This window comes from Streptomyces sp. G7(2002) (genome assembly GCF_028870195.1).
Lineage (GTDB): Bacteria > Actinomycetota > Actinomycetes > Streptomycetales > Streptomycetaceae > Streptomyces > Streptomyces nigrescens.
Genome location: NZ_CP102609.1, coordinates 6,984,349 through 7,041,013, shown reverse-complemented (window position 1 = coordinate 7,041,013; position 56,665 = coordinate 6,984,349). Strand labels below are relative to the sequence as shown.

At 72.0% G+C, this 56,665-nt stretch carries 50 protein-coding genes (2 of these 50 running past the window's edge); 17 read left to right on the top strand and 33 right to left on the bottom strand.

All coding sequences use genetic code 11. The annotated features are described in order from the left end of the window. A protein-coding gene (locus NUT86_RS30040; RefSeq protein ID WP_018092898.1) for a vitamin B12-dependent ribonucleotide reductase crosses the window boundary here: on the bottom strand, nt 1–398 show its beginning. Its footprint begins 2,479 nt before the window's first position; only the first 398 of its 2,877 coding nucleotides appear in the window; its start codon is at nt 396–398; its stop codon lies off the left edge, out of view. Nucleotides 399–522: 124 nt separating this feature from the next. Next, a complete protein-coding gene (gene nrdR / locus NUT86_RS30035; RefSeq protein ID WP_018092899.1) occupies nt 523–1,053 on the bottom strand; it encodes a transcriptional regulator NrdR in 531 nt (176 codons plus the stop codon). Nucleotides 1,054–1,601: 548 nt separating this feature from the next. Between nrdR and lexA the strand changes: the two genes are divergently transcribed. Continuing rightward, complete coding sequence (gene lexA, locus NUT86_RS30030; protein WP_018092900.1) at nt 1,602–2,399, top strand: transcriptional repressor LexA; 798 nt, start codon at nt 1,602–1,604, stop codon at nt 2,397–2,399. Nucleotides 2,400–2,513: 114 nt separating this feature from the next. Here lexA and NUT86_RS30025 read toward each other — a convergent pair whose 3' ends face one another. The 5 genes from NUT86_RS30025 to NUT86_RS30005 all read right to left on the bottom strand — a co-directional run bounded on the left by NUT86_RS30025 (nt 2,514) and on the right by NUT86_RS30005 (nt 10,611). Continuing rightward, a complete protein-coding gene (locus NUT86_RS30025; RefSeq protein ID WP_274738447.1) occupies nt 2,514–4,484 on the bottom strand; it encodes an ATP-dependent DNA helicase in 1,971 nt (656 codons plus the stop codon). Between the two features lie 41 nt (nt 4,485–4,525). After that, on the bottom strand, nt 4,526–6,292 hold the full coding sequence (locus tag NUT86_RS30020) for an IucA/IucC family protein (RefSeq protein ID WP_274738446.1): 1,767 nt from the start codon (nt 6,290–6,292) through the stop codon (nt 4,526–4,528). 105 nt (nt 6,293–6,397) lie between these two features. Next, entirely contained in the window at nt 6,398–7,087 is a 690-nt protein-coding gene (locus NUT86_RS30015; protein ID WP_274738445.1) for a GNAT family N-acetyltransferase, read from the bottom strand. A 108-nt stretch (nt 7,088–7,195) separates the two neighbouring features. After that, nucleotides 7,196–9,226: an IucA/IucC family protein gene (locus tag NUT86_RS30010; RefSeq protein ID WP_274738444.1), complete on the bottom strand. Its 2,031-nt coding sequence runs from the start codon at nt 9,224–9,226 to the stop codon at nt 7,196–7,198. After that, complete coding sequence (locus tag NUT86_RS30005) at nt 9,223–10,611, bottom strand: diaminobutyrate--2-oxoglutarate transaminase family protein (protein ID WP_266446049.1); 1,389 nt, start codon at nt 10,609–10,611, stop codon at nt 9,223–9,225. Before NUT86_RS30005 ends, NUT86_RS30010 begins: the two co-directional genes overlap by 4 nt. A gap of 281 nt (nt 10,612–10,892) precedes the next feature. Here NUT86_RS30005 and NUT86_RS30000 point away from each other — a divergent pair, with 281 nt between their 5' ends. Next, on the top strand, nt 10,893–12,083 hold the full coding sequence (locus tag NUT86_RS30000) for a trypsin-like serine peptidase (RefSeq protein WP_093641383.1): 1,191 nt from the start codon (nt 10,893–10,895) through the stop codon (nt 12,081–12,083). 112 nt (nt 12,084–12,195) lie between these two features. Here the strand turns inward: NUT86_RS30000 and hflX are convergent, their stop codons facing one another. The 6 genes from hflX to miaA all read right to left on the bottom strand — a co-directional run bounded on the left by hflX (nt 12,196) and on the right by miaA (nt 20,918). Next, nucleotides 12,196–13,683 carry a GTPase HflX gene (gene hflX, locus NUT86_RS29995; RefSeq protein WP_018092907.1) on the bottom strand — a complete coding sequence of 496 codons (1,488 nt, stop codon included), beginning with the start codon at nt 13,681–13,683 and terminating at the stop codon, nt 12,196–12,198. Nucleotides 13,684–13,864: 181 nt separating this feature from the next. Then, nucleotides 13,865–15,493 (bottom strand): M1 family metallopeptidase, encoded by a 1,629-nt coding sequence (locus tag NUT86_RS29990; protein ID WP_266446055.1) that lies wholly within the window; start codon nt 15,491–15,493, stop codon nt 13,865–13,867. 143 nt (nt 15,494–15,636) lie between these two features. After that, nucleotides 15,637–17,832: a RelA/SpoT family protein gene (locus tag NUT86_RS29985; protein WP_274738443.1), complete on the bottom strand. Its 2,196-nt coding sequence runs from the start codon at nt 17,830–17,832 to the stop codon at nt 15,637–15,639. Nucleotides 17,833–18,029: 197 nt separating this feature from the next. Beyond that, nucleotides 18,030–18,905, bottom strand: a complete 876-nt coding sequence (dapF, locus tag NUT86_RS29980; protein ID WP_018092911.1) for a diaminopimelate epimerase — start codon at nt 18,903–18,905, stop codon at nt 18,030–18,032. Nucleotides 18,906–19,322: 417 nt separating this feature from the next. Further along, on the bottom strand, nt 19,323–19,871 hold the full coding sequence (locus NUT86_RS29975; RefSeq protein ID WP_274738442.1) for a hypothetical protein: 549 nt from the start codon (nt 19,869–19,871) through the stop codon (nt 19,323–19,325). A gap of 108 nt (nt 19,872–19,979) precedes the next feature. Next, nucleotides 19,980–20,918 (bottom strand): tRNA (adenosine(37)-N6)-dimethylallyltransferase MiaA, encoded by a 939-nt coding sequence (miaA, locus tag NUT86_RS29970; protein WP_266446066.1) that lies wholly within the window; start codon nt 20,916–20,918, stop codon nt 19,980–19,982. A gap of 187 nt (nt 20,919–21,105) precedes the next feature. Between miaA and NUT86_RS29965 the strand changes: the two genes are divergently transcribed. Continuing rightward, on the top strand, nt 21,106–21,465 hold the full coding sequence (locus tag NUT86_RS29965; RefSeq protein ID WP_446750789.1) for a hypothetical protein: 360 nt from the start codon (nt 21,106–21,108) through the stop codon (nt 21,463–21,465). A 71-nt stretch (nt 21,466–21,536) separates the two neighbouring features. Here the strand turns inward: NUT86_RS29965 and NUT86_RS29960 are convergent, their stop codons facing one another. The 3 genes from NUT86_RS29960 to NUT86_RS29950 all read right to left on the bottom strand — a co-directional run bounded on the left by NUT86_RS29960 (nt 21,537) and on the right by NUT86_RS29950 (nt 24,507). Then, complete coding sequence (locus NUT86_RS29960) at nt 21,537–22,247, bottom strand: class III extradiol dioxygenase subunit B-like domain-containing protein (protein WP_109892905.1); 711 nt, start codon at nt 22,245–22,247, stop codon at nt 21,537–21,539. A 70-nt stretch (nt 22,248–22,317) separates the two neighbouring features. Further along, the gene (miaB, locus tag NUT86_RS29955) at nt 22,318–23,832 is read right to left on the bottom strand and encodes a tRNA (N6-isopentenyl adenosine(37)-C2)-methylthiotransferase MiaB (RefSeq protein ID WP_037743273.1); all 1,515 of its coding nucleotides are present in this window, start codon (nt 23,830–23,832) and stop codon (nt 22,318–22,320) included. Between the two features lie 132 nt (nt 23,833–23,964). Then, the gene (locus NUT86_RS29950) at nt 23,965–24,507 is read right to left on the bottom strand and encodes a DoxX family protein (protein WP_274738440.1); all 543 of its coding nucleotides are present in this window, start codon (nt 24,505–24,507) and stop codon (nt 23,965–23,967) included. Between the two features lie 384 nt (nt 24,508–24,891). Here NUT86_RS29950 and NUT86_RS29945 point away from each other — a divergent pair, with 384 nt between their 5' ends. Then, entirely contained in the window at nt 24,892–25,887 is a 996-nt protein-coding gene (locus tag NUT86_RS29945; protein ID WP_274738439.1) for a TAXI family TRAP transporter solute-binding subunit, read from the top strand. 95 nt (nt 25,888–25,982) lie between these two features. Here NUT86_RS29945 and NUT86_RS29940 read toward each other — a convergent pair whose 3' ends face one another. The 3 genes from NUT86_RS29940 to NUT86_RS29930 form a co-directional block, all read right to left on the bottom strand. After that, a complete protein-coding gene (locus tag NUT86_RS29940) occupies nt 25,983–26,186 on the bottom strand; it encodes a cold-shock protein (protein WP_006602702.1) in 204 nt (67 codons plus the stop codon). 211 nt (nt 26,187–26,397) lie between these two features. Continuing rightward, the gene (locus tag NUT86_RS29935) at nt 26,398–27,813 is read right to left on the bottom strand and encodes a sensor histidine kinase (protein ID WP_148590066.1); all 1,416 of its coding nucleotides are present in this window, start codon (nt 27,811–27,813) and stop codon (nt 26,398–26,400) included. Nucleotides 27,814–27,829: 16 nt separating this feature from the next. Further along, nucleotides 27,830–28,570, bottom strand: a complete 741-nt coding sequence (locus tag NUT86_RS29930; RefSeq protein ID WP_018092920.1) for a response regulator transcription factor — start codon at nt 28,568–28,570, stop codon at nt 27,830–27,832. Between the two features lie 280 nt (nt 28,571–28,850). On the opposite strand from NUT86_RS29930, the gene NUT86_RS29925 reads away from it, so the two are divergent. The 8 genes from NUT86_RS29925 (at nt 28,851) to NUT86_RS29895 (ending at nt 35,465) form a co-directional block, all read left to right on the top strand. Continuing rightward, the gene (locus tag NUT86_RS29925; protein ID WP_018092921.1) at nt 28,851–29,636 is read left to right on the top strand and encodes an amino acid ABC transporter ATP-binding protein; all 786 of its coding nucleotides are present in this window, start codon (nt 28,851–28,853) and stop codon (nt 29,634–29,636) included. A gap of 56 nt (nt 29,637–29,692) precedes the next feature. Continuing rightward, the gene (locus tag NUT86_RS29920) at nt 29,693–30,601 is read left to right on the top strand and encodes a glutamate ABC transporter substrate-binding protein (protein WP_026170224.1); all 909 of its coding nucleotides are present in this window, start codon (nt 29,693–29,695) and stop codon (nt 30,599–30,601) included. Nucleotides 30,602–30,731: 130 nt separating this feature from the next. Continuing rightward, on the top strand, nt 30,732–31,379 hold the full coding sequence (locus tag NUT86_RS29915; RefSeq protein ID WP_018092923.1) for an amino acid ABC transporter permease: 648 nt from the start codon (nt 30,732–30,734) through the stop codon (nt 31,377–31,379). Between the two features lie 73 nt (nt 31,380–31,452). Next, the gene (locus NUT86_RS29910; RefSeq protein ID WP_018092924.1) at nt 31,453–32,388 is read left to right on the top strand and encodes an amino acid ABC transporter permease; all 936 of its coding nucleotides are present in this window, start codon (nt 31,453–31,455) and stop codon (nt 32,386–32,388) included. A gap of 185 nt (nt 32,389–32,573) precedes the next feature. Next, nucleotides 32,574–34,382, top strand: a complete 1,809-nt coding sequence (locus NUT86_RS29905; RefSeq protein WP_274738438.1) for an FAD-dependent monooxygenase — start codon at nt 32,574–32,576, stop codon at nt 34,380–34,382. Then, nucleotides 34,375–34,461 carry a putative leader peptide gene (locus NUT86_RS40500; RefSeq protein ID WP_311044721.1) on the top strand — a complete coding sequence of 29 codons (87 nt, stop codon included), beginning with the start codon at nt 34,375–34,377 and terminating at the stop codon, nt 34,459–34,461. Before NUT86_RS29905 ends, NUT86_RS40500 begins: the two co-directional genes overlap by 8 nt. 78 nt (nt 34,462–34,539) lie before the next feature. Next, a complete protein-coding gene (locus NUT86_RS29900; protein WP_018092926.1) occupies nt 34,540–35,082 on the top strand; it encodes a cysteine dioxygenase in 543 nt (180 codons plus the stop codon). Next, nucleotides 35,079–35,465: a rhodanese-like domain-containing protein gene (locus NUT86_RS29895; RefSeq protein ID WP_274738437.1), complete on the top strand. Its 387-nt coding sequence runs from the start codon at nt 35,079–35,081 to the stop codon at nt 35,463–35,465. Before NUT86_RS29900 ends, NUT86_RS29895 begins: the two co-directional genes overlap by 4 nt. 128 nt (nt 35,466–35,593) lie before the next feature. Here the strand turns inward: NUT86_RS29895 and recX are convergent, their stop codons facing one another. Both recX and recA read right to left on the bottom strand, forming a co-directional pair. Next, the gene (gene recX / locus NUT86_RS29890; protein WP_018092928.1) at nt 35,594–36,250 is read right to left on the bottom strand and encodes a recombination regulator RecX; all 657 of its coding nucleotides are present in this window, start codon (nt 36,248–36,250) and stop codon (nt 35,594–35,596) included. 6 nt (nt 36,251–36,256) lie between these two features. After that, complete coding sequence (gene recA / locus NUT86_RS29885; protein ID WP_159485858.1) at nt 36,257–37,378, bottom strand: recombinase RecA; 1,122 nt, start codon at nt 37,376–37,378, stop codon at nt 36,257–36,259. Nucleotides 37,379–37,752: 374 nt separating this feature from the next. On the opposite strand from recA, the gene NUT86_RS29880 reads away from it, so the two are divergent. Further along, nucleotides 37,753–38,226 carry a carboxymuconolactone decarboxylase family protein gene (locus tag NUT86_RS29880; protein ID WP_159485860.1) on the top strand — a complete coding sequence of 158 codons (474 nt, stop codon included), beginning with the start codon at nt 37,753–37,755 and terminating at the stop codon, nt 38,224–38,226. A gap of 145 nt (nt 38,227–38,371) precedes the next feature. Here NUT86_RS29880 and NUT86_RS29875 read toward each other — a convergent pair whose 3' ends face one another. Both NUT86_RS29875 and NUT86_RS29870 read right to left on the bottom strand, forming a co-directional pair. Further along, the gene (locus tag NUT86_RS29875) at nt 38,372–39,610 is read right to left on the bottom strand and encodes an AI-2E family transporter (protein WP_018092931.1); all 1,239 of its coding nucleotides are present in this window, start codon (nt 39,608–39,610) and stop codon (nt 38,372–38,374) included. Between the two features lie 115 nt (nt 39,611–39,725). Further along, nucleotides 39,726–39,920, bottom strand: a complete 195-nt coding sequence (locus NUT86_RS29870; protein ID WP_018092932.1) for a DUF3046 domain-containing protein — start codon at nt 39,918–39,920, stop codon at nt 39,726–39,728. 77 nt (nt 39,921–39,997) lie between these two features. On the opposite strand from NUT86_RS29870, the gene NUT86_RS29865 reads away from it, so the two are divergent. Further along, nucleotides 39,998–40,918 (top strand): hypothetical protein, encoded by a 921-nt coding sequence (locus tag NUT86_RS29865; RefSeq protein ID WP_159485862.1) that lies wholly within the window; start codon nt 39,998–40,000, stop codon nt 40,916–40,918. Nucleotides 40,919–40,921: 3 nt separating this feature from the next. Here NUT86_RS29865 and NUT86_RS29860 read toward each other — a convergent pair whose 3' ends face one another. The 3 genes from NUT86_RS29860 to NUT86_RS29850 form a co-directional block, all read right to left on the bottom strand. After that, nucleotides 40,922–41,230 carry an AzlD domain-containing protein gene (locus tag NUT86_RS29860; protein ID WP_274738436.1) on the bottom strand — a complete coding sequence of 103 codons (309 nt, stop codon included), beginning with the start codon at nt 41,228–41,230 and terminating at the stop codon, nt 40,922–40,924. Then, nucleotides 41,227–42,075: an AzlC family ABC transporter permease gene (locus NUT86_RS29855; protein WP_159485864.1), complete on the bottom strand. Its 849-nt coding sequence runs from the start codon at nt 42,073–42,075 to the stop codon at nt 41,227–41,229. Before NUT86_RS29855 ends, NUT86_RS29860 begins: the two co-directional genes overlap by 4 nt. A gap of 112 nt (nt 42,076–42,187) precedes the next feature. Then, nucleotides 42,188–43,069, bottom strand: a complete 882-nt coding sequence (locus NUT86_RS29850) for an AraC family transcriptional regulator (RefSeq protein ID WP_274738435.1) — start codon at nt 43,067–43,069, stop codon at nt 42,188–42,190. A 125-nt stretch (nt 43,070–43,194) separates the two neighbouring features. Between NUT86_RS29850 and NUT86_RS29845 the strand changes: the two genes are divergently transcribed. From NUT86_RS29845 to NUT86_RS29835, 3 genes are all read left to right on the top strand, one after another. Then, nucleotides 43,195–47,970, top strand: coding sequence for an Lhr family helicase (locus NUT86_RS29845; protein ID WP_274738434.1), 4,776 nt, complete (start codon nt 43,195–43,197; stop codon nt 47,968–47,970). Between the two features lie 133 nt (nt 47,971–48,103). Then, complete coding sequence (locus NUT86_RS29840; RefSeq protein WP_274738433.1) at nt 48,104–48,913, top strand: Fpg/Nei family DNA glycosylase; 810 nt, start codon at nt 48,104–48,106, stop codon at nt 48,911–48,913. Between the two features lie 60 nt (nt 48,914–48,973). After that, a complete protein-coding gene (locus NUT86_RS29835; protein ID WP_274738432.1) occupies nt 48,974–49,750 on the top strand; it encodes an SDR family NAD(P)-dependent oxidoreductase in 777 nt (258 codons plus the stop codon). A gap of 458 nt (nt 49,751–50,208) precedes the next feature. On the opposite strand, the gene NUT86_RS29825 is transcribed toward NUT86_RS29835, so the two are convergent. From NUT86_RS29825 to NUT86_RS29795, 7 genes are all read right to left on the bottom strand, one after another. Continuing rightward, nucleotides 50,209–50,679 (bottom strand): Dps family protein, encoded by a 471-nt coding sequence (locus NUT86_RS29825; protein WP_159485874.1) that lies wholly within the window; start codon nt 50,677–50,679, stop codon nt 50,209–50,211. A 195-nt stretch (nt 50,680–50,874) separates the two neighbouring features. Then, entirely contained in the window at nt 50,875–51,258 is a 384-nt protein-coding gene (locus tag NUT86_RS29820; RefSeq protein WP_018092941.1) for a helix-turn-helix domain-containing protein, read from the bottom strand. A gap of 94 nt (nt 51,259–51,352) precedes the next feature. Continuing rightward, nucleotides 51,353–51,889, bottom strand: coding sequence for a CinA family protein (locus NUT86_RS29815; RefSeq protein ID WP_109892877.1), 537 nt, complete (start codon nt 51,887–51,889; stop codon nt 51,353–51,355). Next, the gene (gene pgsA, locus NUT86_RS29810) at nt 51,886–52,536 is read right to left on the bottom strand and encodes a CDP-diacylglycerol--glycerol-3-phosphate 3-phosphatidyltransferase (protein ID WP_018092943.1); all 651 of its coding nucleotides are present in this window, start codon (nt 52,534–52,536) and stop codon (nt 51,886–51,888) included. Before pgsA ends, NUT86_RS29815 begins: the two co-directional genes overlap by 4 nt. Next, nucleotides 52,533–54,041 (bottom strand): 30S ribosomal protein S12 methylthiotransferase RimO, encoded by a 1,509-nt coding sequence (rimO, locus tag NUT86_RS29805; RefSeq protein WP_018092944.1) that lies wholly within the window; start codon nt 54,039–54,041, stop codon nt 52,533–52,535. Before rimO ends, pgsA begins: the two co-directional genes overlap by 4 nt. A 103-nt stretch (nt 54,042–54,144) precedes the next feature. Beyond that, a complete protein-coding gene (locus NUT86_RS29800) occupies nt 54,145–54,957 on the bottom strand; it encodes a helix-turn-helix domain-containing protein (RefSeq protein WP_018092945.1) in 813 nt (270 codons plus the stop codon). A 224-nt stretch (nt 54,958–55,181) separates the two neighbouring features. Then, nucleotides 55,182–56,665, bottom strand: partial view of a DNA translocase FtsK gene (locus NUT86_RS29795; protein ID WP_174876323.1) — the 3' portion only. It continues 1,291 nt past the right edge of the window; 1,484 of the gene's 2,775 nt are visible here — the last part of the coding sequence; its start codon lies beyond the right edge, outside the window; the stop codon is at nt 55,182–55,184.

Genomic DNA, 56,665 nt, shown 5'->3' with positions numbered 1-56,665 from the left:
GCGTACGCCAGCTCGTGCTCGAAGATCTCGGCGTCCGCCGGGGAGGCGAAGTAACCGTTCTCCTCGCCGCTCTTCCGGTAGGTCTTGACCACACGGTCGATGAGCTGCTTGAGGCTCGCCTCGCGGGTCGGGGAACCCACCGCGCCACGGAAGTACTTGCTCGTGACGATGTTGACCGCGTTCACCGACCAGAAGTCGGGGAACTCGACGCCACGCTGCTCGAAGTTGACCGAGCCGTCGCGCCAGTTGGTCATGACGACGTCACGAGACGCCCACTCCACCTCGTCGTACGGATGCACGCCGGGTGTGGTGTGAATGCGCTCGATACGCAGACCCTTGCTCGCCTTGCTGCCCTTGGCGCGGGAGCCTCGTGCCGGGCCGCTCGTCGTCTCTGTCATGCCGCCTCCCTGTATACGGGCAAACGCCCATATGTGCGCACGCATTCCGTGGCACGGTGTATGTCTTTCTGATACCGGGGCGCCCTGCTCTCGCCCCGACACAGGTCCTGGATGCGCGCCGAGCTCAGTCGGCGGCGGTGGCGGGGACGGGGACGGCCGGTCCGCCGGCCTCCCCGTCGGTCCCGCATTCCTGCCCGGGCGGCCCCTGCTCGCGCTGCTCGCGCAGCTCGGCGATGGCCGCCTCGAAGTCCTCAAGTGAATCGAAGGCCCTGTAAACGGACGCGAAGCGCAGGTACGCGACCAGGTCGAGTTCCTGCAGCGGCCCCAGTATGGCGAGCCCCACGTCGTGGGTGGACAGCTCGGCGCTGCCGGTGGCGCGCACCGCCTCCTCGACCCGCTGGCCGAGCTTGGCGAGGGCGTCCTCGGTGACCGGGCGCCCCTGGCACGCCTTGCGCACTCCCGCGATGACCTTGTTGCGGCTGAAGGGCTCGGTGACCCCGCTCCGCTTGATCACCATCAGTGACGCCGTCTCGATGGTGGTGAAACGGCGGGAGCAGTCGGGGCACTGGCGTCGCCGGCGGATCGCCGTCCCGTCATCGGTGGTGCGGCTGTCGACGACCCGGCTGTCCGGGTGCCTGCAGAAGGGGCAGTGCATGGCTCTCCACCCTCCTCACCCTTTGATATACGGACGTACGTACGCCAACGAGCCCGGCGTACGGCGACAGGCCTGCAGCCGGTCCGTACGGGCCCTTCGGAGCAGCCACCAGCATAGGCGATTCCCGGCCCCCGAGGGACCAGGCACCACAACTTCTGGGTGACCGAACGCATCTAACCACTAGATGTGGTGTCGGCCCGCTTACATCTGCCTACCGCGTGTCGCGGCGGAGACGGGCCGGGCGGTCGCCCATGAGAGTACGGGAAGCCACCCGGCCGGCGGCGCGGTGGGGCCGGGATGACAGAATCACCCGGGTCGGAACGGCCGGCCGCCGAGGCCTCCGTACGACGACGGCCCGGCCCCCGTCCACCCGCAAATCCCGGGCGGACACGTGCGGTCCAGGGCCCGAAATGCCGCTCGGCCATACACCCAGCCACTTGATCCGGGTAGGCAATCAGCGAATATTTCACTCGAACGTGTGTTTGGCGCAACCTTTCGAAAGCAACTACCGTTGGCTAACTAGGGAGAACATTTCGAGAGGGGCCGACGTGACCACCACCGCAGACAGCGCGACCATCACTGCACAAAGCCACTCCCAGAGCCGGTTCGAGCACCCGCAGAAGGCACAGCGGCCGATGGACGACGCCACGTTGGACTCCGAAGAGCAGAAGCCCGCCCGCGCACTGCCCGGCCGGCCCCCAGGGATCCGGGCCGACAGCTCCGGGCTCACCGACCGCCAGCGCCGGGTGATCGAAGTGATCCGGGATTCCGTGCAGCGGCGCGGCTACCCGCCGTCCATGCGCGAGATCGGCCAGGCCGTCGGCCTGTCCAGCACCTCCTCCGTCGCCCACCAGCTCATGGCGCTCGAGCGCAAGGGCTTCCTGCGGCGCGACCCGCACCGCCCCCGGGCGTACGAGGTCCGCGGTTCGGACCAGGCCAGCAGCGCCGCGACGGAGACCGCGGGCAAGCCCGCCGCGTCCTACGTCCCGCTCGTCGGCCGCATCGCCGCCGGCGGTCCGATCCTCGCGGAGGAGTCGGTCGAGGACGTCTTCCCGCTCCCCCGCCAGCTCGTCGGCGACGGCGAACTGTTCGTGCTGAAGGTCGTCGGCGACTCCATGATCGAAGCCGCCATCTGCGACGGCGACTGGGTCACGGTCCGCCGCCAGCCGGTCGCCGAGAACGGTGACATCGTCGCCGCCATGCTGGACGGCGAGGCCACCGTCAAGCGCTTCAAGCGCGAGGACGGCCATGTGTGGCTGCTGCCGCACAACTCCGCGTACCAGCCGATCCCCGGTGACGAGGCGACCATCCTCGGCAAGGTGGTGGCGGTACTGCGCCGCGTCTGACCCACCCCTCACGGCCGAGCCCCGGAACCACTGCGCCGGTTCCGGGGCTCTGTGTTGTGCTCCGCGGCCAGGGCCTGACCGGCCGCGGCCCGGACGTGATGCGCCGGACGGGCCTCAGGCCTCCGCCGTTTTCGCCGCTGCGTCGATCGCCGCCAACGACCGGCGGACCTGGTTGCGGTCCGTCGTGTACCAGAACTCCGGCATCGACTTGCGGAGGAAGGAGCCGTAGCGGGCCCGCTCCACCCGGGGGTCGAGGACGGCGACCACACCGCGGTCACCGGTGGCGCGGACCAGACGGCCGGCGCCCTGGGCCATCAGCAGAGCCGCATGGGTCGCCGCCACCGCCATGAAGCCATTGCCGCCGCCTTCCTCCACGGCCTTTTGCCGGGCGCTCATGAGCGGGTCGTCCGGACGCGGGAACGGCACCCGGTCCATCACCACCAGCTGGCAGTTCGCCCCCGGCACATCGACGCCCTGCCAGAGCGAAAGGGTGCCGAACAGACAGGTACGCGCATCCTCGGCGAAGGCGCGGATCAGCTCGCCGAGGGTCTCCTCACCCTGGAGCAGGATCGGCAGGTCCAGACGGCCGCGCAGCTCCTCCGCGGCGGCCTGGGCGGCGCGCATCGAGGAGAAGAGGCCGAGAGTGCGGCCGCCCGCCGCCTCGATCAGCTCGGTGAGCTCATCGAGCATGTCCGTACGGCTGCCCTCCCGGCCGGGCTGGGCCAGATGCTTGGCGACGTACAGGATGCCCTGCTTCGAGTAGTCGAAGGGGGAGCCGACATCCAGGCCCTTCCAGGGCGGGACGTCCTCGCCCTCCGTGCCCTCGGGGGCCAGGCCCAGGGACGCGGCGACCCCGTTGAAGTCGCCGCCCAGCTTGAGGGTGGCGGAGGTGAGGGTCACCGAGCGGTCGTCGAAGAGCTTCTCGCGCAGCAGGCCCGAGACGGACAGCGGAGCCACCCGGAGGGACGCGCCGAAGCGGTCATGGCGCTCGTACCAGACGACGTCGTACTCGGAGCCGTTCGCGATGCGCTCGGCGACGGCATGGACGTTCTCCACCGCGGCGAGGGCCTGCTTGCGGACGGCGTCCTCGTCCTGGACCGACTTGTCGCGGGTCGAGCCGAGCGCCGAGATGACCGTAAGGGCCGCGTCCCGCAGCGCCATCAGGCAGTAGCCGAGATCTTCGGGGATCTCCTCCAGGCGGCCGGGCAGGGCCAGCTCCATGAGGCGCTCGAAGGTCTCCGACGCCGTCTGGAGCTGGTCGGCGGCCTTTTCGTTGACGAGCTTGGCGGCCCGGCGGACGGCGCGGTTGACCTGGCCGGGCGTGAGCTCACCGGTGGCGACGCCGGTGACCCGGGAGACCAGCTCATGGGCCTCGTCGATGATCAGGACCTCGTGCTGCGGGAGGACCGGAGCGCCCTCGATCGCATCGATGGCGAGCAGCGCATGGTTGGTGACGACCACATCGGCGAGCTTGGCGCGCTCCCTGGCGGCCTCGGCGAAGCACTCCGCCCCGTACGCGCACTTCGAGGCGCCCAGGCACTCCCGGGAGGAGACCGAGACCTGGCCCCAGGCGCGGTCGGAGACCCCGGGGGTCAGCGCGTCGCGGTCGCCGGTCTCGGTCTCGTCCGCCCAGTCGCGCAGCCGCAGCAGGTCCTTGCCGAGCTTGCTGGTCGGCGTCGCCTGCTCGAAGACGTCGAAGAGGCCGTCCTCCTCTTCCTGCGGGACGCCCTCATGGAGGCGGTGCAGGCACAGGTAGTTCGAGCGGCCCTTGAGCATGGCGAACTCCGGGCGGCGGCGCAGCAGCGGATGCAGGGCCTCGACCGTCCGCGGCAGATCGCGCTCCACGAGCTGGCGCTGCAGCGCCAGGGTGGCCGTGGCGACCACCACTCTTTCGCCGTGAGCGAGCGCCGGGACCAGATAGCCGAGGGACTTGCCGGTGCCGGTGCCGGCCTGCACCAGCAGATGGGCCTGTTCGTCCACGGCCTCGGCGACGGCTTCGGCCATCGCCACCTGGCCGGGGCGCTCGGTGCCGCCGACGGCGGTGACGGCGGCGTGGAGCAGATCGGGGAGGGAGGGCTTTGTCATAGCGCTGCAAGCCTACGCGGGACCACTGACAGCCGGGTCCGTCACGGCATGTGGAGCGGATTGGGGACGGTGCCGTGCACGGCCGCGTGCGGGCGGTGGGTGCGGTCCCGGTAACCGTCCACATGCAGACGGTTGCGGTTCAGACACAGCCGCTCGATCCGCGGGGTGAGCAGGTCGAAGGTCTCGTGCCGCTCCTTGAGGGAGGGGAAACGTTCGTGGTGGCGCAGGACCTCCGCCCGTACGAGTGACCAGAACTCGGCCTCGGGAACGCCCAGTTGGTCCGCGCACAGCGGCGCGAGGTAGCGGAAGACGCCGACGAAGAGGCCGGAGTGGATGAACTGGGTGAGGAAGGCGGGCGGTTCGGTCAGCAGCACCGCCCGTACGTCGTCCGGCATGGAGTCGTGCTCCGGGAGCGGCCGGGAGCTGGTGTTGACGTCGTCGACGAAGTCCTTGACCGCGAGGCGGGTGGGGACGTCCTGCTCGTCGAAGACGACGATGGCGTTCTCGCCGTGCGGGGAGAAGACCGTGCCGTACCGGTAGAGGAAGTGCAGCAGCGGCGGCAGCAGCGCGGCGAACAGCCGGGCCAGCCAGGCGCGCGGAGCCAGACCCGAGCGGCGCACCAGCTCCGCGGTCAGGGCGCGGCCCCGGGGATCGGTCTGCAGCAGCGCGGCCAGGGTGCGGGCGCGTTCGCCGGGGTCCAGATGGCCGGTGACCGGCTCGCGCCAGATACAGCCGAGCAGCTCCTTGAACTGGTACGGGACGCCGGGCAGCCGGTCGTAGAGGGGGTGCTCGACGGTGACGGACGCGGTCTCGCCGAGCAGGATCACCCGGGTCTCGTCGCGCAGATAGGGGTCGGCGTCGCGCAGGCCGTGGACCCAGCGGGTGACGGCGGGCGCGGCGAGGGTGCGTTCGGTGGGAAGACCGCGCCAGACGAGGGTGTTGAGGATGGACAGCGGCAGCTTGACCGTCCGGGCCTCGGGCCGGCTGAGGTTGAGGAAGGTGCGGATCGACTGCTGCGGCAGGCGGAGGTCGTTGTCAGTGGGCAGCGCGATGATGGATCTGTCCGCGAGCTGTGGGGCGAAGAGGGGGGCGATGGTCTCGTCCCATTGCCAGGGGTGCACGGGGAGATAGAGGTAGTCGGCGGGGTCGAGGCCCTGGTCGCTGATGGCGCGGGCGAAGGAGTGCCGGGTGGCGGGGGCGAGTTCCTCGCCGTAGAGACGATCGGGGGTGGCGAGGGTGGGGATACCTCGGTAGTGGGCGATGCTGTGGTGCGCGGCGAGCCAGGGCAGGCGCCTGGCGGTGCGGGCCTCGGGGGCCCAGGTCGCCGCGTCGGTGGCGGAGAAGCCGAGCCGGCCCTTGTTGGCGACGAGCCAGGGATGGCCGGTCTGGTGGCCTTCGAGGGAGGCGTAGTCCAGGTCGGCGAGTTCGGCGGCGCTGAGCGCGCCGGCGTCGAGGCGGGTGTCGGCGGCGAGGGTGGCGGTCAGCTCGCGGATGAGGTGGCCGGTGGTGTCGCCGGACAGGCCCAGCACGGTGTCGTGGGCATGCGTGAGGAAGTGGAAGGGGTCCGTGTCCGGGGTGATCGAGTCGGGGTCGACGCGCCAGTGGCCGTAGGCGCCGCGTCGGGCGCGGAAGCGGTAGACCAGTGTGTCCGTGACCGGCAGGCGGTATTGCGGGGTGCCGTCGGGGGCGGTGCCGTCGGGCTCGGGGGTGAGGACTTCCTCGTAGGCGAACTCCGCCAGGGTCTTGGCGAACAGTCGGCGCGCGGCGTGCTGCCAGGCGCGGTGCGAAGGCTGGGGCTCAGGAGACAAGGCGGGACTCCTCGAAGCGGGACCGCCCCGGCTCGTACGGGGGACAACCGGGGCAGCGCGGTGGACGGCGGACCGGAGCGGGGCCGTCGGGGGACGGCCCCGGGGTCAGAGCAGGTGGCGTCGGGCCCGGTCGCGGACCATCAACGCCGCGCGTTTCCCGGGCAGTTCGATCTCGTCGGCGTAGCGGAACCCCGCACTCAGGAAGGCCGCGACGGAGGCGGTGTTGCGCAGATCGGGCTCGGCGATGACCCGCGTGCACCGCGGGCGGTGGTCGAGGACGAGATCGGCGGTGGCGCGCAGCAGTGCGCTGCCCAGCCCGCGTCCCCGGTCGCCGGCCCCGCCGATGAGCAGATGGAGACCGGTGTCCTGGGGCCGGGCGGCGTAGTGGCGGGCGAGGGGGTCGAGGTCGGCGCGATAGATCTCCCAGTAGCTCATCGGGACCCCGGCCAGCACCCCCAGGCAGGGCACGCTGCGGCCGTCGCCGTCGAGCTGGCCACGCAGATGGGCGGCGGTGGTCTCCGGCGGGCCCGCCAGCTCCCAGAAGGCCGCGACGGCCGGATCGTTCATCCAGCCCGTGATCCGGTCGAGATCGCGGTCCGGCCGGACGGGCACGAGCGCGAACGGCCCGGCGGGGGTGTCGGCCGCTCCCCAGCCCGCCAGATTGTCGAGCAACGGGCCGGAGGCCGGGGCGGGCGGGCGCCGGCCGTCGTCGGACAGCGCGCGGCATTCCGGCGGCAGCTGCCGGCCGAGGGGGTCGGCGGAGCTCAAGCTGAGGCCGGGGTCGGTGGGTGGCACGGCGACGCTCTCCTCTCGTGGCCGCGTGCCGCGTGGCCGTATGGGTCGCGGGGCGCCGGCGCCGGGGGCTGGATGCGGGGGTCTGCTGTCGTGGGTCGTGAGGGGCGGCTACGGGGCGAGGGGGCTGGGGAGGGTGACGTAGACGGACTGGGTCTCGACCGGGCCGACGAGTTCGTCCAGGCCGTGCAGCCGGGTCGCCAGATTGGCCTTGCAGCGCAGGGTGCGGGCGGCCAGCAGCTGCTCCGGGAGCGGCGAGCGGTGCGCCGGCGGGGCCGCGGCGGCATCAGCGAGGAACCGGCGGAAGGCGGCGAGCAGGATCTCCTCGCGGACCAGGCGCTGGGAGCCGAAGGCCCCGATGAGGCCGAGGACGTTGTTGATGCCGAGGTAGTAGGCGAAGCGTTCGTCGGTGACGTCGTCGGCGACGAAGGTGTCGCTGGCCGCGCCGATGCCGGGCAGCCGTCGTTCCAGTTCGGCGCGGCGCGAGGTGCGGAAGTAGTAGCCCTGGTTGTCGCGGTAGCGGCCGCCGACCGGCCAGCCGTCGGGGTCCAGCAGGACCACGGTGTTCTGCTGGTGGGCCTCCAGCACGATGCCGGCCGTGCCGTCGAGCCACAGCACGGGCCGTACGACCGCTTCGAGGTAGCGCAGGAACCACTCGGTGGCCACCGCGCCCAGGGGGCGGCCGGTGCGGGCGCTGAGCGTGCAGACGAGATCTTCGAGCCGGGAGCGCACGCCGGAGCGGCCCGGCCAGGGCCGGGGGGAGGTGAGGCCGGCGATGCAGACGGCGTCGTCGGTGGTGCTGAAGGGGTTGTGGCGGATGACGACATCGAGGCCCCGGACGGGTGCGCCGTCGAAGCCGTCGACGGCGAGATAGGCCGGGTCACGGACGATGTCGAAGCCGGGGTGCACGGTCTGCCACTGCTTGGCGAGGCCGGTGCGCAGCAGCCGGTGCACCTCGACGCCGCGGGCCAGTTCCTTACGGAGGTTCTCCCGCCGGGAGTTGGTGATGCGCAGCCCGAGGGAGAGCTTGAGCATGGCGTCCGCGTCAGGGCGATAGACGGTGCGGACGGAGGAAGTGGGGTGCCAGAGCGGGCCGTGGACGCCGAGGTCGTGCAGCAGACCGGCCTCGCGGAGGGCGGCGATGTCGGGGCGGTCGGCGAGTTCCCTGGCCTGCCAGGGGTGCAGCGGCAACGGCACGGTGTCGTCGGGGAGCCGGCAGCCGCCCCCGGCGAGGCCCCTGGTGAGCTGCTCGGCCGGTACGGGCTTGCCGCGCTCCGTCCAGGCGGAGTCGGCGGCCAGGACGGAGCGGTGCACGGCCATCCAGTGCAGCGGGAAGGCGCCGCGCAGTTCGGGCGAATAGGCGCGGGTCTCGGCCTCGGAGAGACCTTCGCGGCTCTTGGGTGTGGGGTGCAGCGGGTGGCCTAGTAGCAGGGACTGCTCGGCTTCGAGGAAGAGGGCGCCGTGGTCGTCGGCGGGCCGGGCGCGCCGGTCGGTGAGGAAGACGGCGACATTGCGGACGGAGTTGGCGACCCGGCCGACGAGTTCGGCCCCGTCGCCGTCCGGTGCCTGCTGCGGCACTCCGGCCGGCTCCGGCCGCTGCTCGCCGTCCGCCACGCGGTGCTCGCCACCGTCGGAGACCCGCCGGTCGCCGTGCGCGGCCTCCCTGCGCAGCAGCGCGGCGAGGGTGACGGCGTCCAGCGGGGCGGCGCCGGCCGGGGCGCCTTCGAGGGTGGGGGCGCCCAGGCGGTGCCAGCCCGTGGGGGACCAGTAGCGGACGGGGATGATCAGGGCGCTCGCGGCGGCCTGCAGCGGGAGGCGCAGCCGGCCTTCGGCCGGGTGGTGGGGGCCGCTCTCCCGGAGCCAGCAGCGCAGTAGGTGCTCGATGCCCGCGGCGTCGGCGGCGACCGCCGGATCCGGGTGGTCGAGCGGGTCGTGGTCACCGCCGCGGGCGCGGTCGGCGGGGCCGGGGGCGGGGGCGCCATGAGGAACGGCCCGGTCCGGGGCCTCGTGGGGCTGCTGGTGGCAGGTCTCGTCCGGGGCGCGCCGCTGCTGGCGCGGTACCGATTCGATGGTGCCCGCGCCCTGGTGGGCGGGGACGCGCTCGGCGGGCTGGCCGCCGTCGGGGCCGGGGCGTTCGTTCATGGGGTGGTGCCTCGCATTGTCGTGGGGGACGAGCCCGTCGGCCCGGGGGTGGTGCGGACCGCCGCCGTGAGGGCGTCGGCGAGGCGGTCGAGGATCGCGTCCGCCTGTTCGTCGGTGATGGTCAGGGGTGGCAGCAGCCGGACGACGGCGGAGTGGCGGCCGCCCAGTTCGACGATCAGGCCGCGGTCCAGGCAGGCGTCCCGGACGGCGGCGGCGAGCCCGGGGTCGGCGGGGCGGGCGCCCGTGGCGTCGGCGTCGGCGTCGCGGTCGACGAGTTCGACGCCGAGCATCAGGCCGCGGCCGCGGACCTCGCCGATGCAGTCATGGGCGGCGGCGAGGGAGTCGAGCCGGGTGAGCATCCGGGCTCCGAGCTCCCCGGCACGCCGGTCGAGGCCGTTCGCCCGGACGTAGGCGAGGGTGGCGGCCCCGGCGGCCATGGCGAGCTGGTTGCCGCGGAAGGTGCCGGCGTGGGCGCCGGGCTGCCAGGAGTCCAGTTCCTCGCGGTAGACGATCACGGCGAGTGGCAGACTGCCGCCGATCGCCTTCGACAGCACGATCACGTCGGGCACGATGCCGCTGTGGTCCACCGCCCAGAAGGCGCCGGTGCGGCCGACACCGGTCTGCACCTCGTCCACGATCAACGGGATCTGCCGGGCGGCGGTGATCTCCCGCATCCGCCGCAGCCAGCTGTCCGGCGCGGGGATCACCCCGCCCTCCCCCTGGACGGGTTCCAGGATCATCCCGGCCGGGTGGGGCACTCCGCTCTTGTGGTCGTCGAGCAGGCTCTGGGTCCAGCGCGCGGCGAGTTCGGCGCCGCGCTCGCCGCCGGTCCCGAAGGGGCAGCGGTAGTCGTACGGATAGGGCAGCCGGACCACGCTGGAGTGCTGTGCTCCCCCGGAGGCGGCGAGCGCCTCAGCGGTCATGCCGTGGTAGGCGCCGGAGAAGGCCATCAGACCGTCCCGCCCGGTCGCGGTGCGGACGAGTTTGAAGGCGGCCTCGACGGCGTCCGTGCCGGCCGGGCCGCAGAACTGGATACGGGCCTTTTCGGCCAACTCTCGGGGCAGCGTGGCGAAGAGCTCGGTGGTGAAGGCGTCCTTGACGGGCGTCGCCAGGTCGAGGACGTGCAGCGGCGCGCCGGAGTCGAGGACCGTGCGGATCGCTTCGAGCACCACCGGGTGGTTGTGGCCGAGCGCCAGGGTGCCGGCGCCGGAGAGACAGTCGAGATAGCGCCTGCCGTCGGCGCCCTCGATGGTGAGCCCGCGGGCGCGCACCGGGACGATGGGCAGCGAGCGCGCATAGGTGCGGGCAGCGGACTCACGCAGGGACTGCCGGCGCAGGATCCCTTCGTGGGCCGGTGCCGCCGGCACGGTTTCGGTCAACGCCACGGCAGTTGTGTCCTCCTGCTGGTGAGCTGCTGAAGGTCGCGGGCCCTGCGGGCGGCCCGGCCGTCCCCCGTCCGTACCAACGACGGCGGCGACGCGGGATCACGGTTGTCGCCAAGATCCTTGGCGGCCTGGAACCGGGGACCCGAGTACCGCCGTCCCCATCGTCACCGGCATAGTGGGGTGTTGCGCCGGGATCTTGAGGTTCATGACAAAGAACGGGACCGGCGCAGCATCAGCTCACGTCACACGGCTCAGTCCGATTCACCAGGGGGAACTCACCCATGCGATCCATACGTCGGCCAGTCCTGGCCGCCGCCGCTCTCACCGCCGTCATGGCGCTGACTGCCACCGGCTGCGGGCCGGAGGGCGACAACGCGGGCGCCAATCCCAGCCAGTCCGCGGCCCAGGACACCACGGGCGGGGGTGACTTCAAGATCCCTCAGGAGATCCAGGACAAGCTCAAGGAACACGGCGTCGACCTGGACAAGTGGAAGAACGGCGAGTGGAAGAACTGGGACCGGGACAAGTGGCTCCGCGAGGCCGGTGAGTTCATCAACCCGATCATCAAGGACTTCTGGGACAAGGACAAGATCGACAAGGTCAAGCCGCCCCAGGACCCCAGCAAGCCCGAGGACATCTCCGAGGACCAGGGCAAGACCGACCCGGAGCCCGCCGCCGTCCCGGCCCAGGCCGTCAAGACCCCGTACACCTCCACCGCCCCCGGCGTGGGCCTGCTGCTGTTCAGCACCCCGAAGGGCGAGTCGCGTTGCTCCGCCACCGTCGTCAAGGACCCGGCGCACCCCGGTAAGTCCAACCTCGTGTGGACCGCGGCGCACTGTGTGCACGCCGGCAAGAACGGCGGCTGGTACCGCAACATGATGTTCGTGCCGAACTTCAACAAGACCGGCGGTTCCGCGGGCCAGTTGAAGAACAAGCCCTTCGAGGACCGGGTCCCGTCGGGCAAGTGGTGGGCGGACGACATGGCGACGTCCCAGCAGTGGATCAAGGACGGCGGCGCCGTTCCGGGTGTCCCGATGGCTCCGTACGACTACGCGCTGATGCATGTGAAGCCGGAGCAGAGCACCGGCGGCAAGTCGCTGGAGGAAATGGCCGGCGGCGCCTACAAGGTCGACTTCAACGCCCCGGCGATGGCCAAGATCCCGAGCCTGACCGCGCAGGGCTACCCGGCCGAGCCGCCGTTCGACGGTGCGGCGCAGCAGCAGTGCACCGACAAGCCGACCCGGCTGTCGATGGACGCCAAGAAGCCGACCATGTACCGGATCGGCTGCACCATGACCGGTGGATCCTCCGGTGGCCCCTGGTTCGTCAAGGGCGCGGACGGCAAGCCGGTGCTGGTCTCCAACATGTCGATGGGGCCGCGTCCGGCCCGCTGGTCGGCCGGCCCGCACCTGGGCCCCGAGGCCAAGAGCCTCTTCGACAACATGAGCAAGAAGTGGGCGAGCAAGCAGTAGCCGCATGAGGTGGGTGGTGCCGGGACGGCGCCACCCACCGCGCCCATGGGCAGGACGAAGGCCCGCCCCCGGTCTCCCGGGGGCGGGCCTTGTGTCTGCTGCGGCGGGGCCGTCAGGCAGCCGGCACGAACGGCTGGAACTCGGCGGCCAGCTCCTCGTGCACCCGTGCCTTGAGGACCGTGCCGTCCGCGGTGTGCTCCTCGGAGATGACCTCGCCCTCGGCGTGGGCCCGCGAGACCAGGGCGCCCTGGGTGTAGGGCACCAGCACCTCGATCTCGACCTGCGGGCGGGGAAGTTCCTCGTCGAGCAGGGTCAGCAGCTCTTCCATGCCCTGGCCCGTACGGGCCGAGACGGCGAGGGCGTGCTTCTCCTGGCGCAGCAGTCGCTGCAGCACCAGCGGATCGGCCGCGTCGGCCTTGTTGACCACCACGATCTCGGGCACGTCCGTCGCGCCCACCTCGCGGATCACCTCACGGACCGCGGCCAGCTGCTCCTCCGGCACCGGGTGCGAGCCGTCGACCACATGCAGGATGAGATCGGACTCGCCGACCTCCTCCATCGTGGAGCGGAACGCCTCGACGAGGTGATGCGGGAGATGCCGGACGAAGCCGACGGTGTCGGCGAGGGTGTAGAGCCGTCCGCTGGGCGTCTCGGCCCGCCGGACGGTCGGGTCCAGGGTGGCGAACAGGGCGTTCTCCACCAGGACACCGGCGCCGGTGAGGCGGTTGAGCAGGGAGGACTTTCCGGCGTTGGTGTAGCCGGCGATGGCGACCGAGGGGACCTTGTTGCGCCGGCGTTCCTGGCGCTTGATGTCCCGGCCGGTCTTCATCTCCGCGATCTCCCGGCGCATCTTCGCCATCTTCTCGCGGATCCGCCGCCGGTCCGTCTCGATCTTGGTCTCACCGGGACCACGGGTGGCCATACCGCCGCCCGCCGAACCGGAGCCACCGCCACCCATCTGCCGGGAGAGCGACTGACCCCAGCCACGGAGCCGGGGGAGCATGTACTGCATCTGCGCCAGCGAGACCTGCGCCTTGCCCTCCCGGGACTTGGCGTGCTGGGCGAAGATGTCGAGGATCAGGGCGGTCCGGTCGACCACCTTGACCTTGACCACATCCTCCAGGTGGATCAGCTGGCCCGGGGAGAGCTCACCGTCACACACCACGGTGTCCGCCCCGGATTCGAGCACGATGTCCCGCAGCTCCAGGGCCTTGCCCGAGCCGATGTACGTGGCCGGGTCGGGCTTGTCACGGCGCTGGATGACACCGTCGAGCACCATGGCGCCGGCGGTCTCGGCGAGGGCGGCGAGCTCGGCGAGCGAGTTCTCCGCCTCCTGGACCGTGCCCGTGGTCCAGACGCCGACGAGCACCACCCGCTCCAGGCGGAGCTGCCGGTACTCGACCTCGGTGACGTCCTCGAGCTCGGTGGAAAGGCCCGCTACACGGCGTAGTGCGGCACGTGCCGAGCGGTCGTACTGGTCGCCGTCACGCTCCCCGTCGATCTCGTGGCTCCAGGCGACGTCCTCTTCCATCAGGGCGTTGGCCCGAAGGCTCTCGGGGAGGCGCTGCCGGTCCTGCGGAAGGGAAGAAGAGGAGGTCATTTGATCCTTCGCGTCGTTGGGAAGCCCTCACGGGGACCTCGCGGTCCCGCCGGGACTGTCGTCATGGCGGCCGTCGCGGTGGTCCCGCGGCCGTCGCTGGTGTCAACGTCCGAGCCGTCCGGGAGATTCCCGGGCCGGGCCGGTGCCGACCTGACGATGGTCCCACGGCCGGAAGGGGCCGTCACGCGGGTTTTCCGGGGTTTCCGGCGGCTCCCTTGGGTCCACCGGGGGTCGGGGCGACTTTCTTGGCCCCGTGGCCGGGGGCGGCACCCTTGGCCCCGGGCTTGTCCGCGCCCTTCCTGGGCGCCCATTGCGGATGCCCCGGCATCGGCGGCGTCCGGTCGCCGTAGAGCCATCCCTGGAAGAAGGCCGTGAGGTCCTCTCCGGAGATCTGGGAGGCCAGCTGGACGAAGTCGGCGGTGTCGGCCACACCGTCGCGGTGCCGGGTCACCCACTCGCGTTCGATCCGGTCGAAGGCGGCGGGGCCGATCTTCTGGCGGAGCGCGTAGAGGACCAGCGCGCTGCCGTCGTAGACGATCGGGCGGAAGATGCTGATCTTCTGTCCCGGGCTGGGAGTCTTGGGCGCGGCGGGCGGCCCGCCCTCGGCGCGCCAGCCGTCGGACTGCTCGTAGGCGTGGCGCATCCGGGCCTCCAGAGAAGCCCGGTGGTCGCCCTTCTCCTGGGCGTAGAGGGCCTCGTACCAGGTGGCGTGGGCCTCGTTGAGCCAGACGTCGGACCAGCGGCGCGGGCTGACGCTGTCGCCGAACCACTGGTGGGCCAGCTCGTGCACCATCACGGACTCGACGTACCAGGCGGGCAGATGGTCGGAGGTGAACAGGGCCTTCTCGAAGAGCGACAGGGTCTGGGTCTCCAGCTCGAAGCCGGTCCTGGCGTTGGCGATCAGCACCCCGTACGCCTCGAAGGGGAAGGGGCCGATCTTGCGCTCCATCCAGGACACATGGCCCGGGGTCTTGGCCAGCCAGTGCGCCAGCGCGGTGCGGTGCGCGGTCGGTACGACATCGCGGAGCGGCAGGCCGTGCGGCCCGTGGCGCAGCAGCACGCTGGACTTCCCGATGGAGACCTGCGCCAGCTCGGTGGCCATGGGGTGGGTGGTGCGGTAGGTCCAGGTGCGGCGCCCCGCGCGGGTGCCGGGGCGTAGGGGCAGCCCGTTGGCGACGGCGGTCAGCTGCTGGGGCGCGGTGATGTGGAAGGTGAAGAGCGCCTTGTCGGAGGGGTGGTCGTTGCAGGGGAAGACGCGGTGTGCGGCGTCGGCCTGGTTGGCCATCGCCAGCCCGTCGGAGGTGCGGATCCAGCCGCCGTCGTTCTTGATGCGGGGATCGCTGGTGTGCTCGACGGAGATCTTCAGCTCCTGGCCCTGGGAGATGTGGGAGGGCGGGGTGAGCACCAGGTCCTCGCCGTGCTGCTCGTGCCGGGCGGCCAGGCCGCCGATCTTCACGGAGCGTACGGCGCCGCGGGCGAAGTCGAGGTTGAGGTGGTCGAGCTCGCTGGTGGCGCGGGCGGTGATCTCGGTGGTGGCGTTCATCGGCCGGTCGTTGTGGCCGGAGTAGTCGAGGGTGACGTCATAGGACGTGACGTCGTAGCCGGTGTTGCCGAGGGTGGGGAAGAGACGGTCGCCGAGGCCCTGCGGCCCCACGGCCGGCGGCTCGGCCACGCCGAGGGTGACCAGGCCGGCCAGCCCGAGAGCGGCGGCCCGCAGGCCGGTCCGCCGGCCCCGCCTGCTCGGGCCACGGGGCAGGGCGGGAACGGGGCGGTCGGGATCGCGGGACGGACGGCGCAAGGGAAGGGACATGAACTACGGCTACCAACGCGGCCCCCTCCCCCGCGGGTGACGGGGCAAACGGCACCCGAACGGGCGGCGGATCGGGCACCCGTCTTACGCCGCCGGGCGGAGCAGCTTCCGACGGGCCGTCAGTTCCCGGTCCCCTGGGCCCTTCAGGGGCGCAGGGCCGCGGGCTGCCGGGCCCGCCCGGCACGCAACACATCGAAGACTCCGGGCACTTGACGCATGGCCCGCATCAGGGACGGCAGTCCGGCGGCGTTCGGCAGATGCAGCGTGTAGGTGTGGCGGACCCGCTGCTGCTGCGGGGGTTCGACGGCGGCCGACACCACGGCGGCGCCCTGGGAGGCGATGGCCTCGGTGAGGTCGGCGAGGAGATGCGGCCGGCTGAAGGCCTCGGCCAGGAGGGTGACCCGGAAGCCGTGGCCCCCCTGGTCCGCGCCGCGCCAGCGCACCCCGACCGGCGGCCGGCCGGTGGCCGCCATCCGCGCCACGACGGGGCACAGGGCGCGGTGCACGGTGACCGTTCCGCCGCGTACGGCGAAGCCGGTGACGGCGTCCGGCGGCACCGGGGTGCAACAGCCGGCCAGCCGGACCGCGGCACCGGGCAGATCCGCCACCGCGAGGACCGAGGCGGGGGCGGCCGGTCCCGCTCCGGGGCGGTCCGGTCCCGCGGCGCCGCGGTCGGCGGGAGGCGCAGCGCCGAACCCCTCGCCGGGGCCTGCCGGGCGGGCGCAGGACTCCCGCGGCCCGGCCAGCCACCGGGCGATGGCGAGCCGGGCGGCGGGGGTACGGACGTGCTCCAGCCATTCGGGCGAGGGGCCGGTGGCTGAGTCCGGAGCCATCAGCAGCTGCAGGCTGTCGCCGTCGTGCAGGACGGTGGAGAGGGTGGCGAGCCGGCCGTTGACCCGGGCGCCGATGCAGCAGTGCGCCGCCTCGCCGTGCCGTTCGTACGCGGCGTCCACACAACTCGCGCCGGCGGGCAGACCGATGACACCGCCCGTACCGCCGGACGGTCCGTCCGGCGGGGCGTCGGTGCAGAAGACGGTGATCTCCCGGTCCTGGGCGAGATCGTCGCGCAGCGAGGTCCAGAACGTGTCCGGGTCGGGGGTGGTGCGCTGCCACTCCAGCAGCCGGGAGAGCCATCCGGGGCGGGTCGGGTCGGCCCGCTCGCCCTCGGGGGCGTCCACGCCGTCCGTGGGGGCGTAGGGGTTGCCGAGCGCGATCACCCCGGCCTCGGCGACCCGGTGCATCTGGTGCGTACGGATCAGGGTCTCGGCGACCTCCCCGGACGGGCCGGTGACCGCGGTGTGCAGCGACTGGTAGAGGTTGAACTTGGGGGCCGCGATGAAGTCCTTGAACTCGGAGATCACCGGGGTGAAGCAGGTGTGCAGCTCACCGAGGACGGCGTAGCAGTCGGCGTCCTCGGCCACCAGCACCAGCAGCCGTCCCAGGTCCGCCCCGGTCAGCTCACGGCGCGCGAGGCGCACCCGGTGGACGGAGACGAAGTGCCGGGGCCGGACGAGGACTTCGGCGTCGATACCGGCCTCGTCGAGGACCGAGCGCACCCGCCGCGCGAGGGCGGCGAGCGGATCGGGCCGGGCGGTGTACTCCATGACCAGGGCCCGGGTGGTGGCGTACTCCTCCGGATGCAGGATCGCGAAGACCAGGTCCTCCAGCTCGGCCTTCAGCGCCTGGACGCCGAGGCGTTCGGCGAGCGGGATCAGGACGTCGCGGGTCACCTTGGCGATCCGGGCCTGCTTCTCGGGGCGCATCACGCCGAGGGTGCGCATGTTGTGCAGCCGGTCGGCGAGCTTGATGGACATCACCCGGACGTCGTTGCCGGTCGCCACCAGCATCTTGCGGAAGGTCTCCGGCTCGGCGGCCGCACCGTAGTCGACCTTCTCCAGCTTGGTGACCCCGTCGACGAGATAGCAGACCTCGTCGCCGAACAGGTCCCGCACCTGATCCAGTGTCACTTCCGTGTCCTCGACGGTGTCGTGGAGCAGGGAGGCGGTCAAGGTCGTGGTCTCCGCGCCGAGTTCGGCAAGGATGAGGGTCACCGCGAGCGGGTGGGTGATGTACGGCTCGCCGCTCTTGCGCAGCTGGCCGCGGTGCGAGGACTCGGCCAGCAGATAGGCCTTGGTGAGGGTGTCCAGGTCGGCGTCGGGATGGTGGCCGCGGTGCACCTTGGCGACGTGTTCGAGGGCGTGCGGGAGGCCGTCGCGCGGGGCCGGGCCGAGCAGCGCGGCGCGGCCGATGCGGCGCAGCCCTCTGAGTTCCAGTCGGCGGCGGCCGCGCTTGCGGCCCGCTGCTCCAGGATTACCAGGGTTAGTGGCCTCTGCGCTCATGGGCACCTCCGGCAGCGTCGACCGGCGGTGGAGCGCGTCAGTTCGGGCGTCCGGGCCGGTGCTTGATGCTACCGAGCCCATCACGCACCGCTGTCCACCTCTCGCTCAGCGTGATACGGATCACCCGTTCGAGCGAATCTTTTGGCCGGAACCGTTTCTCGAACAAGGCCCGGGAACAGGGAACGCCGCAGGTCGCGTCAGGCGAGGGCGGCGGCCAGCCAGGCGGCGTCGAAGGTGCCCTCGGCGACGATCTCGGCCGGGCCGGTCATCTCGACCGTGCCGTCGGGCTGCTCGGTGATCGAGAGGCTGCCGCCGAGCACATCGACCGTGTATGTGACGGGCACAGCGGTCTCGGCGGGGTCCAGACCGTCCCGGCGGGCGGTGGCGACGGCGACCGCGCAGGCGCCGGTGCCGCAGGAGCGGGTCTCGCCCGAACCGCGCTCGTGGACCCGCATCGCCACATGGCGCGGACCGCGGTCGACGACGAACTCGATGTTCACGCCCTCGGGATAAACCGACGCTGGGCTGAACGGAGGTACGGCCCGCAGGTCGCCGGCGTGGGCCAGATCCTCGACGAAGGCGACCGCGTGCGGATTGCCCATGTTCACGTTGCGGGCCGGCCAGCTGCGGCCGTCCAGGGTGACGACGACGCTCTCCTCGGGGAGTTCGGCGCGGCCCATGGAGACCGTGACATCGCCGGTCTTGGCGACGTGGACGCGGCGTACGCCGGCGCGGGTGGCGACGGCGAGGTCGCCGGCCTCGACCAGGCCGGCGTGCAGCAGATAGCGCGCGAAGACGCGGACGCCGTTGCCGCACATCTCGGCGACCGAACCGTCGCCGTTGCGGTAGTCCATGAACCACTCGGCCTCGTCGGCCTGGTCCTGGGCCTCGGGGTGCGCGGCGGAGCGTACGACGTGCAGCAGGCCGTCGCCGCCGAGGCCGGCCCGGCGGTCGCAGATCCTTGCGACGGCGGTGGCGGGCAGATCGAGCCGGCCGTCCGGGTCGGGGACGATCACAAAGTCGTTCTCGGTGCCGTGGCCCTTGAGGAAGGCGATGCGCTGCGTGCTGGTCACCCTTGCATCGTACGGGGAGGGCGGGCGGGGCGGCTGTAGGGGGCGTGGGGATGATCTTTATCCGCTCGGCGAGGTGCCGGGTCCTTGTGCATCCGCCGGGGGCTCGCCCTCATCTGCGCGTCCGGGGAGGTGCCCGGCCTCGTCCGCACCCGCACGGGGAGGTGCCCGGCCTCGTCCGCACCCGCACGGGGAGGTGCTCCGGTTCATCTGCGCCCGCCCAGGAGACGCACACCTATACCCGCCCACCCCCCGAAGGGGGGTGGGCGGCGGGGAACAAACGGGCCGTATGAAGCCGTATGAAAGAAGCCGTATGAAGGGGCGCTGCCTGAAACAGGAAAAGGGCCGCCCGAAAGCACGCGGCCCCTCGTGAAACCGAACGACCTCACGGCCGTCCGCCCGGCCCAGCCGGGCCACGCCTCAGCGCAGCCGGGCCACGCGCCAGATGGCCAGCGATGCCGGAATGGCCACCAGGACGGCGTAGATGAGCACCACGCGCCAGCCGACGCGACAGCCGGAACCCTGCGCGGGGAGACCGGGCCAGGTGTAGCCGACGCGGCGGGCGGCCATCATGCCCCAGCCCGCGGCGCAGCAGCACAGCAGCAGGCCGAGCATCGCGATCATCGCGCCGCCGTCGCCGCCGAGCTCGAAGGCAAGGGGGAAGGCGAACATCAGCGAGCCGAGGGCGGACAGTGCGACGATCGGCGCCAGCTGCCACAGCCGAAGGCGGCGCGGCGGGCGCAGCTCCCGGAAGGACTCGCCGCCCTCGCCGGGGCCGTCGGCTCCGGAGTCCGGGGCGTCGGAGTCGTCCAGGGCGTCGGGGTCGTCCAAGGCGTCGGTGAGCGGTCCGCTGCCGGCACCTTCGGCGCCGGACAGGCCGTCGTCGGTGTCCGGACCGTCATCGGTCAGGGGTGCCGTGTCGGCGCCGCTGTCCGGTTGCTGCGCTCCGTTGCGAGGGCCGGCCTCCATTGCCACGCGCCCTCCCCACTGCAGACTGCACGCCTCGATCGAAGGTCGATGATGACACGCCCTCAGGGGCCCGGATGACGGCCGGAGCGTCCCGATGCCATGACGTGATCAGGCTGTGACCGGTCGTTCGAGCAACGCCAGCGCCTGCCCCGGAAGTTCCCCCCGGTGCTCGGCGGCGCCGCTGAGCCAGTGGACCCGCGGGTCCCGGCGGAACCAGGAGTCCTGGCGGCGTGCGAAGCGCTTGGTGGCGCGAACCGTCTCGTCACGCGCCTCCTGCTCGGTGCACTCCCCCGCGAGCTGGGCGAGCACCTGCTGGTAGCCGAGCGCCCGGGACGCCGTACGGCCCTCGCGCAGCCCCTCGCCCTCCAGCCGGCGCACCTCGTCGACCAGGCCTGCCTCCCACATGCGGTCGACCCGCTGCGCGATCCGCTCGTCGAGCTCGGGGCGGGCGACGTCGACGCCGATCTGCAGGGTGTCGTAGACCGCTTCGTGGCCGGGGAGGTTGGCGGTGAAGGGGCGGCCGGTGATCTCGATGACCTCCAGGGCGCGCACGATACGGCGGCCGTTGCTCGCCAGGATCGCGCGGCCGGCCTCGGGGTCGGCGGCGGCCAGCCGGGCGTGCAGGGCGCCGCTGCCCGATTCGGCCAGTTCGGCCTCCAGGCGGGCGCGTACCTCGGGGTCGGTGCCGGGGAAGTCGAGCGCGTCGATGGCGCCGCGTACGTAGAGGCCGGAGCCGCCGACCAGGACCGGGGTGCGGCCCTCGGCGAGCAGCCGGTCGATCTCGGCGCGGGCCAGCCGCTGGTACTCGGCGACGCTGGCGGCGCGGGTCACGTCCCAGATGTCCAGGAGGCGGTGCGGAACGCCCTGCTGCTCCTCGGGCGTGAGTTTGGCGGTGCCGATGTCCATGCCGCGGTAGAGCTGCATGGAGTCGGCATTGATGACCTCGCCCCCCATGTGCTGTGCGAGCGCGACGCCCAGATCGGACTTTCCGGCCGCGGTGGGACCGACGACGGCGATGACCCGCGGAGCGGGAACGGCGGTGTTCACCCCGTCAGTCTCGCAAACATCACGCCCCCATCTCGAACGAGCGACGTGACGGGCCACCGACGACCTCGTTGCCTGTTGCGAGGTCCCGAGAGCCGGAGCAGCACCCGGCGCCCGCGGGCGGCGCAACGGTCCGCTCCCGGGCGGCCGGGGATTTCGCCATATGAAGAGCGTAGGAGCAGTTATGGGCGTGTTTTCGCGGTTTCGCCGCCGTAAGTCCGAAGCGATGACGGAGGAGAGCGCCGCTACGGCGGTGACGGCCGAGGCGGAGGAGCCGACGGCGACGGCCGTTTCGGCGGACGCCGTGGGCGCCGGGGAAAACGGGGACAACGGGGACGCCAACGACGCGGACGACGCCGAGCGCCCGGCAGCGGCCGAGGCCGAAGCGGAGGAGGCTGCGGCTCCGGAGGCGTCCGGTGACACGGCGGCGGGGGCGGCGGACGCCGGGGCGGCGCGCGCGGAGCAGGCCGGCGAGAGCGCCGGGATTCCCCGGCAGCAGTCGGCGGAGGCCGCCGCGGACAGCGAGAGCACCCGGCACCAGGCGCGCTGAGCGGAGCACCGCCACAACGGCCGCGGGGCACAGCTCCTCGCGGCCGTTGTCGTACCCGTCGTGCGGCCGCGCTACGACCAGGCCGCCACGAAGTAGCCCACGCCGTAGGGGGCTTCCTCGCGGAGCAGCCGGCCGCTCAGGCCCGCACCCTGCGCCGCACCCGCCAGGACCTGCCAGCAGGCCCGTCCGGAGGCCTGGAGGCCGGCGGCCGGCTCCTCGCCGAGCGCGGCCAGGGCGTCGGTGTCGGCGTCGCCCAGGGCGCGGGCCACCTCGGCGTCGAAGGCCTCGGCCCGCTCGTCGAAGTAGCCCGGCGCCTTGACCGTCCGGCAGGCGCTGCCGTCCCCCAGCACCAGCAGGGCGACCCGTGGAGCGGCCGCGGCGATCTCCTGGCCCATCGCGAGACAGCGGTCGCGGGGCAGCGACCGTGCCACCCCCAGCGCCTCCACGGGGGCGTCGTCCCAGTCCGTACGGGACAGCAGCCAGGCGCCGACGGACAGCGACGGCGGGAGTTCCCGGTCCGGTGCGGTCTCCGCGGCGCCCAGCGGCACTTCGAGGTCCACCCCGAAGCCGCGGAAGGAGCCGATGGCGCCCTGGGGATACGGGCCGCCGCCGGCCTCGTCGACGGGACCGAGGACGACCAGCCGGTCGGGACGGGCCGCCGCGAGCACGCCGATCGCGTCCAGACAGGCGGCGCGCAGCGCATCGAGTTCGGGCGCCGCCCCGGCGGCCACCTCCGGGACGAGCAGCGGCGGGCAGGGGCAGAGGGCGGCGGCTACGAGCATGACACGCAGCGTAACGCCCCTGGTGCGGGGCCGTTCGCCATGCCCTGCCGGCCGCCCGGTGCGGGCCGGGTCAGTCGCAGCCGCAGCCCGCGGCGGGCGCCGGGCTCGGCGCCGGGGCCCCGATGGTGGGCAGGCCCAGCAGCACGCCCTGGGGCTTCTCCGCAGGGGCGGCGTTGCGCTTCTCCCAGGCGTCGCCGGCCCGGGTGCGGCGGACCGCCTGGGCCGGGCCCTCCGCCAGGAGGTGGTGCGGAGCGGCGTAGGTGATCTCGACGGTGACCACGTCGCCGGGGCGGACCGGCTCGTCGGGGCGGGTGAAGTGGACCAGACGGTTGTCGGGGGCGCGGCCGGACAGGCGGTGGGTGGCCTCGTCCTTACGGCCTTCGCCCTCGGCGACCAGGACCTCCAGGGTGCGGCCGACCTGCTTCTTGTTCTCCGCCCAGGAGATCTCCTCCTGGAGGGCGACCAGGCGCTCGTAGCGTTCCTGGACGACGGCCTTGGGGATCTGGCCGTCCATGTCGGCGGCCGGGGTCCCGGGGCGCTTGGAGTACTGGAAGGTGAAGGCCTGGGCGAAGCGGGACTCGCGGACCGTGTGCAGGGTCTGCTCGAAGTCCTCCTCGGTCTCGCCGGGGAAGCCGACGATGATGTCGGTCGAGATCGCGGCGTCCGGCATGGCGGCGCGCACCTTCTCGATGATGCCGAGGAAGCGCTCCTGGCGGTACGAGCGGCGCATCGCCTTCAGGACGGTGTCCGAGCCGGACTGCAGCGGCATGTGGAGCTGCGGCATCACGTTCGGCGTCTCGGCCATGGCGGCGATCACGTCGTCGGTGAAGTCGCGGGGGTGCGGGGAGGTGAAGCGGACCCGCTCCAGGCCCTCGATCTTCCCGCAGGCGCGCAGCAGCTTGCTGAAGGCCTCGCGGTCGCCGATGTCGGAGCCGTAGGCGTTGACGTTCTGGCCGAGCAGGGTGATCTCGCTGACGCCCTCGGAGACCAGCGCCTCGATCTCGGCGAGGATGTCGCCGGGCCGGCGGTCCTTCTCCTTGCCGCGCAGCGCGGGCACGATGCAGAAGGTGCAGGTGTTGTTGCAGCCCACGGAGATGGAGACCCAGGCCGCGTAGGCGCTCTCCCGCCGGGTGGGCAGGGTCGAGGGGAACGCCTCCAGCGACTCGGCGATCTCGACCTGCGCCTCTTCCTGGACGCGGGCACGCTCCAGCAGCACCGGCAGCTTGCCGATGTTGTGCGTCCCGAAGACCACATCGACCCAGGGGGCCTTCTTGACGATGGTGTCGCGGTCCTTCTGGGCGAGGCAGCCGCCCACGGCGATCTGCATACCGGGCCGCGCGGCCTTCTTCGGAGCGAGCTGACCGAGGTTGCCGTAGAGCCGGTTGTCGGCGTTCTCCCGCACCGCGCAGGTGTTGAAGACCACGACGTCGGCGCCCTCGCCGTCCTTGGGAGCGGGGACGTATCCGGCCTCTTCCAGCAGGCCGGACAGCCGCTCGGAGTCGTGGACGTTCATCTGGCACCCGTAGGTGCGGATCTCGTAACTCTTGTTCACGCCCACTGCCTGACTCCGGTCGCTGCTGCTCATGCCACAAGGGTAGGCGGTGCCGGAAGTACCTCCCGACGCCGGAGGCCCGGGAGGGATCATCCGGCTCCGGGCACAGGAGAGCGGGGCGGGGGCCAGCTCACAGGGCCGGCACGAGGGCGAGCGGGGGTCCGCTCACAGGGCCAGCACGAGGGCGGCGCCGAGACCGCCGGCCACCAGGGCGAAGGCCGCGCTGCGCCAGCCGCCGTGCCCCCAGCGGAAGGGCCGGTCGAGCGCGAAGCGGCCGGGTCCGGTGGCCGCGACGGTCAGTGCGACGACGGCGATGGTCAGCGGATATTCGAGGCCGCCGGTCTCCGCCCAGAGCCCCTTGGGCGCGGCGAGAGCCATGGCGTTGATCATCACGCCGATCAGTGCGGCGGCTGCCAGGGGGGTGAGCAGCCCGGCGGCGAGGCCGAGGCCGCCGAGGACCTCCGAGGCTCCGGCGAGGCCGGCGAAGAAGGTGCCGGGGCGGTAGCCGAGGGCTTCGAAGCCCTTGCCGGTGGCTTCGAGCCCGTGGCCGCCGAAGAGCCCGAAGAGCTTCTGGGCGCCGTGGCCGGCCAGGATCAGTCCGACGGTCAGCCGCAGGAGGAGCAGCCCGGCATCGGCGGCGACCGGGGGCGGGTGAACGGCTTCGGACCGGGCACGGGTGTCGGGCCGCAGTTCGGTGGGCGGTTTCATGAGGTGTCGCTTCCCGCACCGGCGCGTCAGGGGGCCGCGGTGTGGGGCACCTGGCGCCGGTGCGCTCAGGGTGGGGGGATTCTGCGGGCGTGCGCGCCGCCGGGCGCGCGGTGGGGACGTGCCGGGTCCCCGCTGTGTGAGAGGTGAGGAGGGGCCGCCGCTGCCGCCGGAGCGGACCGGGCGCCACTTCGCCACCGTAACCCCTGCTGTTCTGCGTGCAAGCCACGGTCCGTGCCGCGGCGCCCGGCCTCTCCCCGAGCGAGAGCAGCAGGCGTCCGGCCGTGCCGCACACCGGCAGTCGGGAGAGCCGGCCGGGCCACGTGTGACATCACCGGACCGGCCCACCCCTCCCCTTCCCGGCGTGGTCCTGGCAGGATCCCGCCCATGGTCACAGCACTCCCCCGCACCGGCCGCCGGGCCGTCCAGTCGGCGATCGCGGCCCTGGTCGTCCTCGGGCTGGGACTGTGGTGGCTGATGTCGATGGGCACTACGCCCGCTCCCCGGGGACAGGTGACGCTGACGACGGGCGTGCCGACCGGCGTCTACGCGCGCTACGGGGAGCTGCTGAAGCAGGATCTGGCCCATGACCTGCCGGAGGTGGATCTGCGGCTGGCCCGCAGCGAGGGCTCGATCGACAATCTGCGGCAGCTGGTCGCCGGGCGCGCGGATTTCGCCATCGCGACGGCGGACGCGGTCGCCGAGTACAAGGTGCGGGGCGAGCCGGGCGCGGACCGGCTGCGGGCCTGCGCGCGGCTGTACGACGACTACATGCAGCTGGTGGTGCCGAAGGGCTCCGCGGTGCGCTCGACGAAGGATCTGCGCCGGCTGCGGGTGGGGGTCGGGGCCGACGGCTCCGGTGTCCAGCTGATCACCCGGCGGCTGCTGGAGGCTGCCGGCCTGGACTTCAACAAGGACATCGAGCCGGTGCGGGTCGGCATCGACCGGATGCCGAAGCTGCTGGAGCAGGACAAGCTGGACGCGTTCTTCTGGTCCGGCGGACTGCCGACGACGGCGGTGCAGCGGCTGGCGCGGCGCTTCCCGGTGCGGCTGGTCCAGCTCGGCGATCTGAGCGAGGCACTGCACCGCCAGGGGGAGCGCACCCGCTACTACCGTGCCGCGGTGATGCCTGCTGATGCCTATCCGATGGCCCAGGGCGGGCAGGCGGTGAAGACGATCGCGGTGGCGAATCTGCTGGTGACCACGGACCGCGAGGACGCGGCACTGACCGAGGGCATCACCCGGACCGTCATCGACAGCCGGGACTGGATCGGCCGCCAGGTGCATGCCGCGCAGAAGGTGGATCTGCGGACGGCGGTGTTCACCGACCCGCTGGAGCTGCACACCGGTGCCCGGCGCTATTACGTGTCCCAGAAGCCCTGAGACGTCCGGCCCCGGGCCGGAGGGGTGCCCGCGAACGGACCGGGGCCCGCACCGGACGTGCCGGTGCGGGCCCCGATCGCGGGACGCGAGGTGCGTCAGGCGGCGACGATGTTCTCCGCCTGCGGGCCCTTGGGGCCCTGGGTCACGTCGAAGGTGACCTTCTGGCCCTCGAGGAGCTCACGGAAGCCCTGCGCGGCGATGTTCGAGTAGTGGGCGAAGACATCGGGGCCGCCGCCGTCCTGCTCGATGAAGCCGAAGCCCTTTTCCGAGTTGAACCACTTGACGGTGCCGGAAGCCATGTTTTTCTCCTTCATGGGGCAAGCCGGAGACCACACTGCGCGGCCTCCTCGTCGCCGAGATGATTGCCCCACACCGGAACAGGTCCGGATAACAAGGAACGCCCGGGGCTTCCAGCCACCGGGCGCGCACAAAGTTCATGGGTACCACAACTGCAACGCCGTTCACGTTAGCACAGTCGGCCGGGCTGTCCAGCGCCCCGCACGGCTCCCCTCACGGCTCGGTGCGCGGCACGGTGACGGTGACCTTCAGGCCGTGCGGCGGGTGCGGGGCATAGGCGATGGTGGCGCCGCCCGCGGTGAGCAGGGCACGGGTGATCGACAGGCCGAGTCCCGAGCCGGAGACGTTCTGGTGCCGGCCGCTGCGCCAGAAACGGTCACCGACCCGGGAGAGCTCGTCGTCGGTGAGGCCGGGGCCGCGGTCGGCGACGGTGACGTGAACGAGCTCGCCGTCCGGTGCGACGCCGACGGTGACCGGACGGCCCTCCGGCGTGAACTTCAGGGCGTTGTCGATCACGGCGTCCAGGGCGCTGGAGAGGGCCACCGGGTCGGCCCAGCCGGTGACGGCGCTCTGCCCCTCGTAGGTGAGGCCGACGCCCTTGTCGTCGGCCAGCGGGCGCCAGGAGTCGACGCGTTCGGCGGCCAGCGCAGCGACATCGGTGAGCTGGAGGTCGGCGGCGGTGTGTTCGGCGAGGGCCAGATCGAGCAGATCGTCCAGGACCCGGGCCAGCCGTTTGCCCTCGGTGCGGACCGAGGCGATCTCCGCGTTGCCGTCGGGGAGTTCGAGGGCCAGCAGCTCGATCCGCAGCAGCAGTGCGGACAGCGGGTTGCGCAGCTGGTGGGACGCGTCGGCGACGAAGGCGCGCTGCTGCTCCAGGACGTCCTCGACGTTGTCGGCCATCTCGTTGAAGGAGCGGGCCAGCCGGCGCAGTTCGGGCGGGCCCGCGGTGGCGGCGACGCGGGCGTTCATCCGGCCGGTGGCGATGTCGTGGCTGGCCGCGTCCAGGACCCGTACGGGCCGCAGCACCCAGCCCGTGAGGCGGAAGGCGGCGGCGACGGCGACGAGCATGGCCGCGCACTCGCCGGCCGCGATCAGCAGCCAGCCGCGCAGGACATGCGCACGCATCTGGTCCGTGGGCGAGTCGGTCATGACGACGGCGACCACATCGCCGTCGCGGATCACCGGTGAGGCGACCGGGATGCGGCCGGTGTCGTCCCAGGGCCAGACCTGGTGCGGGTCATGGCTGCGGCGGCCGGCCAGCGCCTCGCTGAAGGCCCGTGCGGCCTCACCGTCCTGGGGTACCGGCAGACCGGCAGGTGCGGCGGCCATGGGGGTGCGATCGCGGTAGAAGACACCGGCACGTATGCCGTAGAGGCCGTAGTAGCGCGCGAGCTCGGTACGGAGGGTGGCGCGCCGCTCGTCCTCCTCCGGGGTTTTGTTCCGGGCGTCCGCGTCGGGACGGGCGGTGACGAACTGGGCGAGGGAGGCGAAGCGGGCGGCGTCGTCGATCCGGTCGACGACCACTCGCTGCTGCTCCACCCCGGCGGTGATGACGCCGAGCGGGATGCCGAGCGCGAGCAGGACACCGGCCATGAGGACGATGAGAAGCGGGAGGAGTCGGGTGCGCACCTGGTCGCGGCGGCCTTCAGGAGGCCGGGGCGGCGGACGTCCGCACCCCCGGGCCGGCGGCCGGGACGACCAGGCGGTAGCCGACGCCGCGCACCGTCTCGATCAGTGCGGGCATGCGCAGTTTGGCGCGGAGTGAGGCGATATGCACCTCCAGCGTCCGGCCGGTGCCCTCCCAGCTCGTGCGCCACACCTCGCTGATGATCTGCTCCCGGCGGAAGACCACACCGGGGCGCTGGGCGAGCAGGGCGAGCAGGTCGAACTCCTTGCGGGTGAGCGGGACCGCGGCACCGTCCACCGACACCTGGCGGGTGGAGAGTTCGACGGTGACCGCGCCCAGACACAGCGCCTCCTCGGCGGTGCCCTCCTCGGCGGGCTGCTCACCGCCCCCGGGCGCCGTGCGCCGGCTCACCGCGTGGATACGGGCCAGCAGCTCACCGGTGTCGTACGGCTTGACGACATAGTCGTCCGCGCCGAGGTTGAGCCCGTGGATGCGGGAGCGCACATCGGACCGCGCGGTGACCATGATGACGGGGGTGGCGCAGAGCTTGCGGATCCGGCCGCACACCTCGAAGCCGTCCTGGTCGGGCAGCCCGAGGTCGAGCAGCACCACCGCGAACGGCTCCGCGTCGTCGGGCAGCAGGGCCTTGAGCGCGTCCTCGCCGTTGCGCGCGTGCACGACGGCCAGGCCGTGCTTGGCGAGCACCGCGGACAGGGCCGCGGCCACATGATCGTCATCCTCGACGAGCAGCAGTCTCATCAGGCCTCCTCCCGGGTGCGTGCGTACAGGCCACAGGGCATCTACGGCGATAGGAGGCCTACGCGTCAAGAGGCGGCCACCTCCGCGCCGCCATCCGTTACCCAGCCGGTACGCCCAGGACACCACCATGGCGGTGTGTCCACCGCGGGAGCCGCGCCGCGCACACGGCCGTCCCGCCGCAGCCGGATCGTTATGCTCAAGTTCCCCTCAGATGTAATGACGCTGGTCGAAGGGCGTTACTAGGGTCCTCCCCAACCGAGGAGGACGGAGCTACACGCCGATGAGCGAAGTATCGGTGACCAAGAACGCCGAGGGTCCCGCGCCGGCAGGGGACCAGCTGGTCGTGCTGGACAACGTGAACAAGCACTTCGGCGCGCTGCACGTGCTCCAGGACATCGACCTGACGATCAACCGCGGCGAGGTCGTCGTCGTGATCGGGCCTTCGGGCTCCGGCAAGTCGACGCTCTGCCGCACGATCAACCGCCTGGAGACCGTCGACAGCGGCAGCATCGCGATCGACGGCAAGCCGCTGCCGCAGGAGGGCCGCGAACTGGCCCGGCTGCGCGCCGATGTGGGCATGGTCTTCCAGTCCTTCAACCTTTTCGCGCACAAGACAGTGCTCGAAAACGTGATGCTGGGCCAGATAAAGGTCCGCAAAACAGACAAGGCGGAAGCCGCGAAGAAGGCCCGCGCCCTGCTCGACCGGGTCGGTGTCGGCACCCAGGCGGACAAGTACCCCGCACAGCTTTCCGGCGGTCAGCAGCAGCGTGTGGCGATCGCCCGCGCGCTGGCGATGGACCCGAAGGTGATGCTGTTCGACGAGCCGACCTCCGCGCTCGACCCGGAAATGATCAACGAGGTGCTGGACGTCATGCAGCAGCTCGCCCGGGACGGCATGACGATGGTCGTGGTCACCCATGAGATGGGGTTCGCGCGCTCCGCAGCGAACCGGGTCGTCTTCATGGCGGACGGCCGCATCATCGAAGAGGCCGAGCCGAACCAGTTCTTCAACAACCCGCGCAGTGACCGCGCGAAGGACTTCCTGTCGAAGATCCTCCATCACTGAGGCCGCAGTTGGGCCACCATCATTGCCAACACCTGTTGAACCAAAGGATGTTCACCATGAGGATTCGTAAGACGGCTGCGGCCGGTGCGGTGGTGCTCGCGCTGGCGGCGACGGCGACCGCCTGTGGCGGCGAAAAGGGTGCGGCGGGCGACAAGCCGGCCGGCGGCGATGTCTTCAGCGGCAACTACAAGGTCGCCTCGGCGCCGAAGATCGACTCGGCGGTCCTGAAGAAGGCGCAGAAGGCCAAGAAGATCGTCATCGGCGTCAAGGCCGACCAGCCGTTCCTGGGGTTCAAGGACACCACCGGCAAGTACTCCGGCTTCGACATCGAGATCGCCAAGATGGTCGCCGCCGACCTCGGCTTCTCCGAGAAGCAGATCGAGTTCAAGACGATCGACTCCAACGTCCGTGAGACCACCATCTCCAACGGCCAGGTCGACTACTACGTCGGTACCTACACGATCAACGACGAGCGCAAGAAGCAGGTCGGCTTCGCGGGCCCGTACTACACGGCCGGCGCGGACCTCCTGGTGCGCAAGGACGAGAAGGAGATCACCGGACCCGACACCCTCAAGGGCAAGGAGGTCTGCTCGATCGTCGGCTCCACTCCGCTCCAGGAGATCAAGAAGAAGAAGTACGGCGCCAAGACCAGCGAGCAGTCCAAGTACTCGGACTGTGTGAAGTCCCTGCTGGACGGCCAGGTCGACGCGGTCACCACCGACGACGCGATCCTCAAGGGCTACGCCGCACAGCGCCCCGAGAAGCTCCGGGTCGTCGGCAAGTCCTTCACCAAGGAGCCTTACGGCGTCGGCATGAAGAAGGACGACAAGGCCCTGCGCAACGCGATCACCGATGCGCTGGAGAACCACATCAAGAACGGTGACTACAAGAAGGCGTACGACGGCACGCTCGGCAAGTCCGGGTCGAAGTTCGTCGCCCCGGAAACGCCGCTGCCCCGCTACTGAGGCGCTCGCGGACCGACCGGACTCTGCCGCCCCGTACGCCCGCCGCGGCGGGCGTACGGGGCGCAGTGCCTTCGCCCGCCGCTGACTCTTTTCCCGCCGTCGACCCGATGACCGCTACCGCGGAGACCCCATGAACGTACTCCTCGATTATCTGCCCGAGTTCCGGGACGGATTCCTCGGAACCCTGGCGATCACCGCGTCCAGCGCCCTGCTCGCGCTGGTACTCGGCGTGCTCATAGCCGGGTTCCGGGTCTCTCCGATTCCGCCGCTGCGCGCCTTCGGGACGGCCTGGGTCACGGTGCTGCGCAACACACCGCTGACGCTGCTCTTCCTCGTCGCCTTCTTCGTCGTACCGCAGGTCCTCTTCCAGGGCGCGAGCCCGTACGTGCTGGCCACGCTGGCACTCGGCTTCTACACCTCCTCCTTCGTGTGCGAGGCGGTGCGGTCCGGCATCAACACCGTGCCGCTGGGACAGGCGGAGGCCGCGCGCAGCCTCGGTATGACGTTCACCCAGACACTGGGCCAGATCGTCCTCCCGCAGGCCACCCGGACCGTACTGCCCCCGCTGAGCAGCATCTTCATCGCGCTGACGAAGAACTCCGCGATCGCCGGAGCGTTCGGCTACGGCGAGCTGTTCAACGTCTCCAAGCTGCTCAACGACAAGGGATACGCGATCGCCTGGATCTTCCTGTGGACCGCGCTCGCCTACCTCATCATCACCTTCGCCCTCAGCGCCCTCTTCCGGCTGCTGGAGCGCCGTATGGCGGTCGCCCGATGAACGGACGCGAGGGGCGGATCAGCACGACGTGGGTGCCACGCGCAGGCGGGGCGGAACAAAGCGAGGTAAGGGCATGAGCGGCGCCAGCGTTCTCTACGACGTACCAGGACCGAAGGCGAAGGCACGTAACCTCGTCTACAGCGTTGTCGGCTCGCTCGCGGTGCTGGGGCTGATCGCCTTCGTGGTGATGCGGCTGAACACCGAGGGCCAGCTCGCGCCCGAGGTGTGGAACATCTTCAACAACGCCGGTGTGCGGACCAACATCCGCGACGGTGTGCTGACGACGCTTCAGGTCTTCGCGGTCGCGGCCGTGCTGTCGCTGCTGCTGGGCGTGCTGCTCGCGGTGGCGCGGCTCTCGGACCACAAGCCGGTCCGCTGGCTGGCGACCGGGTTCATCGAGCTCTTCCGCGCCGTTCCGCTGCTGATCACCATCTACGCGCTGTGGGTGATCCTGCTGACCAACCGGGAGGCCATCGGTCTGACCGGGGACCAGCCGCAGTTCTGGGCACTGGTCATCGGACTGACGGTCTACAACGGCTCGGTGCAGGCCGAGGTGCTGCGGGCCGGCATCAACTCCGTGCCCACGGGGCAGCGGGAGGCCGCGTACGCCCTGGGCATGAGCAAGACGCAGGTCATGACGACCGTGCTGATCCCGCAGGCCGTGCGGGCCATGCTGCCCACGATCATCAGCCAGCTCGTGGTCACCCTGAAGGACACCTCCCTCGGCTACATCATCACCTTCGAGGAACTGCTCTTCACCGCCCGCCAGATGAGCACCAACATCATCGTCAACGGCAATGACACCTACGTGCCGTTCATCATCGTCATCGGCACCATCTACGTCGCGATGTGCCTGGCGCTGTCCGCCCTCGCCAACTGGATCGAGCGGCGCGGCCGGCGGGCCAAGACGGGCATCGGTGTCGCCACGGCCGGCGAGCCGGTCACGGCCGCCGACGCGATGGAGGCCGCCGACGCGACGCCCGACGGAGCGGCCGGCACGAAGGACTGACGGCACAGCAGGCCGCCCCGCGGCCGATATCGATCCGTCCGGAGGCGGTGGCACCCTCGCCACCGCCTCCGTCACTTGACGCGAGCGGTCGCAGTGGGTTGCATACGCTGTGTGATCACGCACCGGGCTCCAACTGCCAGTTCCCGCATGTCCCGTACGTACCAGCGGCCCCGGGGAGCTGCGCCGTGGACCCGGTGATCGTCGTCGGGGCCGGCCCGGTCGGCCTCTCCCTCTCGCTCGCCCTCGCCCGCCTCGGCGTCCCCACCGTCGTCCTCGACGAGACCACCGGCCAGGAGGAAACCCGGCCCGCCCGCACCGTCGTGCTCCGCCCGGACACCGCCGCCTTCGTCGCCCGGCTCGGCTGCGCCGACACCCTGGAGAGTGCCGGCACCCACTGGACGGCCTGGCGCACCATGCGCCGCCGGCGCCTGCGGGAACGCGTCGCCTTCGCCCCGCGGACCCCGGACGGCGCGGCCACCCCCGCCACCGCGTCCCCGGTCCACCTCCCGCAGCACGCGCTCACCCGCGCCCTGCGCACCGCACTCGCCCACGAGAAGCTCGCCGAGGTCGTCACCGGCAGCCGGCTGGCCGATCTCGAACAGGACGAGCACGGCATCAGCGCCCACACCCGCGGCCCCAACGGGACGTGGTGGCGCGGGAGTTACCTCATCGGCTGCGACGGCCCCCGGTCGACCGTCCGCAAGCTGCTGGATGTCCGCTTCCCGGGCCGTACGGCCGTCGAACGGCATGCGGTGGCCGCGCTGCGCTGCGAGCTCCCCTGGCCCGGCGAGGCCCTGCTGCACCGCTCTCCGCCCCGGCAGGGCGGCGGACCGGGCAGCGAGGTCTCCGCCCGCCCGCTGGCCGGCCATGTCTGGCGGCTGGACTGGCTGCTGCCGCCCGGGCGTGAACTCGTCACACCGGACGCCCTGGTCGCCCGGATCCGCGACTCGCTGGCCGGCTGGACCAGCGAGTCCCCGGCGGGCCCGGCCGACGAGACCGGCACGGAGGGCGACGGCGCGCTCCCCCGGGGACGCGGCCACGGCCGGCTGGTCCCGCCCTACGAACTCCTCGACACGGGTGTGCACACCGTCCACCACCGGCTGGCCCGGGACTGGCGGCAGGGCCGCGCCTTCCTTGCCGGGGACGCCGCCCATCTGCTGGGCGCGCTCGGTACCCAGGGCCTGGACGAGGGGCTGCGGGACGCCGAGAACCTCGCCTGGAAGCTGGGGCTGGCCTGGCATCACGGTGCGTCCGACGTGCTGCTCGACAGCTACCAGGCCGAGCGCCGGGGCGCGGTCGCGGCCCGGCTGCGCGCGGCGGACCAGGCGCTGCCGCTGCTGCGGGACGGCCGCGCGGTCCGCTGGCGGACGGTCCTTCCGGGCGCGGCGCGCGGCCGCAGCACCCTGCTGACCGACGGCCACCTGGGCCGCGGCCCGCTCGGCGCACCACCGGTCTATGCCCGCACCCCGCTGGCGCCGCCCGACGGGCAGAGCGGCGGCCTCCTCGTCGAGACGCCGCCCGGCGCACCGGTCACGGATGTGGCGGTGACCGCGTCGGACGGCGCGGTGGTACGGCTGCGCGACCGGCTCGGGCGTGGGCTGCTGGTGGTGCTGGTGGCCCCCGGCACCGGCGTCTGGGACCGTCGGCACTGGCAGTCGGCGGGCCTGATGCCCCAGCTGGCCGACGCGGTCGACGCACTGCCGATGGACGCCGAGGTCCTGGTCACCGAGGCCTACCCGGGCGCGGCCGCGCACACCGTGCTGCTCGTGCGGCCGGACGGCCATCTGGTCACCGCGCTGTCCGGCGTCCGTCCGGCCGAGATGGCGGCGTGCGCGAACGCGGTGCGGGGCGGGGCACACGGGCCGGTGACCGGGTCCGGCCGGGCCCGGCGGTCCGGGGACGCGGCGGCGTCCGGGGGCGGCGAGGCCGGAGAGGAGGAGGCTTCCACGGTTGACCCTGTGGGAAGCTCCATGCTTCACTCCGAGAGTGACTGATCACAGCTCGCGATTCTGGCGGAGGGTCCATCTCGACCTGGTCCGCTATGCGGGCTGCATGTGTCGTCCGTCCTGTTGATCCGCATCTCCTTCCCCGCGCGGCCGCCCGCCCCTGTCCGGCAGCCGCGCCTCTTCGCGATCACTCAGGACGGTTTCCGTGCCCGACGTAGACACCCCTGCGCGCCCGCCTGCCACCGGCCATGACGGCGGGCCCAGCGCCTCCGAACTCCTCGACTTCGCCCGCCGGGCCGCCACCGACCCGGCCCTCGTCGCCTCACTCCCCCTCGACCCCGAAGGCCGCACCTGGATCCGGCTGGACGGACCGGGCGGCAGTGAGGCCTGGCTGATCGGCTGGCCGCCCGGCACCGGCACCGGCTGGCACGACCACGGCGGCTCGCGCGGCGCCTTCGCGGCGGCCGCGGGTGAGCTGACGGAACAGTCGCTCGCCGCCGCACTGCCCACCGAGGGCTGGAAGACCCTGGAACTCGCCGACGGCGTGGACCGGGAGCGCCGGCTCAGCGACGGGCGCGGCCGGGCGTTCGGCCCGCACCATGTGCACCAGGTGCTCAACCTCTCCGCGGACACCCATGCGGTGTCGGTGCACGCCTACTACCCGCCGCTGCCGCTGATGCGCCGCTACAGCCGCACCGGGCCGGTGCTGCGGCTCGAAGCGGTCGAGCAGCCGGAGGAGTGGGCATGAGCGCGATCGACGCGCTGCTGGCGCAGGCCCGGCGCGAGCTGGGGCACCGGGTGGACCCCCAGGAGGCCGCCGCCGTCCAGGAGGCGGGCGGGCTGCTGGTGGACATCCGCTATGCGGAGCTGCGGGATCGCGACGGCACCATCCCCGGCGCGCTGATCGTCGAGCGCAACGAGCTGGAATGGCGGCTCGACCCGACGGGCGACCACCGCGCCGCGGAAGCGACACATCACGACCTCCCGGTCGTGGTCATCTGCAACGAGGGCTACGCCTCGACCCTTGCCGCGCTCTCCCTGCGCCAGTTGGGACTGCACCGGGCAACCGACCTGGCGGGCGGGTTCCAGGCTTGGCGGGGGGCTGGGTTGGCGGTTGAGCTTGGGAGTTGAGCTTGGGGGTGGGGGCTGAGGTTGTGGGGTGACGGTGGGGCTGCCCGGCCTCTGCGCCCGCACCCGCACCCGGCCCCGGCACCCGGCACCCGCGGCAAGGACGTTGTCGTTGTCCTCGCCGCCGCCCCTCATGCATCCGGCAGATAGTGCTCCTCCAGGAGATCCGGGTCCTCGCCTTCCTCCTCCAACGCCTGTTTGACGACGCGGAGGGCGAGGCCCTCCGGGTACCCCTTGCGGGCCAGCATTCCGGCCAGTCGGCGAAGGCGCTTTTCGCGGTCCAGGCCTCTGCTGGCGCGCAGTTTGCGATCGACCAACTCGCGGGCGGTGGACTCCTCCTGCTCGGAGTCGAGGCGGCCGACGGCCACCTCGATGACGGCGGAGTCCACCCCCTTGGTGCGTAGTTCACGGGCCAGGGCACGGCGGGCCAGGCCGCGCCCGTGGTGGCGGGACTCCACCCAGGCGTCGGCGAAGGCCGCGTCGTCGATCAGGCCGACGTCCTCGAAGCGGGACAGCACCTCTTCCGCGGCCTCCTCGGGGATGCCCCGTTGGCGCAGGGCGTCCTCGAGCTGCTTGCGCGTACGCGGATTCCCGGTGAGCAGGCGCAGGCAGATGGCCCGCGCCTGCTCCTCGGGCGTACGCGGTGGCCCCGACTCGGCCCTCGACGAGGAGGGGCCACCGCTGTCCTCACGGCCACGACGGCCCCTGCGGCCGCTACGGGTCTCGGCGTCGCCGGCAGCGCTGTGGGTCTCGTCCTCGCTGCCCGGCCATTCCGTTCGCCGCGTCATGGCGGGCTAGCTCTTGGCCGCGGCGGCCTTGGAACCCTTGGCGCCCTTGACCGCCGGTGCCGGAGCCGCGGCAGCCGGTTCGGCCGCCGCCACCGCGGCGTCCGCGCCGGGCTCCACCGCCGGGTCCTGCGGCTTCACACCGATGCCGAGCTTCTCCTTGATCTTCTTTTCGATCTCGTTGGCGAGATCCGGGTTGTCCTTGAGGAAGTTGCGGGCGTTCTCCTTGCCCTGGCCGAGCTGGTCGCCTTCGTAGGTGTACCAAGCACCGGACTTGCGGATGAAGCCGTGCTCCACGCCCATGTCGATCAGGCCGCCCTCGCGGCTGATGCCCTGGCCGTAGAGGATGTCGAACTCGGCCTGCTTGAAGGGCGGGGAGACCTTGTTCTTGACGACCTTGACGCGGGTGCGGTTGCCGACCGCGTCCGTGCCGTCCTTGAGGGTTTCGATGCGGCGGATGTCGAGGCGCACCGAGGCGTAGAACTTCAGCGCACGGCCACCGGTCGTGGTCTCCGGCGAGCCGAACATCACGCCGATCTTCTCGCGGAGCTGGTTGATGAAGATCGCGGTGGTCTTGGACTGGTTGAGCGCGCTGGTGATCTTGCGCAGTGCCTGGCTCATCAGCCGGGCCTGGAGGCCGACGTGGGAGTCGCCCATCTCGCCCTCGATCTCGGCCCGCGGCACCAGGGCGGCGACGGAGTCGATCACGATGAGGTCGAGCGCGCCGGAGCGGACCAGCATGTCCGTGATCTCCAGCGCCTGCTCGCCGTTGTCCGGCTGGGACAGGATCAGGGAGTCGGTGTCCACGCCGAGCTTCTTGGCGTACTCCGGGTCGAGGGCGTGCTCGGCGTCGATGAACGCGACGGAGCCGCCGGCCTTCTGGGCGTTCGCGACGGCGTGCAGGGTCAGGGTCGTCTTACCGGAGGACTCCGGGCCGTAGACCTCGATGACGCGGCCGCGGGGGAGGCCGCCGACGCCGAGCGCGACGTCGAGGGCGGTGGAGCCGGTGGGGATGACCTCGATGGGCTCCTTCGACCGCTCCCCCATGCGCATCACGGCGCCCTTGCCGAATTGCCGTTCAATCTGTGCGAGTGCGGCGTCCAGCGCCTTCTCGCGGTCAGTGCCTGCCATGGGTTCCACCCGATTTGCTTGAGTCGATCGCTTCACGTCCATGACGCTAACGCCTGCCACTGACAATGCGCCCGGACCCGGCTGCGGCCTGTGGATAACTCCGCGAAAAGCCCGAGAACAGAGGCCGGATCTCCCATGAGAATGGATGTTCGATTTTGGTGTCAAGCGGCATCACCCGTACGTCGCCGACGGGGAGCGCCGTCCCGTGCCGTCAAAGGTTGACCGTTGTCGTGGCCTCTCGGCAGGGGGCCGTGAACGCCGTCGCCCGGCCCCGCCGTGGCGGGAGGGAAGACAGAGGTCAGGCGTTCATGTCACATCCTGCCGAGCTGGGCCGTCATGGGGGTGCAAGCATCAAAAACGCAGAGGAGATCACCATGAATGCCCGTTTGGACGCCTTCAGCAGCCCGACCGTGGGCAAGGTCTTCAAGCACATCATCGCGGCGGGCAAGGTGCTCGAGGACTCGACGCTGCCGCTCGCGACGCAGGAGCTGGTGAGGCTCCGCGCCAGTCAGATCAACGGGTGCGGCTTCTGCACCGACATGCACAGCAAGGACGCCGCCGCGGCCGGGGAGACCTCGGTACGCCTCCACCTGGTCGCGGCGTGGCGGGAGGCCACGGTCTTCACCGAGGCCGAACGGGCCGCGCTGGAGCTGACGGAGCAGGGCACCCGCATCGCGGATGCGGCCGGCGGGGTCACGGACGAGGCCTGGGCGAACGCCGCCAAGCACTACGACGAGGAGCAGCTGGCCGCCCTGGTGTGCGCGATCGCCCTCATCAACGCCTTCAACCGGGCGAACGTCATCATCCAGCAGCCCGCCGGCGACTACCGGCCCGGCCAGTTCGCCTGATCCGGAGAGCCTGGCCCAGCCGGACTGCCGCCGCCCTCGCGGCTGTGCCATGGCGACGCCCCGGGACCCCTCTCCGGGTCCCGGGGCGTCGCCATGGTCCGCCCCGTACGAACGCCGCCCTGCCCTCCGGTGGTGCGCCCCTCCGTCAGCGGACCTCCTCGCCCTCCGCCTGGGTGCCGTCCGCCTTCCGGTCCTCCAGAGGAGCCGACGGCTGCACGTCGTGCAGGTTCCGCCGCATACGGGCCAGGGCCCTGACGCCGCGCCCGCGCCTGCCGTGCACCCGCAGGTCGTCGGTGACCTCGTACCGCTTCACGTACGCGCCGAGGAAGGCCTGCAGTGTCGCCGTCGCCGGGATCGCGATCAGCGCGCCCACCGCGCCCATCAGGGCCGTCCCGGCGACGACCGAGCCGAAGGCGACGGCGGGATGGATGTCCACCGTCTTGGCGGTGATCCGCGGCTGGAGGACGTAGTTCTCGAACTGCTGGTAGATCACCACGAAGCCGAAGACCCACAGGGCGTACCAGGGGTCGACGGTGAACGCGATCAGGATGGGCAGGGCGCCCGCGAGATAGGTCCCTATGGTCGGGATGAACTGGGAGACCAGGCCCACCCATATGCCCAGTGCCGGGGCGTACGGCACTCCCAGGACCTCCAGCAGCACATAGTGCGCGATACCGGAGATCAGCGCCATCAGTCCGCGCGAGTAGAGATACCCGCCGGTCTTGGCGACCGCGATCTCCCAGGCGCGCAGCACCTCCGTCTGGCGGTGCGGCGGCAGCACCGAGCACAGCGTGCGCCGCAGCCGGGGGCCGTCGGCGGCGAAGTAGAAGGAGAACAGGGCCACCGTCAGAAGGTTGAACAGGCTGCCCAGCACCGTCGCCGAGACGGCCAGCACATTGTTGGCGCTGTCCGTGACGTACTTCTGCAGCCAGTCCGACTTGAGCAGGTTGTTCTGCACCTCGACCCGTGAGAGATGGGTGTGCAGGGTGTTGTTGACCCAGCTGATCACGGAGTCCAGGTACTGCGGGAACTCCTCGACCATGTTGGTTATCTGGCCGGCGAGCATGGAGCCCAGGAGTGCGAAGAATCCGGCCGCGACGCCGAGGATGCCCACGAAGACCAGACCGGTGGCCAGGCCGCGCCGCATGCCCCGGGCGGCCATCCAGTCGACGGCCGGTTCGACGGCCAGCGCGAGGAAGAACGCGATCAGCACGTTCAGCAGCAGGTTGATCAGCTGGTGGAATCCCCAGGTGGCGAGCTGGAAGCAGGCCACCAGGGCGAGCGCGAGCACCATGGCGCGCGGCAGCCAGCGCGGCATCCGCGCATCGGTCCGGTCCTCGGAGCGTGGGACGTCGTTGCTGGTGATCTCATCTGACTCGGGCACGGAGCCAAGTGTCGCGTACGGTCATGACACTCCCGGTCCGGGGCCGTGCCCCGAGCGGCGATTCCCGGCCATCGCGCCCTCTTCCGCCCAGGTCAGAGCCCTGCGACAGCACCGTTCATCGTTTGTCGGACGGCACATCCATGACCGAGCAGACCACCCGCCACACCTCTTTGGCGCTCCACCCCGCGTCCAGTGCCTCGTGCACGGTCCGGCCGCCGAGGCCGGACATCACATGATCGCGCGCGAAGGAGTCGGCATACGCCGCACCGAAGTGATCCGCCATCCGCTGCCAGAAGACCGTCAACCGCATGCCTTCAGTATCCCGCCCTGGGAGGGCAGCGGTCGCGAGCCGGTGCCACCGGGGGGAAACCGCCCTACGGTCAGCCCATGGCCGAAAACGTAAGCTCACCTTCGACTCCTCTGGCGCGTGCCGAGCGATTCGTCTGGCTGACCGCCCGGGTGCTCGAGCAGCGGCTCTTCGAGTACCACTTCCTCGGCGGCGGGGCCGACCCCGTGGAGACCGCGCTCGCCGCGTACCGCAATGACGACGACGGCTTCGGCCACGCGCTGGAGCCCGATCTCCGTGGCCCGGTCAGCCAGCCGCTGCACACCGCGCACGCCCTGAAGGTCCTCGATCTGATCGGGCGGTGCGACGGCCGCCAGGTGGAGCGGATCTGCCGCTATCTGACGAAGATCTCCACCCCGGAGGGCGCGCTGCCAGCGCTGCACCCTTCGCTGCGCGGCTATCCGGCCGCGCCCTGGATCCCGGTGGTCGACGATCCGCCGAGCGCGCTGCTGGCCACCGGTCCCGTGGTGGGCGTCCTGCACCGTAACGAGGTGTGGCACGCCTGGCTGTTCCGGGCCACGGACTACTGCTGGGCGACCGTGGAGTCGATGGAGGAGACCCACCCGTACGAGGTCGAGGCGGCGGTGGCCTTCCTGGACGGCGCCCCGGACCGGCCGCGGGCCGCCGCGGCGGCGCAGCGGCTCGGCCGGCTGGTACGGGACCGGCGTCTGGTGCTGCTGGACCCGGACCAGGCCGCGGACGTCCCGGTGGCGCCGGGGTACGCCCCGGGGGAACACCACCTGGCGTACGACTTCGCGCCCGCGCCCGGCTCACTGGCCCGCGACTGGTTCACCGACGAGGAGATGGAGCGGGCGCTGGACCACCTCGTCGCACTCCAGGAGGAGGACGGCGGCTGGCCGGTCAACTGGCGGGTGTGGGCACCGGGGACGGCCCTGGAGAGCCGCCCCATGGTGACGCTCAGGGCGCTGCTGACCCTCCGGGCGTACGGGCGTCCCCTCTAGCGCTCACCCTCCCAGGGCCCGCACCCCTGCCGTGACCGCCACGGCGACGCCGACGACCAGGAGGAACGGCGCCCGCAGGACGAGGGCGACGGTCGCGGCGGCCACCCCCGCGGCCTTGGCGTCGAGCATCAGGTGGCTGCCGTCGCTGAAGGTCTGCTGGGCGGTGAGCGCGGCCAGCAGGGCCACCGGCAGCAGCGCGGCCAGCCGCTTGACGAGCGGGCGCTCCAGAACGCCGGCGGGCGCCGCCAGGCCGAGGTACTTGACCAGGTAGCAGCCGACGGCGGTGACGGCGATCGCGATCCAGACGCTCATGCCCGGTCCTCCTCTGTGGCGGTGCGGCTGTCGGGGGCCCCGTCCGGGCGCGCGGGCGGCGCGGCGGGGCCGGCCGGGACGGCGCCCGGCTCCTGCGCCGTGCCGGCCTCCTTCGCCCGCTCCCGGCGCCCCTGGACGACGAGGACGGCGGGTGCGGCGAGTGCCGAGATCAGCACCGGTACACCGGTGGGCAGCAGCGGCAGCGTCACCATGACCAGCACCACGGCGAGACCGGCCGCGACCCGTTCCACGGTGTCCTTGAGCATCGGCGCCAGCAGCGCCAGGAAGACCGCGGGGCCGGCCGCGTCCAGTCCCCAGGCCTCGGTGTCGCCGAGCGCCTCGGCACCCAGGGCACCGACGAGGGTGGTGAGGTTCCACAGGACGTAGAGGGTCAGCCCGGTGACGGTGAAGCCCAGACGGGCGGTGCGCCGGTCGGGCTGGGCCAGGGTGACGGCCGAGGTTTCGTCGATGACCCAGTGGGCGGCGAAGGGTTTGACCGTGGACCGGTACCCGAGGACGGCGGACAGCCGCAGCCCGTAGAAGGCGTTGCGGGCGCCCAGGAAGAACGCGCCGGCCGCGGCGGTGAGCGGGTTGCCGCCCGCCGCCAGCGCGCCGACCAGGGCGAACTGTGAGGCACCGGTGAACACCAGCAGGCTGAGCGCGCAGGTCTGCAGGAGGCTGAGCCCGACGCCGGCCGACGTCACACCGAAGGCGAATCCGGAAAGGCCGACGGCGACGCCGACGCCGAGTGCGTCCCTGATGACGGCGGCGTCGGATGTCGCGGGCGGTGCCGGCGGCGGTGGCGCGGCCCGCTCCGTGGTGCGTATCTCTGTCTGTTCTGGCACGTCCCGGACCCTAGGGTCCGGCGACCTCGCACGTCTTGTACGTTCTTGCGCCCGGGGCACGCACCGCCGCACGGCGCTCACAGGGCCCGTCCCCCTCCCGTACCGCCCGCCCCTAGGCCGAGCGCTCCCTCCGGTACGCGCCGGGCGGTACGCCGACGATCCGGGTGAAGTGCCGGTTCAGATGCGGCTGGTCGGTGAAGCCCACGGCGACGGCCGTATCGGCGGGCGTGTGGCCCGCCTCCAGGAGCCTGCGGGCCCGGCGCACCCGGGCGTCGGTGAGCCAGGTGTGCGGCGGCATGCCGTACGCGCCCTTGAAGGCCCGCAGCAGCGCGAACGGGCCGGTACCGAGTTCCTGCGCCAGCCTCTCCAGGGAGGGCGGGTCGGCCATCCGCTCCTCCAGGACGGCCCGGGCGCGGGCGGCGGTCCGGGCTCCCGCGGTGCGAGGCGTACGCGCCGGGAGCGGGCCTCCGTAGCGGCGCAGCAGCCGGGCCACGGCGATCCGCAGCAGACTGTCGGCGGCCAGCGCGTTGCCGGTCTCGGCGGCCCGGTGGATCTCGGTGATCACGCCGGCGAGCTGCGGGTCCTCGGCGACCGTCCGGTCGAACCCCGCGGTGCCGCGCAGGGCCGTGGTCTCCTCGGCGATCTCCGCGACGACCTCGTAGGACGGGTAGAGCGTGGCGTAGGCCCAGCCCTCGGGCACGCCCGCCCGGGCGGTGTGCGCGACCTCCGGGTTGAGCATGATGACGCCGCCGTGGCCCGCCCGGACGGTGCCCTCCCGGAGCCCGACCTCCTCGATGCCGGCCGTCACCGCGCACACGACATAGCCGTCGTGCGCGTGACGGGGGAAGGAGTGCCGGACGTAGCGGGCACGCAGCAGGTCGAGGCCGGGCAGCCCGTCGTAGCGCCAGTGGCGCGCCCACTCACCGCGCGCCCGCGGCACGGCGGCCGCACCGGGCCCGCCGCCGGCCGCCTGCTCCCCGCTGACCATGACCATGCCGCCATTGTGCGTCCGCCGGGTGGCCGCCGACCTGCGCGTCCGCAGCGTGGACGGCCGGGGAGGGCCCGGCCGTCGCGGCGTGCGGGACCGCGTTGTCAGTGGTCCGGTGCACGATGGGGAACATGGCCAAGGCAGCGCTCGACTCGTTCTCCGCCGCGACCCGCGGCTGGTTCGCCGGGGCGTTCAGCGCGCCCACGGCCGCGCAGGAAGGCGCCTGGCGGGCGATCGGCGCGGGCTCCGACGTCCTCGTGGTGGCGCCGACGGGCTCCGGCAAGACGCTCGCCGCCTTCCTCGCGTCGCTGGACGCGCTGGCGAGCACCCCGCCGCCCGCCGAGCCGAAGAAGCGCTGCCGGGTGTTGTACGTCTCCCCGCTGAAGGCACTGGCCGTCGACGTCGAGCGCAATCTGCGCAGTCCGCTGACGGGCATCCGCCAGGAGTCGGTCCGCCTCGGGCTGCCGGAGCCGGACATCACGGTCGGCATCCGCTCCGGGGACACCCCGCCCGCCGAGCGCCGGTCGATCGCCAACCGCCCGCCGGACATCCTCATCACGACCCCCGAGTCCCTGTTCCTGATGCTGACGTCCTCGGCCCGGGAGGCGCTGGCGGGCGTCGAGACGGTGATCCTGGACGAGGTCCATGCCGTCGCCGGCACGAAGCGCGGGGCGCATCTGGCGCTGTCCCTGGAGCGGCTGGACGAGCTGCTGGACCGCCCGGCCAGACGGATCGGGCTGTCGGCGACGGTCCGCCCGGTGGAGGAGGTGGCCCGCTATCTGTCGCCGCGGCGCCGGGTGGAGATCGTCCAGCCGCCGTCCGGGAAGCGCTTCGATCTCTCGGTGGTCGTCCCGGTGGAGGACATGGGCGAGCTGGGCGGCTCGCCCGTCCAGGAGGGCGACACCGGTGAGAAGCCGTCCATCTGGCCGCAGGTCGAGGAGAAGATCGCCGATCTCGTCCAGGCCCATCGCTCCACGATCGTCTTCGCCAACTCCCGCCGTCTGGCGGAGCGGCTGTGCAACCGCCTCAACGAGATCGCCTACGAGCGGACCACGGGTGAGGCGTTGCCCGAGCACCATTCCCCCGCGGAGCTGATGGCCGAGGCCGGTGCCGCCAAGGGCGCGCCGGCGCTGCTGGCCCGCGCCCACCACGGCTCGGTGTCGAAGGAACAACGCGCCCAGGTGGAGGAGGACCTGAAAGCGGGCCGGCTGCCGGCCGTGGTCGCCACCTCCAGTCTGGAGCTGGGCATCGACATGGGCGCGGTCGATCTGGTCGTCCAGGTGGAGTCGCCGCCTTCGGTCGCCTCCGGGCTGCAGCGCGTCGGCCGGGCCGGGCATCAGGTCGGCGCGGTCTCGACGGGCATCGTCTTCCCCAAGTACCGCGGCGATCTGGTGCAGGCCGCCGTGGTCACCGAGCGGATGCGCTCCGGCGCCATCGAGGCGCTGCGGGTGCCGGCCAATCCGCTGGACGTCCTCGCCCAGCAGCTCGTCGCCATGACCGCGATGGACACCTGGGACGTCGAGGAGCTGCTGGCCCTGGTCCGGCGGGCCGCCCCGTTCGCCTCCCTTCCCGAGTCGGCGTTCACGGCCGTGCTGGACATGCTCGCCGGCCGCTACCCCTCCGACGCCTTCGCCGAGCTGCGGCCGCGCCTGGTGTGGGACCGCGTCGCGCACACCGTCACGGGCCGCCCCGGGGCCCAGCGGCTGGCCGTCACCTCCGGCGGCACCATCCCCGACCGCGGCCTGTTCGGGGTGTTCCTGGCGGGCGGCGACTCCGGGAAGGGCGGGGGCGGGCGACGGGTGGGGGAACTCGACGAGGAGATGGTCTACGAGTCCCGCGTCGGCGATGTCTTCACGCTCGGCACGACGTCCTGGCGCATCGAGGACATCACCCGTGACCGGGTGCTGGTCACCCCCGCCCCCGGGGTGCCGGGGCGGCTGCCCTTCTGGAAGGGCGACCAGCTGGGCCGCCCCCTGGAACTGGGCCGCGCGCTCGGCGCGTTCCTCCGCGAGATCGGCTCGCTCGCGCCGGAGGACGCCGGGGCCCGGCTGTCCGCCGCCGGGCTGGACGACTGGGCGGTGTCCAATGTGATGGGCTATCTCGCCGAGCAGAAGCAGGCCTGCGGCCATGTCCCCGATGACCGCACGATCGTCGTGGAGCGGTTCCGCGACGAGCTCGGCGACTGGCGGGTGGTCATCCACTCCCCGTTCGGTGCGCAGGTCCACGCCCCCTGGGCGCTGGCCCTCGGCGCCCGTCTCGCCGAGCGCTACGGCATGGACGCCCAGGTGATGCACGCCGACGACGGCATCGTGCTGCGGCTGCCCGACGCCGATCTGATGGGCCTCGATCTCCTCGACGGCGACGGCGGCTTCGACCCGTCCGCCGGCCCGCTCGGCCGCGGCACGGAGTACGACCCCGAGCAGTCCCCCGTGGGGGCCGCCGATGTCGCCTTCGACCAGGGCGAGGTCGACCAGCTCGTCACGGACCAGGTCGGCGGCTCCGCGCTGTTCGCCTCCCGGTTCCGGGAATGCGCCGCCCGTGCCCTGCTGCTGCCGCGGCGCAGCCCCGGCAAGCGCACCCCGCTGTGGCAGCAGCGCCAGCGGGCCGCCCAACTCCTCCAGGTGGCGAGCGAGTTCGGGTCCTTCCCGATCGTGCTGGAAGCCGTCCGCGAATGCCTCCAGGACGTCTTCGACGTCCCGGGTCTGGCGGAGCTGATGGGGGACCTCGAAGCCCGCCGGGTCCGCCTGGTGGAGGTCACCACCCCCGAGCCGTCCCCGTTCGCCCGCTCGCTGCTCTTCGGCTATGTCGCCCAGTTCCTGTACGAGGGCGACTCCCCCCTCGCCGAGCGCCGCGCCGCCGCGCTCTCCCTGGACTCCCGGCTGCTCGCCGAGCTGCTCGGCCAGGCAGAGCTGCGTGAGCTGCTGGACGCCGAGGTGCTGGCCGAGCTGGAGCGTGAGCTGCAGTGGCTGACGGAGGACCGGCGCGTCAAGGACGTCGAGGGCGTCGCCGACGTCCTGCGGCTGCTGGGGCCGCTGACCGACGCCGAGCTGGCCGAGCGCGGTGCGGACCCGGCATGGCCCCGGGAGCTGGCCGCCACCCGCCGCGCCCTCTCCGTGCGGATCGCCGGCGCCGACCACTGGGCCGCCGTCGAGGACGCCGGCCGGCTCCGTGACGCGCTGGGCACGGCACTGCCGGTCGGTGTCCCGGAGTCGTTCACCGAACCGGTCAAGGACCCCCTCGGCGATCTGCTGTCCCGCTACGCCCGCACCCACGGCCCGTTCACCTCCGAGCAGGCCGCCGCCCGCTTCGGCCTCGGCACGGCCGTCACCGACGGGGCGCTGCAGCGTCTCGCCGCCGCCGGCCGGGTCGTCCAGGGCGAGTTCCACCCCGCGGGCATCGGCCAGGAGTGGTGTGACGCCCAGGTGCTGCGCAGACTGCGCCGCCGCTCCCTCGCCGCACTGCGCGAGGAGCTGGAGCCCGTGCCGCCCGCCGCGCTCGCCGCCTTCCTCCCCCAGTGGCAGCACGTCAGCGCACCGCGCCCGGCACCGGCTGCCGGCGGGATGCCGGCACCGCTCGGCGGCGCCTCGCACAGCCTGCGCGGCATCGACGGCCTGGTGCGCGCCATCGAGCAGCTCCAGGGCGCTCCGGTGCCCGCCTCCGCCCTGGAAAAGCTGGTGCTGCCGTCCCGCGTCGGCGGCTACACCCCCGCCCTGCTGGACGAGCTCACCGCCACCGGTGAGGTGCTGTGGGCCGGCGCCGGTGCGCTCCCCGGCAAGGACGGCTGGCTCTCCCTCCATCTCGCCGACTCCGCCCCGCTGCTGCTCCCGCCGCCGCTCCCGCTGGAACTGACCGCGCTGCACGAGTCGTTGCTGACCGCCCTCGCCCCCGGATACGGCCTGTTCTTCCGCCAGCTCGCCGACCAGGTCCGCGCCACCACCCACCCGGACGCCACCGATCCGCAACTGGCCGACGCGCTGTGGGACCTGGCCTGGTCGGGCCGGCTGACCAACGACACCCTCGCCCCGCTGCGCGCCCTCCTCGGCTCGGGCCGTACGGCCGGTTCGACCGCCCACCGCGCCCGCCGCGCCGTCCCCCGGGGCCGGTACGGCTCCCTCACCGCTGCCGCGGGCCGCGGCGGCCGGCCCACCGCCTCCCGCTCCGGTCCGCCGACGGTGGGTGGCCGCTGGTCGCTCCTGCCCACCGCCGAGCCGGACCCCACCCACCGCGCGCATGCCCTGGCCCGTGCGCTCCTGGACCGGCACGGCATCGTCACCCGGGGCGCGGTCGCCGCCGAGGGGGTCGAGGGCGGGTTCTCCGCCGCATACCGGGTGCTGGCCGCCTTCGAGGAGTCCGGTCAGGCCCGTCGCGGCTATGTGGTGGAGGGGCTGGGCGCCGCCCAGTTCGCGATGGACGGCGCGGTGGACCGGCTGCGCGCGGTCAGCACCCAGCGGGAGCGCACCGCCGGTGACGCACTGCCGGACAGCGGCCCGGCGCAGTCCCGGCGCGGCGGCCCGCAGCGCGCCGTCGTCCTCGCCGCCGCCGACCCCGCCAATGCCTATGGCGCCGCCCTGCCCTGGCCCGAGCCGCCCGAGGGCTCGACGCACAAGCCCGGCCGCAAGGCGGGCTCCCTGGTCGTCCTCGTCGACGGTGAGCTGACGCTCTACATGGAGCGCGGCGGCAAGACCCTGCTCCTCTGGCCGCTCGGCCACGAACCTGACCGGGCCGCCATGGACCCGCGCCTCCAGCTCGCCGTCGAGGCACTCACGGATGCCGCCCGCGCGGGCGCCCTGGGCACCATCACCACCGAACGCATCAACGGCACCGCGGCCCTCACCTCCCCCTTCGCCGCCATCCTGGAGACCGCCGGCTTCCACCCGACCCCACGGGGGCTGCGCCTGCGCGGGTGACCGCAACGACGCCCTGCCCTGCCCTGCCCAGGCCCGGCTCCCGGCTCCCGGCTCCCGGCTCCCGGCTCCCGGCTCCCGGCTCCCGGCTCCCGGCTCCCGGCTCCCGGCTCCCGGCTCCCGGCATGATGGTGGCATGCCCGAAGGTGACACCGTCTGGCGCTTGGCCCAGCGGCTCCACGACGCGCTGACCGGTGGTCCGCTGACCCGCTGCGATCTGCGCGTCCCCCAGCTGGCGACGGTGGATCTGACCGGCCGCGGGGTGCTGGACGTCCTCCCCCGCGGCAAGCACCTGCTCACCCGCTTCGAGGGCGGTCTCACCCTCCACTCCCATCTGCGGATGGACGGCGCATGGAAGATCTACGCCCCGGCCGAGCGCTGGCGCGGCGGCCCCGCCCACCAGATCCGGGCGATCCTCGGCACCGCGGACCACACCGCCGTCGGCTACCGCCTCCCCGTGCTCGATCTACTGCGCACCGCCGACGAGTCCCGGGTCGTCGGCCATCTGGGACCCGATCTCCTCGGCCCGGACTGGGACCCCGCCGAAGCCCTGCGCCGGCTGCTCGCCACCCCGGAGCGCCCCCTCGGCGAGGCCCTGCTCGACCAGCGCAATCTCGCCGGGATCGGCAATGTCTACAAATCCGAGCTGTGCTTCCTGCTGGGCGCCTCGCCCTGGCTCCCGCTGAGCGCGCTGCCCCGGCCGGAACGTGTGCCCACGCTCGCCAAGAAGCTCCTCGAAGCCAATAAGCGACGCCCCGCCCGTATCACCACGCCCAGCGCCCGCCCCGACCGACGGCTGTGGGTCTACGGCCGGGCCGGCCGCCCGTGTCTGCGCTGCGGCACCGAGGTCCGCACCGCTGACCAGGACCCCACCGCCGAGGAACGCGTCACCTACTGGTGTCCCGCCTGCCAGCCGGACCCACCGGACGGCCACCGCGCCGGCTGACCCGAAGCACCTCCCGCACACCAATTGACGCCCCGTCAGATCTCTCCCTACCCTCGCACCATGCCTCTCCCGGCGTACGACCTCACGGGCCGCACCGCGCTCGTCACCGGCGCGGCGAGCGGTATCGGCCGCGCCACCGCCACCCTCCTCGCCACGGCCGGAGCCACCGTCCACTGCGCCGACCTCGACGAACAGGGCGCGAAGGCGACCGCCGCGGCCATCACCGCGGCAGAGGGCTCCGCACACGCCCATCGGCTCGATGTCACCCGGCGCGACCAGGTCGCCGCCGTCGTCGACGCCGCCCGCAGTACCACCGGCCGCCTCGACGTGATGGCGAACATCGCCGGAATCATGCACTCCGCCCCCGTCCTGGAGACCGAGGACGCGGATCTGGACCGGGTCTGGAACACCAACTTCAAAGGCGTGCTGTACGGCTGCCAGGAGGCCGCACGCGCCATGATCGCCACCGCCACCCCGGGCTCCCTCGTGAACATGGCCTCCGGCGCGATCGACACCGGCGCCCCGGGGCTGCTCTCCTACGGCGCCGCCAAGGCCGCCGTCGTCCAGCTCACCAAGACCCTGGCCACCGAGGTCGGCCGGCACGGCATCCGCGTCAACGCCGTCGCCCCGGGCTGGATCCGTACGGCGATGACCGACCGCCACACCGCGGAGGCTCAGCAGCAGGCGGAAGGGCCGATGATCCGGATGTCACCGCTGGGGCGGGTGGGAGAGCCGGAGGACGTCGCCCACACCGTGCTGCATCTGGTGTCGGACGCCTCGTCCTTCATGACCGGCCAGGTCCTCCGCCCGAACGGTGGCGTCGCCATGCCCTGGTGAGCGCCTTCCGGCCCGCCCGGACCCGCAGGCCCGCCCGTGCCATGGCGCGAGGAGAGTTCCCGTAGTCCCGCCTCGCCCGCGGAACGCAGTGCACCGGCAGCAGACTGAGCCCCCAGCCACCCAGCATCACGGCCCCTTCGACCACCCCCGCCGACTGCGGCCAGACCACCAGCCGGACCGCGGCCCACCACCACAGCCCCCCGACCACGACTCCGGATATCCAGCGCCCGGGCACGGTGCGCGGACGCCGTCCGGCCGGTCCGCGGGCCGCGAAGTCACGCCCCCTCATGGCTGCCTCCTCCGGCCGACGCTAGACGGATCCCGCCGCCCGGCGGGAGAGCGCACCGGGGCATTTCCGGCGCGCAGCCGGCCGCGCAAGCCCCGGAACGGGACCTCGACGCCGCCGCCCCCGGAAGGCACACTCGCGATCCCGGAGCCTCAGCGCCCTGCGCCGTCCGTCACTGGGCCTCGGCCTGGAACATCCAGCGGTGCTTCTCCAGGTCGGCGGTCAGACCGATGAGGATGTCCTGGCTGACCGGGTCCGGGTCCGCGGTGGCGGTGATCCGCTCGCGCATCCGGCCGATGACCGCGCCCAGCGCGTCCACCATCGCCCGCACCACGTCACCGTCCTTGATCCAGCCGTCCTTGACCTCGCCGATGCCGCTGGTCTCGGCGACGGTCACCGCCCGCCCGTCCGGGGACACCCCGATCGCCGCCGCCCGCTCGGCCACCGTGTCGGCGTGCTGCCGCCCGCTGGCGACCACCTCGTCGAGCTGGAGATGGACGGAGCGGAAGCGCGGACCGATGACGTTCCAGTGCACCTGCTTCGCGACGAGGGAGAGATCCACCAGGTCGACGAGCGCTCCCTGCAGGGCGTTCCCGACGATGCCGAGGTCCTCGTCGGAGAGTGTGCTCTTGACGACAGACATCCAGATACTCCTGTTCGGGCGATTTATCCGATTTAGTCATCGTACAAATGAATCGCCCGTTCCGAGCTGCCCGGACGGTCCGGCCGGGCGCCCGCCGGGGCCCCGGCCCGCCGCACACACCCGCCCCCGCGCGGGCAGCACGAAGCCCCGGCAGGCTTTCGCCTACCAGGGCTTCGATGCGTACGAACAGGGGTGTCAGGCCGCGACGACATCCACGACGTCTGCCGGGGACTTGATGGTCACGCGGTCCTCCGGCACACCGGCCAGGGACGTGACGGACACCGAATTGAGCTTCGGCCGCACCGGTGCGGGCACCGGATCGCTCGCGGCCGCGGACGCTGCCAGCTCGGCGAGCGCCAGCTCATCGCTGACCTCCCGCATGAGCTCGGACATGCGCACGTCCAGCGCGTCACAGATCGACGAGAGCAGTTCGGAGGAAGCCTCCTTCTGCCCCCTCTCGACCTCGGACAAATAGCCGAGCGATACCCGGGCGGAGGAAGAGACCTCGCGCAGGGTTCGGCCCTGGCGCTGACGCTGTCGGCGCAGCACGTCACCCAGCAGGCGACGAAGCAGAATCATCGCTGGCTCCCTCCTCGGACCTCGGATCCGGATCCTTCTCGCCCCACCGTACCGCCTCGGGCGGTACCAGTGCCGGGCGCAAGTACGTGTTCACTCAGGGCTGCAAACATCCATTCCCCCCGTGTTGTTCCGTATCCTGTGCCCGCGTATTTTCTGTCAGTTCGCTCAACAACAGTGCGAGCACGGCGCGAATGGTGTCCTGGCGGATCCGGTCGCGATCACCCGCCAGCGACAGCCGGCGCACCGCTCCGGCACCGTCCGGTCCCTGGACCGCCACGAAAACGGTGCCCACCGGATGCCCGTCCTGAGGATCGGGGCCGGCCACCCCCGTGGTGGCGAGGCCCCAGTCGGCACCCAGCACCCGCCGCACACCGCTCGCCATCTGCCGGGCGACCTCGCCGTCCACGGCCCCCCGCGCGGCCAGCAGGGCGCCGTCCACGCCCAGCACCTCCCGCTTGACCTCGGTCGCATACGCCGTGACCGAGCCCCGGACCACCCGTGAGGCCCCCGGGACCGCGGTCAGCGCGCCCGCCACCAGTCCACCGGTCAGCGATTCCGCCACGGCCAGGCTCTGGCCCCGCCCGGCGAGCATCTCCAGCACCCCGGCGGCGGCAGAACCCGGCCCGCTCACCCGGCCGCGCCCCGCTCGGCGCGCTCGGCCCGCTCCCGGGCCAGCCCGGCCCGGCGCAGCACCACGGCCTGCCGGACGTAGTCGAGTCCGGTGATGACGGTCAGCGCCACCGCCACCGCCATCACCCACCAGCGGAAGGTGGCCAGCGGGCCGGTCAGCACCAGGACGTACATACCGACCGCGGTGCCCTGCGCCAATGTCTTGATTTTGCCGCCACGACTGGCCGGAATGACTCCATGCTTGATCACCCAGAACCGCATCAGCGTGATGCCGAGCTCCCGGAAGAGGATCACTCCGGTCACCCACCAGGGCAGATCACCCAGCACCGACAGACAGACCAGCGCGGCACCCATGATCGCCTTGTCCGCGATCGGGTCGGCGATCTTGCCGAAGTCGGTGACCAGGTTGTAGGCGCGCGCCAGATGCCCGTCGAAAATGTCGGTGATCATGGCGACGGCGAACGCGGCCCAGGCGAAGACACGCCAGACCGGATCCGTTCCGCCGTCGTGCATCAGCAGCACCACGAAGGCCGGGACCAGCACCAGCCGCAGCATCGTCAGGACGTTGGCGATGTTCCACAGCCCGGCCTGCCGGACGACCGGCGCCGTGCGCGGGCCACCAGCTGCGGATGCCGGGACTCCGGTCATCTGCCCGCCTCCTCGGTACACCCCGTGCCCTCCACCGACAGCACCTCCGCGACGAGGTCCACGCCCTCGCTCGCGACCACCTTTGCTTCGACCATACGACCGGGCGCCAGCTCCTGGTCCGTCGACAGCAGGGTGACGCCATCGGTCTCCGGTGCCTGGTGCGCGGCCCGCCCGACGACACCGTCCTCGTCGTCGGTCCGGTCCACCAGCACCCGCAGCGTCTCGCCGATCCGCTCCTCGGCGCGCTGCGCGGTCAGCTCCTCGGCCAGCCGGGACACCCGCGCCAGCCGCTCGGCGACCACGTCCGGGTCGACCTTGTCCTCGTACGAGGCGGCCTCGGTGCCGTCCTCGTCGGAGTAGCCGAAGACGCCGATGGCATCGAGCCGGGCCTCGGTGATGAAGCGCTCCAGCTCCGCCAGGTCGCTCTCGCTCTCCCCGGGGAAGCCGACGATGAAGTTCGAGCGGGCACCGGCCTGCGGCGCCTTGGTACGGATCGTCTCCAGCAGCTCCAGGAAGCTGTCCGTGCCGCCGAAGCGCCGCATGGAGCGCAGCACACCGGGCGCCGAGTGCTGGAAGGACAGATCGAAGTAGGGCGCCACCTTGTCGGTACCGGTCAGCACGTCGATCAGGCCGGGCCGCATCTCCGCGGGCTGCAGATAGCTGACCCGGATCCGCTCGATGCCGTCGACGGCCGCCAGCTCGGGCAGCAGCGTCTCCAGCAGCCGGATGTCGCCGAGGTCCTTGCCGTAGGAGGTGTTGTTCTCGGAGACCAGCATGATCTCCTTCACGCCCTCCCCGGCCAGCCAGCGCGTCTCCCCGAGCACATCGGAGGGCCGGCGGGAGATGAAGGAGCCGCGGAAGGACGGGATGGCGCAGAACGAGCAGCGCCGGTCGCAGCCGGAGGCCAGCTTCACCGAGGCCACCGGGCTGCTGCCGAGACGTCGGCGCAGCGGGGCCCGCGGCCCGGAGGCCGGTGCGACGCCCTCCGGCAGATCCTCGGGCGGGTCCGCCTGCGGAGTCGGCTCACCGGAATCGGTCTGGGCGTGGCCGGGCAGCGCGACCGCGGCGTCCTGGCGCTCGGCGGGGCTGATCGGCAGCAGCTTGCGGCGGTCGCGCGGGGTGTGCGAGGCGTGGATGCCACCGCTCAGGATGGTCTGCAGGCGGCCGGAGATATCGCCGTAGTCGTCGAAGCCGAGCACCCCGTCCGCCTCGGGCAGCGCCTCGGCGAGCTCCTTGCCGTAGCGCTCGGCCATGCAGCCGACGGCCACTACGGCCTGGGTTCTGCCGTGATCCTTCAGATCGTTGGCTTCCAGCAGGGCATCGACGGAGTCCTTCTTGGCGGCCTCGACGAAACCACAGGTGTTGACGACGGCGACATCGGCATCGGCGGCTTCCTCGACGAGCTCCCAGCCGTCCGCTGCCAGGCGGCCTGCGAGCTCCTCCGAGTCCACCTCGTTACGGGCGCAGCCAAGAGTGACAAGGGCGACGGTACGGCGTTCGGGCATAGGCCTCAGCCTACTTTGTCCCGGCCACCCCCTTGGCGCGCAGGTCTCCGCCGCCGGACCCGGGCCCCCGGGCCGGGCGGCGGACGCCCCCGGGGAAGGGCACTCAGCCCGCCTGGGGGTCCCCAGGCGTGTAGCTGAGCCGCTCGACGGTGCCCTTCTCGCCGACCCGCTTGACCTCCTTGCCGTTGACGTACAGCTGCACGGCTCCGGCGTTACCGAGGACCAGGTCGATCCGCTTCTTGTCGGTGATGGTCTTGGACTCGCCCTGCTTGAGCAGTCCGTCCTCCAGGAGCTTGCCGTTGGCGTCCTTGGCGGAGATCCAGCTCTGGCCGTCGCGAGCGGTCACCTTGATCGTGACCTTGTCCTTCGGCAGCCCGGCAACGGCGCTGTCGGACGGCTCGGGGTCGGGCTTGATGGGCGGCTTGATGGTGGAGGGATGGCGAGTGGGCGCCGGCGCCGGCTTGGCATGGGCGTCGCCGGCCGCGATCGGGCCGCCGTCGCTCTTGTCGCCGCCCGTGAAGAGCGTGAAGCCCGCGAAACCGACCACGGCGACGATCGCCGCCACCATCGCCGCGGTCCAATTGGGGCGGCGCGGCTCGGAGCGGATCCGTTCGGCTTCGAAGAGGGGCGCGGCGGGGGTTGGCGCGGGCCGGCCGCCGTGCTCGGCGTCGAACTGGTCGATCAGGGGTCGGGAATCGAGGGAGACGGCGCGGGCGAGCGCCCGGATGTGCCCCCGGGCGTAGACGTCGCCGCCACAGCGGGAGAAGTCGTCCTGCTCGATCGCGTGCACGAGGGGAATGCGCACCCGTGTCGTCGTACTGACCTCTTCGACGGTCAGTCCCGCTCCGATACGGGCCTTCTGGAGGGCAGCACCGACGGAAGGCCGGTCTGCTTCGGGGGAGTTGCCGATGGACACGGAGGCGCCTTTCGAGCGTGTAGCCACCTGCTGGAAGTTCAGTCTAGGGGTGGGGCGAAAGGGTCGGGCAAGCGGGAGAGCGGACTTTGTACGCCATCGGAACGCCGTCGGCGGTGCCCTGGGGCTCGATGGTGAAGCATCGTTCCCTCATCTCCCTCAACTTGACGTATCGGCAGGAGAAACGGTTGCCTTCTTCTTTCCTGCGGGTGACCCGGATGTCTGTGCTACTCCGTAGCCTCCCCCCGGATCACCGCCAGCACTCCGTCCAGTTCGTCAGGCTTCACAAGAACGTCACGAGCCTTCGACCCCTCGCTCGGCCCGACGATGTTCCGCGACTCCATCAGGTCCATCAGCCGCCCGGCCTTGGCGAACCCCACCCGCAGCTTGCGCTGGAGCATGGACGTCGAACCGAACTGGGTGGAAACCACCAGCTCAGCGGCCTGGCACAGCAGATCGAGGTCATCGCCGATGTCCTCGTCGATCTCCTTTTTCTTGGCCGTGCCGACGGTGACGTCATCGCGGAAGACGGGCGCCATCTGGTCCTTGCAGTGCTGGACGACCGCCCCGACCTCCGCCTCGGTCACGAACGCGCCCTGCATACGCACCGGCTTGTTGGCGCCCATCGGCAGGAACAGGCCGTCGCCCTTGCCGATCAGCTTCTCGGCGCCCGGCTGGTCGAGGATGACCCGGCTGTCGGCGAGCGACGAGGTGGCGAACGCGAGCCGGGAGGGCACATTGGCCTTGATCAGACCGGTGACCACATCGACGGACGGGCGCTGGGTGGCGAGCACCAGGTGGATGCCCGCCGCACGGGCGAGCTGGGTGATGCGGACGATCGAGTCCTCCACATCGCGCGGCGCGACCATCATCAGGTCCGCCAGCTCGTCGACGATGACCAGCAGATACGGGTACGGCGCCAGCTCGCGCTCGCTGCCCTCCGGTGAGCTGACCTTGCCGCTGCGCACCGCTTCGTTGAAGTCGTCGATGTGCCGGAAGCCGTAGGCCGCGAGATCGTCGTAGCGCAGGTCCATCTCGCGCACCACCCACTGCAGCGCCTCGGCGGCCCGCTTGGGGTTGGTGATGATCGGCGTGATCAGATGCGGGATGCCCTCGTACGCGGTCAGCTCGACGCGCTTGGGGTCGACCAGCACCATCCGGACGTCCTCCGGCGTGGCCCGCATCATGACCGAGGTGATCAGACAGTTGATGCAGGAGGACTTGCCGGAGCCGGTGGCGCCGGCCACCAGGATGTGCGGCATCTTCGTCATGTTGGCCATGACGTAGCCGCCCTCGACGTCCTTGCCGAGCGCCACCAGCATCGGATGATCATCGTCCGCGGCGTCGGCCAGCCGCAGCACATCGCCGAGGTTGACCATCTCGCGGTCGGTATTGGGGATCTCGATGCCGACCGCGGACTTCCCGGGGATCGGGCTGATGATGCGGACGTCGGGGCTGGCGACCGCGTAGGCGATGTTCTTGGCCAGCGCGGTGATCTTCTCGACCTTGACGGCCGGGCCGAGCTCGACCTCGTAGCGGGTGACCGTCGGGCCCCGGGTGAAGCCGGTGACCGCGGCATCGACCTTGAACTCCTGGAAGACCGTGGTCAGCGAGGTCACTATGGCGTCGTTCGCGGCACTGCGGGTCTTGCCGGGCCCGCCCCGCGAGAGCAGGTCCAGCGAGGGCAGCGAGTAGGTGATGTCACCGGACA

What these genes read in the sequence shown, in the direction of transcription:
- NUT86_RS29975 (WP_274738442.1), bottom strand. Translation starts at nt 19,871, where the DNA reads ATGGAGGCCGGCCCTCGCAACGGAGCGCAGCAACCGGACAGCGGCGCC.
- rimO (WP_018092944.1), bottom strand. Translation starts at nt 54,041, where the DNA reads ATGCCCGAACGCCGTACCGTCGCCCTTGTCACTCTTGGCTGCGCCCGT.
- NUT86_RS29835 (WP_274738432.1), top strand. Translation starts at nt 48,974, where the DNA reads ATGCCTCTCCCGGCGTACGACCTCACGGGCCGCACCGCGCTCGTCACC.
- NUT86_RS29940 (WP_006602702.1), bottom strand. Translation starts at nt 26,186, where the DNA reads ATGGCTTCCGGCACCGTCAAGTGGTTCAACTCGGAAAAGGGCTTCGGC.
- NUT86_RS29985 (WP_274738443.1), bottom strand. Translation starts at nt 17,832, where the DNA reads ATGAGCGCAGAGGCCACTAACCCTGGTAATCCTGGAGCAGCGGGCCGC.
- miaB (WP_037743273.1), bottom strand. Translation starts at nt 23,832, where the DNA reads ATGAGCAGCAGCGACCGGAGTCAGGCAGTGGGCGTGAACAAGAGTTAC.
- recX (WP_018092928.1), bottom strand. Translation starts at nt 36,250, where the DNA reads ATGACGCGGCGAACGGAATGGCCGGGCAGCGAGGACGAGACCCACAGC.
- NUT86_RS29880 (WP_159485860.1), top strand. Translation starts at nt 37,753, where the DNA reads ATGAATGCCCGTTTGGACGCCTTCAGCAGCCCGACCGTGGGCAAGGTC.
- NUT86_RS29960 (WP_109892905.1), bottom strand. Translation starts at nt 22,247, where the DNA reads ATGCTCGTAGCCGCCGCCCTCTGCCCCTGCCCGCCGCTGCTCGTCCCG.
- NUT86_RS29865 (WP_159485862.1), top strand. Translation starts at nt 39,998, where the DNA reads ATGGCCGAAAACGTAAGCTCACCTTCGACTCCTCTGGCGCGTGCCGAG.
- NUT86_RS29910 (WP_018092924.1), top strand. Translation starts at nt 31,453, where the DNA reads ATGAGCGGCGCCAGCGTTCTCTACGACGTACCAGGACCGAAGGCGAAG.
- NUT86_RS29990 (WP_266446055.1), bottom strand. Translation starts at nt 15,493, where the DNA reads ATGTCCCTTCCCTTGCGCCGTCCGTCCCGCGATCCCGACCGCCCCGTT.
- NUT86_RS29925 (WP_018092921.1), top strand. Translation starts at nt 28,851, where the DNA reads ATGAGCGAAGTATCGGTGACCAAGAACGCCGAGGGTCCCGCGCCGGCA.
- NUT86_RS29945 (WP_274738439.1), top strand. Translation starts at nt 24,892, where the DNA reads ATGGTCACAGCACTCCCCCGCACCGGCCGCCGGGCCGTCCAGTCGGCG.
- NUT86_RS30010 (WP_274738444.1), bottom strand. Translation starts at nt 9,226, where the DNA reads ATGAACGAACGCCCCGGCCCCGACGGCGGCCAGCCCGCCGAGCGCGTC.
- NUT86_RS29895 (WP_274738437.1), top strand. Translation starts at nt 35,079, where the DNA reads ATGAGCGCGATCGACGCGCTGCTGGCGCAGGCCCGGCGCGAGCTGGGG.
- NUT86_RS29825 (WP_159485874.1), bottom strand. Translation starts at nt 50,679, where the DNA reads ATGTCTGTCGTCAAGAGCACACTCTCCGACGAGGACCTCGGCATCGTC.
- NUT86_RS29870 (WP_018092932.1), bottom strand. Translation starts at nt 39,920, where the DNA reads ATGCGGTTGACGGTCTTCTGGCAGCGGATGGCGGATCACTTCGGTGCG.
- NUT86_RS29850 (WP_274738435.1), bottom strand. Translation starts at nt 43,069, where the DNA reads ATGGTCATGGTCAGCGGGGAGCAGGCGGCCGGCGGCGGGCCCGGTGCG.
- NUT86_RS29920 (WP_026170224.1), top strand. Translation starts at nt 29,693, where the DNA reads ATGAGGATTCGTAAGACGGCTGCGGCCGGTGCGGTGGTGCTCGCGCTG.
- NUT86_RS29915 (WP_018092923.1), top strand. Translation starts at nt 30,732, where the DNA reads ATGAACGTACTCCTCGATTATCTGCCCGAGTTCCGGGACGGATTCCTC.
- NUT86_RS29820 (WP_018092941.1), bottom strand. Translation starts at nt 51,258, where the DNA reads ATGATTCTGCTTCGTCGCCTGCTGGGTGACGTGCTGCGCCGACAGCGT.
- recA (WP_159485858.1), bottom strand. Translation starts at nt 37,378, where the DNA reads ATGGCAGGCACTGACCGCGAGAAGGCGCTGGACGCCGCACTCGCACAG.
- NUT86_RS29950 (WP_274738440.1), bottom strand. Translation starts at nt 24,507, where the DNA reads ATGAAACCGCCCACCGAACTGCGGCCCGACACCCGTGCCCGGTCCGAA.
- NUT86_RS29860 (WP_274738436.1), bottom strand. Translation starts at nt 41,230, where the DNA reads ATGAGCGTCTGGATCGCGATCGCCGTCACCGCCGTCGGCTGCTACCTG.
- NUT86_RS30025 (WP_274738447.1), bottom strand. Translation starts at nt 4,484, where the DNA reads ATGACAAAGCCCTCCCTCCCCGATCTGCTCCACGCCGCCGTCACCGCC.
- NUT86_RS30000 (WP_093641383.1), top strand. Translation starts at nt 10,893, where the DNA reads ATGCGATCCATACGTCGGCCAGTCCTGGCCGCCGCCGCTCTCACCGCC.
- nrdR (WP_018092899.1), bottom strand. Translation starts at nt 1,053, where the DNA reads ATGCACTGCCCCTTCTGCAGGCACCCGGACAGCCGGGTCGTCGACAGC.
- hflX (WP_018092907.1), bottom strand. Translation starts at nt 13,683, where the DNA reads ATGACCTCCTCTTCTTCCCTTCCGCAGGACCGGCAGCGCCTCCCCGAG.
- NUT86_RS29845 (WP_274738434.1), top strand. Translation starts at nt 43,195, where the DNA reads ATGGCCAAGGCAGCGCTCGACTCGTTCTCCGCCGCGACCCGCGGCTGG.
- NUT86_RS29840 (WP_274738433.1), top strand. Translation starts at nt 48,104, where the DNA reads ATGCCCGAAGGTGACACCGTCTGGCGCTTGGCCCAGCGGCTCCACGAC.
- pgsA (WP_018092943.1), bottom strand. Translation starts at nt 52,536, where the DNA reads ATGACCGGAGTCCCGGCATCCGCAGCTGGTGGCCCGCGCACGGCGCCG.
- NUT86_RS29930 (WP_018092920.1), bottom strand. Translation starts at nt 28,570, where the DNA reads ATGAGACTGCTGCTCGTCGAGGATGACGATCATGTGGCCGCGGCCCTG.